General features: G+C 26.8%; 49 protein-coding genes, 1 riboswitch and 1 other annotated feature (2 of these 51 running past the window's edge). Of the genes, 36 read left to right on the top strand and 13 right to left on the bottom strand.

What is annotated here, in order from left to right; genetic code table 11:
- The 4 genes from ACTG47_RS11205 to ACTG47_RS11190 all read left to right on the top strand — a co-directional run.
- Positions 1 to 497 carry the 3' portion of an isoprenyl transferase gene (locus ACTG47_RS11205; RefSeq protein ID WP_169465993.1) on the top strand. It extends 238 nt beyond the left edge of the window, so only the last 497 of its 735 coding nucleotides appear in the window; its start codon lies off the left edge, out of view; it ends in the stop codon at positions 495 to 497.
- A 12-nt stretch (positions 498 to 509) separates the two neighbouring features.
- A complete protein-coding gene (locus ACTG47_RS11200) occupies positions 510 to 1,289 on the top strand; it encodes a phosphatidate cytidylyltransferase (RefSeq protein WP_479924602.1) in 780 nt (259 codons plus the stop codon).
- A 690-nt stretch (positions 1,290 to 1,979) separates the two neighbouring features.
- Positions 1,980 to 5,021, top strand: a complete 3,042-nt coding sequence (locus tag ACTG47_RS11195) for a diguanylate cyclase domain-containing protein (protein ID WP_479924601.1) — start codon at positions 1,980 to 1,982, stop codon at positions 5,019 to 5,021.
- A gap of 155 nt (positions 5,022 to 5,176) precedes the next feature.
- Positions 5,177 to 6,994, top strand: a complete 1,818-nt coding sequence (locus ACTG47_RS11190; protein ID WP_479924600.1) for a putative bifunctional diguanylate cyclase/phosphodiesterase — start codon at positions 5,177 to 5,179, stop codon at positions 6,992 to 6,994.
- Between the two features lie 85 nt (positions 6,995 to 7,079).
- On the opposite strand, the gene ACTG47_RS11185 is transcribed toward ACTG47_RS11190, so the two are convergent.
- On the bottom strand, positions 7,080 to 7,661 hold the full coding sequence (locus ACTG47_RS11185) for a hypothetical protein (RefSeq protein WP_479924599.1): 582 nt from the start codon (positions 7,659 to 7,661) through the stop codon (positions 7,080 to 7,082).
- 127 nt (positions 7,662 to 7,788) lie between these two features.
- A complete protein-coding gene (locus tag ACTG47_RS11180) occupies positions 7,789 to 8,514 on the bottom strand; it encodes a hypothetical protein (RefSeq protein ID WP_479924598.1) in 726 nt (241 codons plus the stop codon).
- Positions 8,515 to 8,692: 178 nt separating this feature from the next.
- Here ACTG47_RS11180 and ACTG47_RS11175 point away from each other — a divergent pair, with 178 nt between their 5' ends.
- The 4 genes from ACTG47_RS11175 to ispG all read left to right on the top strand — a co-directional run bounded on the left by ACTG47_RS11175 (position 8,693) and on the right by ispG (position 12,463).
- A complete protein-coding gene (locus ACTG47_RS11175; protein ID WP_169466006.1) occupies positions 8,693 to 8,896 on the top strand; it encodes a helix-turn-helix domain-containing protein in 204 nt (67 codons plus the stop codon).
- 160 nt (positions 8,897 to 9,056) lie between these two features.
- Positions 9,057 to 10,211: a 1-deoxy-D-xylulose-5-phosphate reductoisomerase gene (locus ACTG47_RS11170; protein ID WP_479924597.1), complete on the top strand. Its 1,155-nt coding sequence runs from the start codon at positions 9,057 to 9,059 to the stop codon at positions 10,209 to 10,211.
- Between the two features lie 12 nt (positions 10,212 to 10,223).
- Positions 10,224 to 11,228, top strand: a complete 1,005-nt coding sequence (gene rseP, locus ACTG47_RS11165; protein WP_479924596.1) for an RIP metalloprotease RseP — start codon at positions 10,224 to 10,226, stop codon at positions 11,226 to 11,228.
- Positions 11,229 to 11,407: 179 nt separating this feature from the next.
- On the top strand, positions 11,408 to 12,463 hold the full coding sequence (gene ispG, locus ACTG47_RS11160; protein ID WP_479924595.1) for a flavodoxin-dependent (E)-4-hydroxy-3-methylbut-2-enyl-diphosphate synthase: 1,056 nt from the start codon (positions 11,408 to 11,410) through the stop codon (positions 12,461 to 12,463).
- Between the two features lie 196 nt (positions 12,464 to 12,659).
- Here the strand turns inward: ispG and ACTG47_RS11155 are convergent, their stop codons facing one another.
- Complete coding sequence (locus tag ACTG47_RS11155; RefSeq protein WP_479924594.1) at positions 12,660 to 13,784, bottom strand: DUF3810 domain-containing protein; 1,125 nt, start codon at positions 13,782 to 13,784, stop codon at positions 12,660 to 12,662.
- 198 nt (positions 13,785 to 13,982) lie between these two features.
- Between ACTG47_RS11155 and ACTG47_RS11150 the strand changes: the two genes are divergently transcribed.
- Positions 13,983 to 14,207 carry a hypothetical protein gene (locus tag ACTG47_RS11150; protein WP_479924593.1) on the top strand — a complete coding sequence of 75 codons (225 nt, stop codon included), beginning with the start codon at positions 13,983 to 13,985 and terminating at the stop codon, positions 14,205 to 14,207.
- A 48-nt stretch (positions 14,208 to 14,255) separates the two neighbouring features.
- Entirely contained in the window at positions 14,256 to 14,780 is a 525-nt protein-coding gene (locus ACTG47_RS11145) for an N-acetyltransferase family protein (protein ID WP_479924592.1), read from the top strand.
- Positions 14,781 to 14,889: 109 nt separating this feature from the next.
- Here the strand turns inward: ACTG47_RS11145 and ACTG47_RS11140 are convergent, their stop codons facing one another.
- Both ACTG47_RS11140 and ACTG47_RS11135 read right to left on the bottom strand, forming a co-directional pair.
- A complete protein-coding gene (locus ACTG47_RS11140; RefSeq protein ID WP_167640550.1) occupies positions 14,890 to 15,036 on the bottom strand; it encodes a hypothetical protein in 147 nt (48 codons plus the stop codon).
- Positions 15,037 to 15,174: 138 nt separating this feature from the next.
- On the bottom strand, positions 15,175 to 16,101 hold the full coding sequence (locus tag ACTG47_RS11135) for an AEC family transporter (protein ID WP_479924591.1): 927 nt from the start codon (positions 16,099 to 16,101) through the stop codon (positions 15,175 to 15,177).
- 191 nt (positions 16,102 to 16,292) lie between these two features.
- Here ACTG47_RS11135 and ACTG47_RS11130 point away from each other — a divergent pair, with 191 nt between their 5' ends.
- Complete coding sequence (locus ACTG47_RS11130; RefSeq protein ID WP_479924590.1) at positions 16,293 to 18,164, top strand: tetratricopeptide repeat protein; 1,872 nt, start codon at positions 16,293 to 16,295, stop codon at positions 18,162 to 18,164.
- Positions 18,165 to 18,256: 92 nt separating this feature from the next.
- Here the strand turns inward: ACTG47_RS11130 and ACTG47_RS11125 are convergent, their stop codons facing one another.
- Positions 18,257 to 19,192 (bottom strand): magnesium transporter CorA family protein, encoded by a 936-nt coding sequence (locus ACTG47_RS11125; RefSeq protein ID WP_479924589.1) that lies wholly within the window; start codon positions 19,190 to 19,192, stop codon positions 18,257 to 18,259.
- Positions 19,193 to 19,713: 521 nt separating this feature from the next.
- On the opposite strand from ACTG47_RS11125, the gene ACTG47_RS11120 reads away from it, so the two are divergent.
- Entirely contained in the window at positions 19,714 to 20,220 is a 507-nt protein-coding gene (locus ACTG47_RS11120) for a flavin reductase (protein ID WP_479924588.1), read from the top strand.
- Between the two features lie 170 nt (positions 20,221 to 20,390).
- Here the strand turns inward: ACTG47_RS11120 and ACTG47_RS11115 are convergent, their stop codons facing one another.
- The 3 genes from ACTG47_RS11115 to thrC form a co-directional block, all read right to left on the bottom strand.
- Positions 20,391 to 21,449 (bottom strand): NAD(P)H-dependent flavin oxidoreductase, encoded by a 1,059-nt coding sequence (locus ACTG47_RS11115; RefSeq protein WP_479927081.1) that lies wholly within the window; start codon positions 21,447 to 21,449, stop codon positions 20,391 to 20,393.
- 126 nt (positions 21,450 to 21,575) lie between these two features.
- Positions 21,576 to 22,469: a homoserine kinase gene (gene thrB, locus ACTG47_RS11110; protein ID WP_479924587.1), complete on the bottom strand. Its 894-nt coding sequence runs from the start codon at positions 22,467 to 22,469 to the stop codon at positions 21,576 to 21,578.
- Positions 22,470 to 22,478: 9 nt separating this feature from the next.
- Positions 22,479 to 23,960: a threonine synthase gene (gene thrC, locus ACTG47_RS11105; protein WP_479924586.1), complete on the bottom strand. Its 1,482-nt coding sequence runs from the start codon at positions 23,958 to 23,960 to the stop codon at positions 22,479 to 22,481.
- Positions 23,961 to 24,066: 106 nt separating this feature from the next.
- Positions 24,067 to 24,298, bottom strand: a binding site (T-box leader).
- Positions 24,299 to 25,200: 902 nt separating this feature from the next.
- On the opposite strand from thrC, the gene trxB reads away from it, so the two are divergent.
- Entirely contained in the window at positions 25,201 to 26,109 is a 909-nt protein-coding gene (gene trxB, locus ACTG47_RS11100; protein ID WP_479924585.1) for a thioredoxin-disulfide reductase, read from the top strand.
- An 89-nt stretch (positions 26,110 to 26,198) separates the two neighbouring features.
- On the opposite strand, the gene typA is transcribed toward trxB, so the two are convergent.
- Positions 26,199 to 28,022, bottom strand: a complete 1,824-nt coding sequence (gene typA, locus ACTG47_RS11095) for a translational GTPase TypA (RefSeq protein WP_479924584.1) — start codon at positions 28,020 to 28,022, stop codon at positions 26,199 to 26,201.
- 210 nt (positions 28,023 to 28,232) lie between these two features.
- Between typA and ACTG47_RS11090 the strand changes: the two genes are divergently transcribed.
- The 6 genes from ACTG47_RS11090 to ACTG47_RS11065 all read left to right on the top strand — a co-directional run bounded on the left by ACTG47_RS11090 (position 28,233) and on the right by ACTG47_RS11065 (position 34,329).
- A complete protein-coding gene (locus ACTG47_RS11090; protein WP_479924583.1) occupies positions 28,233 to 28,475 on the top strand; it encodes a hypothetical protein in 243 nt (80 codons plus the stop codon).
- 145 nt (positions 28,476 to 28,620) lie between these two features.
- Positions 28,621 to 28,812, top strand: coding sequence for a hypothetical protein (locus ACTG47_RS11085; protein WP_003424459.1), 192 nt, complete (start codon positions 28,621 to 28,623; stop codon positions 28,810 to 28,812).
- A gap of 299 nt (positions 28,813 to 29,111) precedes the next feature.
- A complete protein-coding gene (locus ACTG47_RS11080; protein WP_479924582.1) occupies positions 29,112 to 31,610 on the top strand; it encodes a heavy metal translocating P-type ATPase in 2,499 nt (832 codons plus the stop codon).
- A gap of 159 nt (positions 31,611 to 31,769) precedes the next feature.
- Positions 31,770 to 32,438, top strand: a complete 669-nt coding sequence (locus ACTG47_RS11075) for a response regulator transcription factor (RefSeq protein ID WP_003424455.1) — start codon at positions 31,770 to 31,772, stop codon at positions 32,436 to 32,438.
- The gene (locus ACTG47_RS11070) at positions 32,422 to 33,699 is read left to right on the top strand and encodes a sensor histidine kinase (protein WP_479924581.1); all 1,278 of its coding nucleotides are present in this window, start codon (positions 32,422 to 32,424) and stop codon (positions 33,697 to 33,699) included. Before ACTG47_RS11075 ends, ACTG47_RS11070 begins: the two co-directional genes overlap by 17 nt.
- Before the next feature lie 408 nt (positions 33,700 to 34,107).
- Positions 34,108 to 34,329, top strand: coding sequence for a hypothetical protein (locus tag ACTG47_RS11065; RefSeq protein WP_021384971.1), 222 nt, complete (start codon positions 34,108 to 34,110; stop codon positions 34,327 to 34,329).
- A gap of 213 nt (positions 34,330 to 34,542) precedes the next feature.
- Here the strand turns inward: ACTG47_RS11065 and ACTG47_RS11060 are convergent, their stop codons facing one another.
- On the bottom strand, positions 34,543 to 35,307 hold the full coding sequence (locus tag ACTG47_RS11060; RefSeq protein ID WP_479924580.1) for a DeoR/GlpR family DNA-binding transcription regulator: 765 nt from the start codon (positions 35,305 to 35,307) through the stop codon (positions 34,543 to 34,545).
- Between the two features lie 283 nt (positions 35,308 to 35,590).
- On the opposite strand from ACTG47_RS11060, the gene fsa reads away from it, so the two are divergent.
- Positions 35,591 to 36,265, top strand: a complete 675-nt coding sequence (gene fsa / locus ACTG47_RS11055) for a fructose-6-phosphate aldolase (RefSeq protein WP_479924579.1) — start codon at positions 35,591 to 35,593, stop codon at positions 36,263 to 36,265.
- A gap of 125 nt (positions 36,266 to 36,390) precedes the next feature.
- Here the strand turns inward: fsa and ACTG47_RS11050 are convergent, their stop codons facing one another.
- Positions 36,391 to 37,785: an SLC13 family permease gene (locus tag ACTG47_RS11050; protein WP_169466045.1), complete on the bottom strand. Its 1,395-nt coding sequence runs from the start codon at positions 37,783 to 37,785 to the stop codon at positions 36,391 to 36,393.
- 382 nt (positions 37,786 to 38,167) lie between these two features.
- Positions 38,168 to 38,270: riboswitch (purine riboswitch) on the top strand.
- 93 nt (positions 38,271 to 38,363) lie between these two features.
- Here ACTG47_RS11050 and ACTG47_RS11045 point away from each other — a divergent pair.
- Complete coding sequence (locus ACTG47_RS11045) at positions 38,364 to 39,740, top strand: NCS2 family permease (RefSeq protein ID WP_169466047.1); 1,377 nt, start codon at positions 38,364 to 38,366, stop codon at positions 39,738 to 39,740.
- A gap of 94 nt (positions 39,741 to 39,834) precedes the next feature.
- On the opposite strand, the gene ACTG47_RS11040 is transcribed toward ACTG47_RS11045, so the two are convergent.
- Complete coding sequence (locus ACTG47_RS11040) at positions 39,835 to 40,980, bottom strand: DEAD/DEAH box helicase (RefSeq protein WP_479924578.1); 1,146 nt, start codon at positions 40,978 to 40,980, stop codon at positions 39,835 to 39,837.
- A 254-nt stretch (positions 40,981 to 41,234) separates the two neighbouring features.
- On the opposite strand from ACTG47_RS11040, the gene ACTG47_RS11035 reads away from it, so the two are divergent.
- From ACTG47_RS11035 to ACTG47_RS10965, 15 genes are all read left to right on the top strand, one after another.
- The gene (locus ACTG47_RS11035; protein ID WP_479924577.1) at positions 41,235 to 41,942 is read left to right on the top strand and encodes an ABC transporter ATP-binding protein; all 708 of its coding nucleotides are present in this window, start codon (positions 41,235 to 41,237) and stop codon (positions 41,940 to 41,942) included.
- Between the two features lie 46 nt (positions 41,943 to 41,988).
- On the top strand, positions 41,989 to 43,584 hold the full coding sequence (locus ACTG47_RS11030) for a putative ABC transporter permease subunit (protein ID WP_479924576.1): 1,596 nt from the start codon (positions 41,989 to 41,991) through the stop codon (positions 43,582 to 43,584).
- A 103-nt stretch (positions 43,585 to 43,687) separates the two neighbouring features.
- Positions 43,688 to 44,770 carry a lysylphosphatidylglycerol synthase transmembrane domain-containing protein gene (locus ACTG47_RS11025; RefSeq protein ID WP_169466055.1) on the top strand — a complete coding sequence of 361 codons (1,083 nt, stop codon included), beginning with the start codon at positions 43,688 to 43,690 and terminating at the stop codon, positions 44,768 to 44,770.
- Between the two features lie 143 nt (positions 44,771 to 44,913).
- Positions 44,914 to 45,075, top strand: coding sequence for a DNA polymerase III (locus ACTG47_RS11020; protein ID WP_479924575.1), 162 nt, complete (start codon positions 44,914 to 44,916; stop codon positions 45,073 to 45,075).
- Positions 45,076 to 45,421: 346 nt separating this feature from the next.
- Positions 45,422 to 46,690 carry a cation:proton antiporter gene (locus ACTG47_RS11015; protein ID WP_479924574.1) on the top strand — a complete coding sequence of 423 codons (1,269 nt, stop codon included), beginning with the start codon at positions 45,422 to 45,424 and terminating at the stop codon, positions 46,688 to 46,690.
- A gap of 192 nt (positions 46,691 to 46,882) precedes the next feature.
- A complete protein-coding gene (locus tag ACTG47_RS11010) occupies positions 46,883 to 47,671 on the top strand; it encodes an FAD binding domain-containing protein (protein ID WP_169466060.1) in 789 nt (262 codons plus the stop codon).
- Positions 47,671 to 48,120, top strand: a complete 450-nt coding sequence (locus tag ACTG47_RS11005) for a (2Fe-2S)-binding protein (RefSeq protein WP_479916899.1) — start codon at positions 47,671 to 47,673, stop codon at positions 48,118 to 48,120. The genes ACTG47_RS11010 and ACTG47_RS11005 overlap by 1 nt, the downstream gene beginning before the upstream one ends.
- Positions 48,121 to 48,123: 3 nt before the next feature.
- Positions 48,124 to 50,388: a xanthine dehydrogenase family protein molybdopterin-binding subunit gene (locus tag ACTG47_RS11000; protein WP_479924573.1), complete on the top strand. Its 2,265-nt coding sequence runs from the start codon at positions 48,124 to 48,126 to the stop codon at positions 50,386 to 50,388.
- Positions 50,389 to 50,528: 140 nt separating this feature from the next.
- Entirely contained in the window at positions 50,529 to 50,837 is a 309-nt protein-coding gene (locus ACTG47_RS10995; RefSeq protein WP_169466066.1) for a hypothetical protein, read from the top strand.
- 283 nt (positions 50,838 to 51,120) lie between these two features.
- Positions 51,121 to 51,621, top strand: coding sequence for a QueT transporter family protein (locus tag ACTG47_RS10990; RefSeq protein WP_479924572.1), 501 nt, complete (start codon positions 51,121 to 51,123; stop codon positions 51,619 to 51,621).
- Between the two features lie 56 nt (positions 51,622 to 51,677).
- On the top strand, positions 51,678 to 52,655 hold the full coding sequence (locus ACTG47_RS10985) for a helix-turn-helix transcriptional regulator (RefSeq protein ID WP_479924571.1): 978 nt from the start codon (positions 51,678 to 51,680) through the stop codon (positions 52,653 to 52,655).
- 49 nt (positions 52,656 to 52,704) lie between these two features.
- Positions 52,705 to 53,427 (top strand): FtsZ/tubulin family protein, encoded by a 723-nt coding sequence (locus tag ACTG47_RS10980; protein ID WP_479924570.1) that lies wholly within the window; start codon positions 52,705 to 52,707, stop codon positions 53,425 to 53,427.
- A 27-nt stretch (positions 53,428 to 53,454) separates the two neighbouring features.
- The gene (locus tag ACTG47_RS10975; protein ID WP_479924569.1) at positions 53,455 to 55,389 is read left to right on the top strand and encodes an McrB family protein; all 1,935 of its coding nucleotides are present in this window, start codon (positions 53,455 to 53,457) and stop codon (positions 55,387 to 55,389) included.
- The gene (locus ACTG47_RS10970) at positions 55,382 to 56,650 is read left to right on the top strand and encodes an McrC family protein (protein ID WP_479924568.1); all 1,269 of its coding nucleotides are present in this window, start codon (positions 55,382 to 55,384) and stop codon (positions 56,648 to 56,650) included. Before ACTG47_RS10975 ends, ACTG47_RS10970 begins: the two co-directional genes overlap by 8 nt.
- 353 nt (positions 56,651 to 57,003) lie before the next feature.
- Positions 57,004 to 57,671, top strand: partial view of a sigma-54 interaction domain-containing protein gene (locus ACTG47_RS10965; RefSeq protein ID WP_021384940.1) — the 5' portion only. It continues 373 nt past the right edge of the window; only the first 668 of its 1,041 coding nucleotides appear in the window; it begins with the start codon at positions 57,004 to 57,006; the stop codon falls past the right edge of the window.

The raw sequence follows: 57,671 nt of genomic DNA, 5'->3' as shown, positions 1-57,671 counted from the left end.
ATACACTTATGAACTTATTATCTACATACTTAAGAAATGAAATAGCTGAACTTCATCAAAATAATGTGAAAGTAACAGCTATAGGAGATATAAGTGCTTTACCAAAAACTTGTATAAGAGAATTAAACTCAGCTAAGGAAATGACAAAAGACAATACAGGAGTTAACTTAAATTTAGCATTAAACTATGGAAGTAGGGCAGATATAAAAAATGCTCTTATAGATATAGTAAAAAATTGTGAAAGTGGTAAAATAGATATAAACAATATTGATGAAGATATTATAAAAAACTATTTAAGCACAAAGTCTATACCAGATCCAGACTTGGTAATAAGAACAAGCGGTGAACAAAGATTGAGTAATTTTTTACTTTGGGAAGTTGCTTATTCTGAGTTTTACTTCACTGATATACATTGGCCTGATTTTAATAAAGAAGAATTACAGAAGGCTATTTATATATATCAAAAAAGAGATAGAAGATTTGGAGGACTTAAGTAAGGAGATTATTTTATGCTTACAAGAATTATTGCTTCACTAGCTCTGGTTCCATTATTTCTATTTGTTGTATATGGAGGGATTCCTTTATATATAGCTGAGATGGCAATAGTTTATATTGCATTACATGAGTTTTATAAGGCATTTAAAATAAAAGATATAAATCCAATCTTTATTATTGGATATATATTTTCTATTTATTTAGCTATAAAAAATATTTTTAATTTACCATTAGAGTATACTTATGCAATGATTTTCATTTTATTTTTAGCAAGTATAATTTATATGTTGATGGGCAAAAACAATGTTATAGACGTTTCGATTACGTTTTTAGGGATTTTTTATATAGGAGTGTTTTTAGATTTTATAGTTATAACTATAAATGGTTTTGAAAAAGGTAATATCTATGTATGGCTTATATTTGTTATATCTTTTATGACAGATATATTTGCATATTTTAGTGGCTATTTACTTGGAAAACATAAGTTAATTCCTAAAGTGAGTCCTAAAAAGACTGTAGAAGGAGCTATTGGAGGAATAATAGGAAGTACACTTTGTTGTATTTTATTTGGATATTTATTTGGTATTGATTTGCTTCAATTAGCAATAATAGGAAGCATAGGAAGTATAATAGCTCAATTAGGAGATTTATTTGCATCTTCTATAAAGAGATATGTAGGGATAAAGGATTATGGAAAGATAATACCTGGTCATGGGGGTATATTAGATAGATTCGATAGCGTTATATTAGTTGCACCTTTTGTATATAGTGCTATTAAATTTTTTATTAGATAAAGATTGGTTAGCTTTAAAAAAGCAGTCTATAATTGCTAGTAATGAAAATAGCTATGTAACTTTTAAAAGCAGAAAAATTCTGCAATTATTTAGTTACATGGCTATTTTCATTGTTTAATGAGGTAAAAGATATTGAGGGGATTATATAAAATATGTATTGCTTTAAACATATATACTATATTTGTAGTATATATGTTTTGTATACAAGAATTGTCATTAAAAAAGTATTTTTTTGTTTAATAATATCGATATTCTTAATTTTATTATCTTTTTATAATATATATATCTAAATATAACCAGTTTATTATACATTTATAAGTTTTATTTTTAGATATAATTAATAATAGATAAGTAGAATGTTGATTTTATTGTGCAAATATATGTATAATTTAAGTAATATCTCAAAAAAAAGGAATATATTTCCATAATGTGATAAAATAAATTCAAAGAGTTAAATTCTAGGCAAATGGTACTTTAATTATTTATTAAAATAGATTAGATCTTCCATCTTCAATGTCATTTAGTTGATGATTAAATTTAAAGTAGACTAATATTTAAAAATAGTTTTTGAATTAGGTAATGATTTATTATACACATAAAAACTTTCAGAGATATAAAATGTTAGTAAAATAAAAAAATAATAGATAAATGTTTATTTCAAAAAGTTTGAAATTTGAGGGGGATGGATTAATGGAAACGTTAACTAATAATATTATAGATAAATTAACGAATTTAAATGGGAATTATAATTTTAGAATGATGCTTTCAAGCCTAGAAAATCAAAAAAATCAATATGGGATTATGTTTATTGGTATAGATGATTTTGAGCAAATTAATAATCTATATTCTTATTCATTTGGAGATAGAGTTTTAAAGAAATTTTCTAGAGCTATTTTACCTTTTTTACCTGAAGATGTAAGTTTATATAGATTGGATGGAAATGGATTTGGAATTTTGTATCCAAATGGAGATTGTTATGAATTAATAAAACTATTTAACAGGTTTCAGGATGTAGCCAAATGTATAAAACAGATTAATGGACATGCTATTTCATTTACTATATCAGGAAGTGTTTGCTTTTATCCGAAAGATGGTATAGATTGTGATACATTGTACCAAAATGCACGTGTTACCTTTGAGAAGGCAAAGAAACAAGGGAAAAAGACTCTACTTGTCTACTCAAAAGATAAGTTAACTTTGTCTCAGTATTCTATAAAATTAATTGAGTATCTAAGAGAAAGTGTGTTAAATGATTTTAAAGGATTTTATTTAAATTACCAACCACTCGTTTTTGCTAATAATAAGAAACTATATGGATGTGAAGTATTACTTCGTTGGAAGAATCCTAATTTTGAAATGAAACTTGGACCAACTGAGTTTATACCTTTTTTAGAATCTTCTGGACTTATGGATAAAGTTAGCCAATGGGTAATTAGAACTGCTTTAAAACAGTTAAATACATGGATAAAATATATGCCAACTTTCAAGATGAACATAAACGTATCATATCAACAGCTTGAAGATCCTAATTTCAAGTTTTTTATTTTAGATACTATAAAAAAAGAAAGTCTGCCACCATCTCTAATCACATTGGAATTGACAGAAGATAATAATATAAAAAAAATAGAAGAAATAAGACATTCTTTCGACTTTCTTCGAAGTCAAGGAATTAAGATTACATTTGATAGTTTTGGAGCAAAACATTCATCCTTAGAAATTTTTCGTGAATTAAGCGCAGATTCTTTAAAAATTAATCATACTCTTTTAAATCGTATTACATATGATGTAATAGACCAAAAAATTGTTTCGCAAATTATTAACCTGTGTCACAGTATGAATATGACAGTCTATGTTGAAGGAATTGAAGATAAAGAAACTTTAAAAATTATTGAACAAATGAGACCAGAAATCCTTCAAGGATTTTATTATAAAGAGCCTATAAATGCAGATAAGTTTTATGAATATTACTTTGAAAAATATGTTGATTCATTTGACTATCAGGAAAATATTATATCAAAAGACACCTCTTTAGAAAAAGAAAAAAGCATGGTATACTCTGCACTTACTCCAACTCATTCAATGAATATAAAAGAACTGATAGATAATGCTTATGCAGGTATATTTCAAGTTGGAATGGACCCTGAATTTACTTTTCTTACATGTAATGAAGGGTATCGTAGAATGCTTGGTTATACAATTAGGGAGATGGAAGAAAAATTTAAGAATCAAGCATTAGGATTTGTACATCCAGATGATATAGAATATGTGAATTATGAAATTAGGAGACAACTTGGAATTAGTGATATAGTGACCATTGAATTTAGAGTAATGAAATCTGATGGAACGCCTGTTTGGATACTTGGAACAGGTAATGTTGTAAGAGGTAAAGAAGGCTTTAAGAGTTTAATTGTAGTTATTATAGAAAATGATAGGCTTAAGAAAAGGTCTTTAGAGTTAGAAGAATCATATTGGAAATATAGAAGAGTTTTGGATAATATTCCTGCTTGTGTAAAATGTATTCGTTTTGATGAAGATTTCACTTTAGATTATATTTCTCCTAGTTTTATATCATTAATAGGTTATACAGAAAAAGAAATAAAAAACAAGTTTGATGGAAAATATATTGATTTAATATTTGAAGAAGATAGAAAAAATGTAATTAGTGATATGATAAGTCAAGTTAATTCTAAAGATATAGTTACACTCCACTATCGCGTCAGATGCAAAGATAATCGTTTGATTTCTTTAGAAACAATTTCTAGGTTATGTAAAAATGATAAAGATGGAAAGCAGTATTTTTATTCAAGTATAGTAGATGTAACAGATGAAATTTGTGAAGAAAAAGATAGAAAATCTAATAACTTAACTAATCGATATCAAAAAGCATTAAAGCAATGGGGTGACATTTTATTTGAGTATAATTTTAAGGATGATACAATAATATTTTCTGATAATTACTATAATATTTTTCAAGTAGAACCAAAATCAACAATTACTAAGCAGTTATTAAATATTTATAAAGATGATTGGAAGACATTACTTGATGCTTTAGAAGAGGCACAGAGAGGCAGCAAGCCAGAAGCAATAGAAATACGCATACTATCTCAAAATGATGTGCATTTGTGGTGTTCTATAGTGTTTAATGAACCAGATAAAATTGGTGATACAGCCATATCAATATTAGGGAAAATAAGAAATATAGACGAAGAAAAGAAAGAGTATAATAAATTAATTGAACAATCTCAAAATGATTTAATGACAGGATTGTTAAATAAAAGCACTACTGAGGAAAAGGTTAGGGATATATTGATATCAAGTGATAAAAGTAGACGTTATGCCCTGTTTATGATTGATGTAGATAATTTTAAATATGTAAATGATACTATGGGACATGTATTTGGAGATAAAATATTAGTTGATTTAGCTGAATGTTTAAAAAGAAATTTTAGAAAAACAGATATAGTTGGTCGTGTAGGAGGTGATGAGTTTATAGCTTTTATGGAGTATAATGGTAAAAAAGAAAGTATACAAAATAAAAGTCTTGATATATTAGAAAGGCTAGATAGTGCATTTACGTATGATGATTTATATTTTGAAATAAGTGTAAGTATAGGAATTTCTGTATATCCAGAAGATGGAGAACAGTTTTATGAGCTATATCATCATGCAGATAGTGCTCTATATAGAGCAAAAGAAGAAGGAAAAAACACATATTGTATGTTTTCTATTTAAAAATAGAATTTATATTATGAAGGATTGTTCTATCTTAGGTAAATGATAGCACATTTAAGATAAATACATATTACTGCAAAATATAGCTAATCACTTTTTATAAGTGATTGGTTATTTGCAAAGTATATATATATATTATAATTGAGGTAACAATAATGAAGAAAAAATATGATTTTTTAATTTATGCTACTATTTGGCTAGTTGCTATTATAATTTTTATATTTTCTCTATACAATAGTATAGAACATATTAAAATTATAAATTATACTAGTACCATTGGTAGTGAAACTCAAAAAGTTGTTAAACAAGAATTGAATAATAAAAGAAATGATAACTTGATAAAACAACTAGATAGCATTTTAATAGAGTTAAGAACAGGTAAAGGTGAAAATGGATTACAAAGGTGTGATAATAAAGAATTTCAAGAAAAATTAATTCAAATGGATTCTATGTGGAAATCTATGAAAAAAGAAATTATAAAAGTTAGAAATGGTGGTTCAGGTGATAAATTATATAAATTGAGCGAAACATATTCTTCACTATCTAGAGATGTTATTTTTATATCTGAAAAACATTCTGACATAAAATTGCATACTTTTGCTACTGCATTACTTATCTATCTTATAATCTCTACAATAAGTCTACTGATTTGGGAATGTTATAATAAAAGAAAATTTGATAAAATATTTTATACAGACAATCTGACAAAAATAAAAAACCAAGTTGCATTTGAAAACCGAGCTATTGAGATTTTACACCATGCATACAATGGAGAGTATGTGCTATTAAATATTGATATCGACAATTTTAAATATATTAATGATACACATGGATATGAATATGGAGATAAAGTTTTAATAATAGTTGCAACTGCACTTTCAAAAACATTTAATACTAAAGAAACTTGTGCAAGGGTTGGTTCAGACAATTTTGTAATACTTGCAAAATATAGAGAAACTCTCTTAGATGAGATTAGTAAAATTTTGACTGATGCAATAATATCTGAATTAGATGTGAATGTAACTCAAACTGTATCTTATTGTATAGGTGCATATTTAGTTGAAGTTGAAAAATTAGATTATAAATATATTAATTCTATAATGGATAAGGCAAATATTGCACATAAAGCAAGTAAAAAGAGAGGTATTTCATCTACAGTATGGTATAATGAAAATCTTCTAAAGCAATTACAAATGGAAAATAGTATTTACAATTATATGCATAAAGCACTAGATAATCAGGAATTTCATATGTATTTACAACCAAAATTTCAAATATCTTCTTTAAATGTTGTGAGTGCAGAAGCTCTTGTAAGATGGTTTTCTCCAGAGCTTGGATTTTTGTCACCAGATCAATTTATTCCATTGTTTGAAAAAAGTGGATTTATTATTGAATTAGATTTTTATATGTTAAAAAAAGCGTGTTTATTTATAAAAAAAACATTTATGGAAAAGAATCAATATACTTATCCTATAGCAGTTAATTTTTCAAGAGTTACTATTTATCAAAATGATTTCTACCAAAGGTTTTTGGATATTGTTAGAGAATATGAAATTCCTTTTAAATATATAGAAATAGAGGTAACTGAAAGTGCTTTTAATGAAATATCTGAGCCAGTTATTTCAATTTTAGATAAACTTAAGAAGCTAGGATTTTTGATTTCTATGGACGATTTTGGTTCAGGATATTCTTCACTAAGCCTTTTGTGTTCTTTATCGATTAATGGTTTAAAGTTAGACAAAAGCTTGCTTAAAGAAACTTTTAATCGAGAAAAAGTATATAGTATTATTCAGTGTATTATCGAAATGTCACATCGTATAGATATGTCTGTTGTATGTGAAGGTATTGAAACTAAAAAGGACCTAGATTTTTTAAAGACAATTAAATGTGATGTAGGACAGGGATTCTATTTCTCTAAACCAATAGAAGAAAAAGAATTTTTTAATAAATATGTAACTAGAAAAATAGTATAAAGTTTTTTTATTGATTTATGCATTGAGCTATTTTGTATCTTACTAAATGGCCCAATGCATAGTTATGGAGGTCAAAAAATATAAACTATTCAAAACGTTTTTTATATTTATATAAAAATTCTTCTATATTTTTTGATTGTTCCCATATTTCAACTGCTTCTACATCTAGTAAATAAAGTATAGAATCATTTGCAAGTTCAACATACTCACCATCTTCTGAACCAAGTGCATGTCTTTCAATTTTTAATCCTTTTTCCTCATAATATATTTTTGTTTCTCTATATAGTGATTCTCGTTTTTGTATGTAGTCTTTTACTTCATTATTTGGGAAATTATATGAATCTACCAATGTTTCACCATTTATAAAAGTTTTGTCAGTAGCAATTTTTTCATCCCAACAGTGAATTTCATTCCAGCTAAAAAATATCTCGCCATCATCTGGTGTGAATGAAAATCTAGTAATAATATATAAATAATTGTTGAAATTTACTTCATAATATTCAGGAATATCTTTGAATTCAATATAATAATTTATATAATTAAAATCATTACTCTCTTTTTTTACAAATGGGATTTTATCAATAAATTTATATATTGATTGTTCATTTTTAAAAATTCCTATATCATAGCTTCTTTCAAATTGATTAATTTTTAATAAATATGACATATCTTCTCCTTTTTCTGAAATATAATTTTAAAATTTTTTAATTAAATATTTGTATATGTTTTATATCATATTATAATAATGAGTTTTAAATCAATAGTATAGTATGTATTTTTGTACAGATATTTTTTTAGTTCTGTAATGTCCAGTATTCATAACCAAATATACTTTTCCTTTTGCAAAGTTTAACTAAGTTATTTTTATTTGTTGACTTGTACATTTTATTGGAAACTTTCATTCTTTTTATTTCATTATCTACCTCTATTTTAAAATAGTGTTCCTTTCCAGAACGAGAAGAAATACTTACTTTATCAACAACTTTTACAAATTCAATTTCTGGTTTGTCTAATGTGGCAACATAGTTTAAAGCTGGTGTTGTAGAAAAACTAAGAATGAACGTAGAAAAGAGAACTAATAGGATGATAAATTTTGCCTCTCTTATTTTCTTGAAAATTAACATTAAAACATAAGGTATAAATAATAGTATCATATAAATGAAAACAAAGCTGAATCTCTCTTTTGTAGATGTATATAATAAATTTGTTGATAGAAGAAGAATCATTATTGACAATACACATGCGGTGAAAGGAAATGGTATATAATATTTTCTTAAGTTTCTTTTTTTAGGCATTTCCATGGGCATTTTAGGATATAGCAATAAATACATTATCCAACAAAATAATGAGATAAATATGTATATAGAAAACTTAATCTTAGTGGGAAGAAAAAGAGCAGTAATAGCAAGTGTTGTTAGAAAGTAACGAATAATGCGAGTAATCTTTCTTTCTTTTTCTATGACAGTAAAATCCCAGTGATTTTTTATAAATTCGTATTTTATTTTTTGAGTCTGATTCATTTAATCATCTCCTATTAGTAGTATAGTTTTAGAATCTATTACTTTGATTTATTTTAACATATTTATGTTTACTAGACTATAATTGACTTCTATTTATATAAAGAATTATTTATCTAAATAGATGAAAATTTTCCAAAATAGATAAAATATGATAGAATATATTTTGCGAGGTGATAACATGATTTCATACGCTCCATTATGGAAATTATTAATTGATAGAAAAATAAAGAAAATGGAATTTGTAAATATATCAGGTATAAGTATTTCTGTTTTAGGTAGACTAGGAAATGATAAATCTGTTTCTATGGATACAATGGAAAAGATATGTCTATCACTAGACTGTAAAATAGAGGATGTTGTTGAAATAAAAAGAGACATTTAAGTACACTAAAACATTTTATAATACTTCGTAATACAGAAACAATAGATTGATTTTGGTTTGTAGAATACTATATGAAATTTCTATGAATAGTAAAAATAATTGTTTTAGTAGTGTTATAATGTTCTGATAGGGTATATTTATTATTAGAAAGGATTATTATATGAAAAAGATATCAATTTTAGGTTCTACAGGCTCTATAGGTAAACAGACTTTGGATGTAGTTAGAGAAAATAGAGATAAGTTTGAGATAGTTGCAATATCAGCTAATAGTAATATTGAATTATTACTAGAACAAATAGTAGAATTTAAACCTAAATACGTAACAGTTTTTGAGGAAGATAAAGCATTAAAATTAAAAGAAATATTGTCAAAAGATATAGAAATAGAAGTTTTAACAGGGATGGAAGGATTAAAAATAATATCGTCGCTTGATGAAGTTGATGTACTTTTAACTGCTGTTGTGGGAATGATAGGATTAGTTCCAACTCTTTGTGCCATAAAGAAGGGAATAGACATAGCATTAGCGAATAAAGAAACGTTAGTAACTGCTGGCGAACTTGTAATGAGAGAAGCAGAAAAATATAATGTAAATATTCTTCCTGTTGATAGTGAACATAGTGCTATATTTCAATGTCTAAATGGAGAAAATAAAAAAAACATAGAAAAGATAATACTTACAGCATCTGGAGGTCCATTTAGAGGAAAGAAAAAAGATGAACTTATAAATATAACTAAAAATGAAGCTTTGAAGCATCCAAACTGGAGTATGGGAAGAAAGATAAGTATTGATTCTTCAACACTTATGAATAAAGGACTTGAAGTTATAGAAGCTAAATGGTTGTTTGGAGTAGAACAAGGAAATATAGATGTAGTAGTTCATCCACAAAGTATAATTCATTCAATGGTACAGTATACAGATAGCTCAATAATAGCACAATTAGGATGTCCAGATATGAGACTACCAATACAATATGCTCTTACATATCCAGATAGAATGGAAAGTAGCTTTGAAAGAATGAATTTTTCAAAATTTAGTACCTTAACTTTTGAAGAGCCAGATTTAGAAACTTTTCCATGTTTAAAATTGGCTTATGAGTGTTTAAAAATGGGGGGAACTTATTCTTCTGTTCTAAATTCAGCAAATGAAGTTTTGGTAAGTGAATTTTTAGAGGATAAAATTGGTTTCTATGACATACCATATTACATAGAGAAGACTTTAGAAGTTCATAGTAGCATAAGTAAGCCAACATTGGAAGAAATATTAGAAACAGATAGATGGAGTAGAGCTTATGTTGCAAATCTGATAAAAAAATAGGAAGGTGAATTTATGACTATAATAGCTGCATTAATACTATTTAGTATAATTGTATTAATACATGAGTTAGGACATTTTATATTTGCAAAAAGAAGTGGTATCAAAGTAAATGAATTTTCTATAGGGATGGGACCTAAGATATATAGTGTGAAAAAAGATACTGAGTATTCTATAAGAGCACTTCCAATTGGCGGATATGTGAGTATGGAAGGTGAAGACGAAGAACAAATAAGTCCAAACTCTTTTGGAAATAAATCTATATTACAAAGATTTAGTACTATCGTAGCAGGGCCAATATTTAATATAATATTAGCAGCAATTCTTTTGGTACCAGTATTTCTATATATAGGTTCTCCAACAACTAAATTAGGAAAGATAATGCCAGATACTCCTGCACAAGCTGTAGGACTTCAAGTAGGAGATAAGATAAATAAAATTAATGGAAATTCTGTTAAGTCTTGGGATGAAGTTGCAAATATAATAAATACTTCTTCTGGTGGAAAATTGAAACTTAGTATAACTAGAGATGGAAGTGACAAAGTTATAAATGTAACGCCTAAAAACAATAATGGAAAGTATGAAATAGGGATTCAACCACAAAGAGAGAAGGATTTTTTTGGTTCAATTGTAAACGCATGTAAAACTACTGTGGATATGACGAAGCAAATGTTGACATTCTTAGGTCAAATGGTTACAGGACGTGTCCCAGGAGGGATTGGTAATGCTGTTGCAGGTCCAGTAGGTGTTATTGGTATGGTATCAGATGCAGCTCGTACAGGCATTATAAATGTAGTGTATTTAGCTGCTATAATAAGTTTAAATCTAGGTATAGTAAATCTATTGCCAATACCAGCCCTTGATGGATGGAGAATACTTATGTTATTACTAGAAGCAGTTAGAGGTGGTAAAAAACTTGACCCAAATAAAGAAGGTATGATAAATGTGGTTGGTTTTGGAGCTTTGATGTTATTTATGCTTTTTATCACATATAAAGATATATTAAGGTTATTTCAATAATTTAGTTTTTTATAGAGATTAAGAAAAGGGCTATGTAGTTTTAAATGAGAATGAGTAAATTTCAATATATGATATTTATTCTTATTTGTTTAACTATATAGCTTTTTAATTTATAATATATGTAGAATAGAGTATTTTTAATAGTTAAATAAAATTAATATAATATATAGAGGTGGAATATGAGTTACGAGAGAAGAAAGACTAGAGAAGTAAGTGTAGGAAATTTAAAAATAGGAGGAGAAAATCCTATAAGTATACAATCTATGACAAATACTGATACAAGAGATGCAGATGCAACAATAGCTCAAATAAAAAGACTAGAAGAAGCTGGTTGTGATATAGTTAGGGTGGCTATTCCTGATATTAAAGCAGCTAGAAATATAGGTAAGATAAAATCTAGTGTAAATATACCTATTATCGCTGATATACATTTTGATTATAAGTTAGCTCTTGAAGCTATAGAACAAGGTGTGGATGGAATTAGAATAAATCCTGGCAATATTGGTAATATAGAAAGAGTTAAAGCTGTAGTTGAGAAATGTAAGGAAAAAAATTTAAAAATTAGAATTGGAGTTAATGGAGGTTCTTTAGAAAAAGAACTTTTAAAAAAATATGGTTCTGCAACAGCAGAAGCATTAGTTGAAAGTGCAATGGGACATATTAAGATTCTTGAAGACTTAGATTTTCATAATATAGTTATATCTCTAAAATCATCTGATATTTATAAAACTGTCAATGCATATGAATTAATATCAAAAAAAGTTGATTATCCTCTTCATGTTGGAATTACAGAATCTGGAAGTATCCATAAAGGAACAATAAAATCTTCTATAGGTGTAGGAGCACTCCTTCTTAAAGGAATTGGAGATACTGTTAGAATATCTTTGACAGGAGACCCAGTTGAAGAGGTTGTTGTTGGTAAACAAATCTTAAGAAGTTTGGGGCTTTTGAATGATAAGATTAAGGTTATATCATGTCCTACCTGTGGTAGATGTAATATAGATTTAATTAGTGTTGTAAATGAAGTTGAAGAAAAGATTGGAAATATGGAAAAAGATGTTACTGTTGCAATTATGGGATGTGCTGTAAATGGACCTGGTGAAGCTAGAGAAGCAGATATAGGTATCGCTGGTGGAAAAGGTGAAGGTCTTTTATTTAAAAAGGGAGAAATAGTAAGAATGATTGATGGTGACAAATTAGTTGATGAGTTACTAGAAGAGATTGATAAGCTATAGTATAAAATAAAGAGATTTTAATTGGCTAGATTTTTAAATACTTTTAGACTAGATTTTATCTATAGTATTTTAATCATCTAGCCATTTTTACTTTGATAAACTTTAATAGATATAAAGAAATATATATTCTGATTTAAATGAAAAACAGCTAATTTGATAGCTGTTGTTTTGTTAAGAAAGTTTTTAATTGTATTATTTAATTATATGAATATAATTCGTAATAAATTAGCAATAAATCGACCATTTTACCATAGCTCTGAGTACCTTCAGCAACACCATTAGCTTTTAAATAAGAATTGTTAAACTCATTAGAAATTTTATCAATTTTACCTTCATATTTTTGCCAAAACTCACTTTCATTTTTTAAATCTCTACGGACTGAGTCTGAAATGCCTTTAGAGATGTTAACATAGGCATTATAATCAATCTTACTTAATGCAGAGGCAGTATAATTTAAAGCTAAAATATAGCCAGAATAGTTAAAATCAATATTAGGATGCTTTATAGATGTAAGATATGCTATAAAATTAGCTTCATCTTCACTAGCAAATCCTCTTTGATGTGCCATTTCATGTTCAACTGTACAAGGAATATACAAGTCAGGTATTGCTACATTTACATTTGCCTCGCCTGTAAATGGAAAGTATATACCTGTTATTCCTGTATAGCACATAAGATTTGATGAAATAACATACTTAGCTTTAGAATAACTTCCACTGACACTAGGTAATATATCTACAATATTATCATACCCTAGTTGAGCTCTATTTATCACGCCTTTATAATCTGTATTAGATTTTACAACTCCATTCTTATCTTGTAATGTAAGTTTTCTAGTTTCATTTGATTTAGTTACGAGGAATTTATATAATTTAGTAAGTTCTTTGACACTATGTTGTTTTGATTGGATAGAACTATTGTTTTCTAAATTATATTGATTTATAAGGGTAGTTTCAAGTGGAACCCTATTATAGTTTATACCCCAAAGTACTATAAAAAGAAAGTATACTATTGACACAATGGACAATATATTTAAAATAGCATTTTTCAAGAATACTTTTAAACTTTTTTTCTTATTGAAAATCGTAAATACAGTAAAACATAAAAATAAAAAGATAGATATAACGATTATGTACATTGTAATTTCATAGAGAGAAAATGGAAAAATCCCTGAAATCCTACTTAGTATTTGTAAAATTGTTTTATCTATTACTTGAGAGTAATATTTTTCAACAATGTGTGGGATTTTACTTGCTATTAAATTTAAAATCAAAGCAATAGGAAAAAGAATTAAAGAAAAATATTTTGCTTTTCTGTTCATATTTCACCTCACAGACTCTAGTTTATATAAACACATTATATATCAATTGAAGATACATTGCAAAATAAGTATATACTATATGTATTTATAACTTTATACTAAATAAATGATAAGTTATAATATATTAATATGAATAAACAATATGTATACAACTAATAATAATAAAAAATATAAATTACATAAGGAGTAGATAAAAATATGGTAATCAAACTTACTAAAGAGAGATTTAATTTTAGATTTAAGCAATATGAAGGCATGTTTTTTCATGCTGAAGTAACTGAAGGAAAAGAGGCAATTAGATATAAAATAACTAAAGATAAAGATGGGGTAGAGTTAAAAGAATTTGGAAGTACACATATAAAAGATAATATGATATATGTGCCTCAAATAGAAGCATACATAGATTTAAATAGTATAAAATAGAGTTTATAAAGTTTTAAATAAAATTTTCTTAAAAAGGGGGAATTCAATATGAGTAATCCTATAGACATAACAATAAGACCTATAAGGAGTGAAGATGCACAATCTGTTAATAAAACGAGAAGAGCATATGGTGTTATGAGAAATACTTTAGCTTTAATGAGTGACAGAGTGGATAAAACGACAGCTATGTTAAGTTCTTTGGGAGAAAATGATTACATGTTTGTTGCTGAGACTGATAACAATGGAGAAAAAACTGTAATAGGTTTTGCTGGTTTACATGTAAATTCTTCTCCAAGATTAAGACATAGTGCAGAACTAGCAATAACTGTCGATGAGAACTATCATAGAAGAGGAGTAGGAAAAAAACTAATAGAGCAACTTTTAGATATAGCAGATAATTGGATTATGTTAGTTAGAGTAGGATTAGAAGTAATTGTGGATAATGAAAAGGGATTAAACTTATATAAAAAGTTAGGTTTTGAAGTAGAAGGTATTAAAAGATATGCTGTAATTAGAGATGGAAAATTTGAAGATACCTATATTATGGGAAGATATAATAAAAATTTGATTTAACGAGTACAATAGGAATAGAGAAGTAGAATAAATTGTCTTTAATAGAAGGTTTTATTAAATATAGTTTATTCTACTTCTCTATTGTATTAAAAAACTTATTTTTAAATGCTTATAAAAACATTCTATATACGAATAAAATTATTAGTAATATCAAAGCTATTTTAAAAGCTAGACTAGCAACAGTCTTGATAATTTTTACAGAAACACCTATAGCAACTATAGCAAATACTATTTTAAAGAGTAAATCTAAATCCATATTTAAGCCTCCTATTCTATAATACATATAGATATTATTGACAAATATCTAGGAAAAAATTCCATCAATATGTTACAATAAAATGTTTATATTTGTAATTTATTGAATATATTATTATATAATACATAAAAGAATAAATCAAGACAACAATAAAATACTTATAAAAGGTATAGATATAACTGAAAATAGTGTTGTAAAAAAAACACATTGTGAAGCTAATGTTATATTGGAATCATACTGATTAGCCATTATAGCAGTATTTGCAGCAGCAGGCATAGAAGAAATCACTACTGGTATAGCTAAAATCATCTTATCACTTATCCATCCATTTAGAATAAAATATACAATCACAGGAAGTACCAATAATCTTATAAAAGTGACTAGATATAATTTTTTATTGACAAAACAATCTAGAGCTGAAGAATTGGCAAGTAAACTTCCAATGATAATCATTGATATTGGTGTAGTAATATTTCCTAACATTTTAAGTGGGTCATTTATAAATTGAGGTAATCTAAGTCCTGTAACAAATAAAAAAAGTCCAATAACCACAGCTATTGTAGCAGGGCTTATAAGCGATTTCATTGAAAAACTTTTGTTTGTACTACCTTTAGATAGAAGGTAAATTCCTAAAGTAAAAGAAAATAAGTTAAATGGTAAATTGAATATCGCAGTATAGAATATTGCTTCGTGACCTAGAACTGCTTCAATTACAGGATATCCCATAAAAGCAACATTTGAAAAAACAACTATATACTGATATATCCCTAAATCTTTTTTATTGTCGCATTTCAAAATGTATTTTAATAAAAATGCAATTATAATTGAAACTATATACATAATTAGAGATGTAAATAATAACAATAATATTTTTTGTATCATTTTATTATCAAAGTTGATTTGCATGGAGCTAATTATCATTGATGGTAAAAAAACCGTCATTGTTAAGTTTGAAAGTTTAGATGTGCAGTGGTCATCTAATAAGTTGAATTTTCTGACAAAATATCCGACTAAAATAATTATAAATAAAACTGCAACTTGAATAAAAATATTGCTGAAGTTCATAAAATGTCCCCTCCCTATATATACATTATATACCAATTATGTAATAAAATCTAATGATTATAAAATTTAAAATCTAATGTTACAATATAGTGACAAAAGGTAAAAATTCAATATTATAGCATTAATTATGGATTATAATGTATAATAATGTTTGAGAGATTATATTTTATAAAATGGGTAGGTAGCTAATAATGAAAAATACAAAATTTTCTATAAAAAAAATAAAAAATATATCTAGTGACCCGAAAGTGGTACATACTAAAGGGGCTCTTCTTGAAAAGATGGGTAAGACAGAAAGTGCTATAGAATTATATAAGAGTGCAGCATTAGATAATTATGTAAAATCTCAATATACTTTGGGAAATATATATGAAAGTAAAAAACAATTTAAGGAAGCCGAAAAATGGTACTCAATGGCATATAAAAGTGGAAGTGAGGATGCTGCTTTTGATTTGGGTAATATGTATTATAGACTAGATGGTTATGAGTATGCTATATATTGGTATGAAAAAATAGCAACTCTAGGGTATTTACCAGCACAAAATAATTTAGGAGTATGCCATTTTAAAATGAAGGATTTTATAAGAAGTGAAAAATGGTTAAAAGCAGCAGCAGACAATAACTTAGGTAAGGCTTGTTTTAATTTAGGAGTATTATATACTTTTTTGGAGAAAGATGATGAGGCATATGAGTATTATAAAAAAGGTTCTGTACTTTTGGATGATAATGCAAAATATAATTTAGCAATATTAAATGGAAAAAAGAAAGATAATAAATCAACAGTTAGTCTATATAAACAATTGTATAAATCAGGTCATATGAAAGGTTGCTTTAACTTGGGTATGATTATGGAAATAAATGATAATTTAGAAGAAGCAGAAAGGTATTATAAAAAGAGTGCAGATAGAGAAGATGTGAAATCTGAATACAGATTAGCATATGTATACGATAGAAAAGAAGAATTAGGAGATGCGATTTACTATTATGAGAAAGCAATAGAAAAAAATCATACGCTTTCTAAATATAGACTTGCTAACTTATACAATAGGGAAAATGATATAGAAAAAGCGAAGACTTATTACAAAATGGCCGCAGAAGATGACATAACAGAGGCAAAAAATAATCTAGCAGGTATATATTTTGAAGAAAAAGATTATGAAAATGCCATTAAATATTATGAAGATGCTATAGCTGTTGGATGTAAAAGTTCACTTGAAAATCTTGGAGATTTATATTATCAAAATCAAGATATAGAAAAAGCAATTTCGTATTATTCAAGGATTCCTAATAATGCATCTTGTCAAATCAAATTAGGAAATATCTATGAAGATTTAAATAATATCGAAGAAGCTCTAATTTGGTATAAGAAAGCATCTGAAAATGGAGATACTAGGTCTAGCTATAGATTGGGATGTATATATGAAAATCTAGGAAATACAAAAAATGCTAGAAAATATTTTGAGATGGCAAGTAGTAAAAGTCATATGAATGCTCGTATACACTTAGGTAGAATTTACTTTAGAGAAGGAAAGTTAGAAGAAGCTAAGATGATGTTTGATACACCTGCTAATGAAAATAATGTGTACGCTCAACATATGGTAGGATTAATTTATGATATGTTCTATAAAGATTATGTAAATTCTAAGTTTTGGTATGAGAAGTCTAGGGCACAAGGCTGTGTTGAGTCAATATATAATTTAGGACAAATTTATTTAAAATTAAATGATGATTTAGAAGCTGAGAAATATTATAAAGAAGGAATTAAATATGGAAGTAAGAAGTGTGAGTATATGCTTGCAGGTCTTTATTACAAAAAAAGTCTAGATATGTATATTTCTTTAGCTAATGAAGAATATGACAATTGTGAAGAGATAGTAGAAGATTTTCCTAATTTAAATATAAACTTTGATGAAGTATTAATTCCTTCATTTAAACTACAAGAGGAAGTAATTGACGAAGAAGAGTATGTACCAATTTATATATTAAATATAAAAGAGAGTTTAGACTCAATGTTAGAAGGTCTTGAAACTGAAATGATTATAGATGAAGAACACGATAACTAAAAAAATTTTATAAGAGTCTATAGATTTAAACATATAAAAGCCATTAGAATAAATGAAATCAATTAATTCTAATGGCTTTTTTTATAAATATTTTATAATAGCTTATTTCTTGACATGAAAAATGTAATCACTATACATATTATAGAGGTAATAAGAAGAATTATCCAAAATCCATTTGGATTATTAGAAAATGGCATATTGATAACATTCATACCAAAAAATCCTGATATTATTGTAGGTATTGAGAAAATTAGTGTAACTACTGTTAAAATTTGCATAACATTATTTTGATTATTACTTATAATTGCGCTGAAAGCATCCATAATTCTACTCAATATATCTCCATATATTTTAGCCATATCAAGAGCCTGTCTATTTTCGACTATAACATCTTCTAATAGGTCTTCATCATCTGGATATTTCTTTATACCAGCAGTTCTAACCATTTTGTTTAAAACCAGTTCATTAGCTTTTAATGAAGTAGAGAAGTATACCAAAGACTTTTCTAATTCCAATAGCTGAACTAATTCTCTATTTTTCATTGATTTGTAAATTTCTCGCTCTATTATGATTGTCATTTTATTTATTTTTCTTAAGTAATGCAAGTAATAAGCTGCATTTTTATGAAGAATTTGAAGCAAAAAGCGAGTTTTTTTAAATGTAAAAAAATCTTTAATATGACCAACTATAAAGTCGTTTAAAATCTTAGTCTGTGCATTACAAACTGTTATAATAGCTTCTTTAGTTATTATAATACCTAGGGGTATTGTAGTATAATGAGAAGAATTAGAGTCACTTTCGTCTACTGGTATATCTATAAGTATAAGAGTATGATTGTCTTCAACATCTATTCTTGAGCGTTCTTCTTCATCTAGTGCAGATTCTATGTTTTCTACATCTATATTCAATAAATTAGAAATTTCGTTGATTTCGCTATGATTAGGTTCAACAAGATTTATCCAACAGCCATCTTCAAAAAAACTAAGTTTCTCTAATTTTGAATCTATAGTTTTGTAATATCTTATCATGGCAACACATCCTTTATTCAGTTTTATATAAATCTCATCATTTAATAGTATCTATTAATTAGCTAATTTATATAACTGAATATATGTATTAGTTTTAATTTTAGATATTATTAAGTGATGAGATTGCAAAAAATTCTCTCCGCAACGGACTAGTATCCATTGCCCATCACTCTCCTTATTTATTATTTTATATATACCTATATACGAAATTCGTATTTTAAGCACTCTTTAATATAATACCTTTTCCAGGTATATAAATCAAGTTTTGATTTGATTAAATAATATTTTTACCACAATTTACATGTAAAATACAGTAGTTATATTTAACTTAAATAAATAATATATATATTCTGAGTGAAAATATTAAATATATTAAAAAAATAAGTGTGTATTTATATATTTACTTATTTACAATAATATATTTAAAATAAGGTATTTTATTTTCAAAAGTAATTTTTGTTTATAATTTGTAATGAAAATAAGAATACCATAAATATAAGAGAATGAGAGGTTATTGAGATATGAGTGAATTTAAAGAAATCGTGGCAGAAGAGATTAAAAATAATCCATTTGGATTGATAGGTAAAGACTGGACGCTTATAACAGCAGAAAAAGAAGGAAAAGTAAACACCATGACTGCTAGTTGGGGAGGTCTTGGAGTTATGTGGGGAAAAGATGTTGCCTTTGTAGTAATAAGACCACAGCGTTATACTAAGGAATTTATAGATAATACAGATAAATTTTCTCTTACTTTTTTTGATGAAGATTTCCGTAAAGAGCTTTCATACTGTGGAAAAGTATCTGGTAGAGAAGAGGATAAGATATCACAAATTGGATTTAATATAGAACACTTAAATGATACACCTTATTTTAGAGAAGCAAAGATGGCTATTATATGCAAAAAAATGTATAGTCAGAAACTTGAACCTCAATGCTTTATTGCTGAAGGTATAGATGGACGATGGTATCCACAAAAGGATTATCACACTTTATATATAGCTGAAATAACTAATGTGCTTGTAAAATAGGATTAAATATAAGACTACTATTACATTGAGTTGAATAGGAGAATCGAAAAAATAGATTGACATATAGAAGCATATAAAAAAGCTAAGGAAGTAAATATGTTAATAAAAGTTAATTAATAACATATTTAAACTCCTTAGCTTGATAAAATTTTAATTTATAATTCTTTAAATTACAACTCAGAAATCAATTCATTGATAACATCTTCAACAGTACTTAGTTTATCAATTTTATACGCATCATTTCCACAAAATAAAAGTGAATTTTCAACATCTCCTTTAACTGCATTGATTAAAGCTTGAGAAATACAGTAAGGAGTTTCTTTTGGATTACAAGGAATCAAGCAATTATAACATTTTTTTATTTCTGGGCGAGTTATCTTAACTTCTTCTATAAATTTATTTCTTATAGCACGTCCAGGAAGACCTACAGGGCTTTTAACTATATGGACATCATCTTCACTAGCATTTATGTATGCCATTTTAAAGTTCTCATGTGCATCACATTCATAAGTAGCGACAAATCTTGTACCAACCTGTACACCACTTGCTCCCATGTCTATATATTTTTTAACATCACTACTTGATGATATACCACCAGCAGCAACAACTGGGATGTTTCTGCCAAATTTTTCTCCATAAGTATTTGCAACCTTTAAGATTTCAACAAATTCCTTATCATAGTCTATAGAATCTATGTTATCAAGTTCCTCATTAGAGTATCCAAGGTGACCACCAGCTTTTGGACCTTCAACAACTATTAAGTCAGCAGTAGTTTTCTCTTTTCTATCCCACATCTTTAAAATTACATTAGCAGCTTTTGCAGTTGAAACAATAGGCGCTATTTTAACATTACTTCCTTTTACTAATGATGGTAACTTATTAGGTAATCCAGCTCCAGATATTATAAGGTCTACACCAGCTTTAACAGCTTCCTTTACATATGTTTCATATTCTTTCATAGCTACCATGAAATTAATACCAATAATGCCACCATTTGAGATTTCTTTAGCTCTAGAAATATGTTTTTTTATAGCTCTTAAATTTGCATTTATAGTGTTAGTTTCAAAGTCTTCCTCATCATATCCAATTTGAACCCCAGAAATTACACCAACACCACCAAGCTTAGCAACCGCACCAGCTAATGATGATCTAGATATACCAACGCCCATTCCACCTTGAATTATAGGAACTTTTGCAACTAAATCTCTAATTATTAACTCTTTTATGATAATCCCTCCTCAATGTAAACATGTTTAAAGAACTAGATTATAATACTTAATATTATTACCTAGTCCTAATTATTATACTACAAATTATAATAAAAGAGTAGTTATATTTTATAGATGAGACGATAATTATATAATATTTAAAACGGCTCCATTAGAATCACAACATAACTCTTTTATTTCCCAGTCAGATTTTAATTTTGATAGATAGATTTTCATATTATCCACAAAATTATCATCATTTTCTTTTATCAAAGACATTATAGTAGGGCCGGCTCCACTTAAAAAGACTCCAATACTATTTAATTGCTCAGATTTTTCAACAATATCACTGTAGTTTTCAATTAGAGTTCCTCTATAATCTTGATGTAATTTATCTTGACAAGCCACTTTAAGAAGGTCAAAGTTTTTGTTTAGTAGAGCTGATACAAGTAAGGCAACTCTACTAACATTGAATACACCATCAGAGTATGGTATTTCCTTTGGTAAAACACCTCTAGCTTTTTCAGTTGATAACTTAAAATTAGGTATCATTGCACAAAATTTAAGTTCATTAGGAATTTCTATAATATCATAATGTATATTTTCATTATCAGTCACAGAGACAATCATATTTCCTAAAATCGCAGGAGCAACATTATCTGGATGACCTTCTATTTCTGATGCTATATTTAGCAATTGACATTTGTCCAAGTTAGCATTTGATAGAGCATTTGCAGCTATAACACCAGCTACTATACAAGATGCACTACTACCAAGGCCTCTACAGATAGGTATTTCACTTTGGATTTTAATTTTTACACCAGTAGGAATTTTATCTGGTTTAACTCTATCAAAAAAATACTTCATAGACGTATAAACTAAGTTATTTTCGTTTTTATAAGCATCTTCACAACCTTCTATTTCAAGACCATTTTCAATTTCTTCAATATAAAATTTATTATATATATTTAATGCAATTCCAAGACAATCAAATCCTGGACCGATATTAGCACTTGTTGCAGGAACTATAATCTCTAACATAACAATCACCTATACTTTCAAGAATTTTTTTATAGCTAGTTTTAATTCATCTTTTTCACAAATATCTTTATGTAGTATTTCTGCATTTTTAAGATTTCTAATAGGTTTTGGTATATCCGTTTTAGAAATACTTGACAATCTATCAATTATAGCAAAGTCATCAAGGTTTTCAAAATCACAATCTATAGATTTTAGAACATCTTCAGAAAACTTGAATGGACTTGCAGTACTTATAATAACAGTTTTTGTATTGTCAGAAGTTTCTTTTTTGTATTTTTCATAACAATTGTATGCAACAGCAGTGTGAGTATCCATCAAATAGTTATAATTTTTAAATACATTATTTATTGTTTCTTTAACTTCTTCTTCATTTGAATATTCTCCATAAAATGAAGATAGATTTTTTTCCATTTCTTCATTTATTTTGTAGACTCCATTATCATTAAGGTCAGATAATAGTTTATTTACAATATCAGTATTTCTATTTGATATCTCAAACAATAATCTTTCTAAATTACTAGATATTAATATATCCATAGAAGGAGAAGAAGTTAATTTTAATGTTCTATTTTTATCATAAGTACCAGTTTTAAAGAAATCATAAAGAACATTATTATCATTTGATGCACATATCAATTTATTTATTGGAAGTCCCATTTGTTTTGCATAATATCCAGCTAAAATATTACCAAAATTACCAGTTGGTACAACAAAATTTATTTTATCATTTAACTTTATCTCACTTTTATCAACTAATTTCATATATGAATAAAAATAATATGCAACTTGAGGAAGAAGTCTTCCTATATTAATTGAATTAGCAGAAGATAGTATATAGTTACTATCTAATAGTTTTTGATTAAACTCTTTATCAGAAAAAATTTTCTTTACACCAGATTGTGCATCGTCAAAATTTCCTTTTATACCAACTACATATGTATTTTTTCCAGTCTGAGTCTTCATTTGAAGCTTTTGTACTGCACTTACACCATCTTCTGGGAAGAATACAATTATCTTTATCTTATCAATATCTTTAAATCCCTCAAGTGCTGCCTTTCCTGTATCTCCAGATGTAGCAGTAAGAATCACAACATCTTTTTCTAAATTATCTTTTTTAATAGATGTTTTAAGAAGATGAGGCATTATAGTAAGTGCCATGTCTTTAAATGCTAAAGTTGGTCCATGATATAATTCCAAGAAATAAGCATCATTTATTTTGTTTAATGGAGCTATACTAGCACAATCGAACTTTTCATCATATGCATTTTCTATACAATCTTTAATCTCATCTTCAGTAAAATCACATAAAAATTTACTAAGCACAAAAAATGCTATCTGAGAATATGTTAAATTCATTAAATCTATAAGTTCATTTTTAACATTTGGAAATTTACTTGGGACATAAAGACCACCATCATTTGAGATCCCCTTTATTATTGCTTGTGATGCAGTTACTTTTTCTTTGGTGCCTCTTGTACTTGAATAATACATTTCTATAACCCTCCATATATTTAAAATTTTTAATTAGCTAATTAAGTTGAGTACAGAATATTTTAAAAACTGAATTAAGGTAATAAAAAAAGACCCTCATCCCTAAAAAAGGGACGAGAATCTGTTTCCCGCGGTTCCACCCAAATTGATTTTAAAAAATCCACTTGATACTTTAACGTAAGTAATAAAAACGTCTATTCCTACTAAAATCATTAAGATAACTTCAGATAGAAGCTCATAGGTAGTTTTCAATCTTTCTAATTAGGGAAACATTTCAGCTAATAGTTTCCTTCTCTGGTAACCGATTCAGATTTACTCTTCCTAATCAAAGCCTTTCAATATTCTTAATATTATTAATTATTCTAGATTATAAAACAGACAAAGTCAAGTATTAATATAAAAATTTGGAAAAAATATTTTTTAAATTGTAAAAAAATTGTAATCAAATTGAGTAATATAAAAATATTTTTTTAACTTTTTAAAATTCTTAGGAATTTGTATTTTCATAGTAATGAAGCTATTTTTAATATGATTAATCAGAAGAGAAGAGTTACATCTCTGTAATATTACAGTTTTATACTACACTATATTACAAAAAAAGTTTACAAAACTTTAATTTGAAAAATGTAATTATATGGTATATGATATAAATATAAGTGAAAAATGTTAATATTTAAACTGTTAATCGTAATTGACTTAATAAAAGTATATAATTAGAGATATTTAATTTGAAGAAATTGTTAATATAAAATTACAGCTATATTCAAATTAAATTCACAAGTATTTCACATAATAATAGTATACTGTAAACAAAAGGAGGTATTAAATATGGGAATAGTACTTATAACAGCAGCATTAGTTTTGGTTATGTATGGACTTTCAATTCTATCATATATATCAGAAAACAATATATTAGAAGACACTGTAAATGATAACCAATAAGGTTTTAAATTATATAAATAAGTAAGAACTGTAAATAAAAGTTAATTTTATTTGCAGTTTTTTTATATATATGTAAAATAAAGTTAACTAATAGAAAATAATCCTTATATCGAAATAAAGCTTTATTAAAATTTTTATAATGATATGTTAGTATAGTAATCAACTTTTAAACCAATATTTTTTATCCACTAATAAAAAATAATGTTTTGTTTATAGTATATATGGATAATAATAGTAAAGTATAAGAATAATGAGAATAATATAAAAGAAATAATAATATAAAGAGAGGTAAAACGTTATGGTAGATATTATTGTAATTGGTGCTGGACCAGCAGGTTTAACTTCAGCAATTTATGCTATGAGAGCAGGATTAAGTGTAACAGTATTTGAAAAAAGTATTTATGGAGGTCAAGTTGCAAGTACATCTGAAGTAGAAAATTATCCAGCAGTTCAAAAGATTTCTGGGGTAGAATTTTCTAATAATATATATAATCAAGCTATTGCTCAAGGTGTTGATATTCAGTTTGATGAGGTTGAAGAAATAAATCTAGAAGGAAAAATAAAGGTTATAAAGACATCTTCGGGTGAGCATAAAGCAAAGGCTGTCATTCTTGCAAATGGAGTTGAAAGACGTAAACTGGGCTGTGAGGGAGAAGAAAAATTTACAGGTAGAGGAGTATCTTATTGTGCTACATGCGATGGAGCATTTTTTAAAGATAAGGAAGTAGCCATAGTAGGTGGAGGAAATACTGCTTTAGAAGATGCTTTATTTTTAGCTAACAACTGTACAAAGGTGTATTTAATTCATAGAAGAGATAGTTTTAGAGGTGAAGAAGTATTAGAAAAATCTGTAAAGGCAAGAAAAAATATTGAGATACTTTATAGTCATGGTGTAGAAAAGATAGAAGGAGAAAATACTGTATCAAAAATAGAAGTAAAGAATTTAAAAACTGAAGAGAAAAGAAGCATAAATGTTAGTGGTATTTTCATTGCAATAGGTCTTAAACCTAATAATAAAATATTTGAAAATGTTCTTGACTTGGATGAAGGTGGATATATAGTCTCAGACGAATCTTGCACAACATCAGTGGAAGGTGTGTATGTAGCAGGAGATAGTAGAACTAAATTTTTACGCCAAATAATAACGGCAGCATCAGATGGAGCAATTGCAGCTGTTCAAGCTGCTAATTATATAAATATTGAATAATATAAATTTAAAATAAAAATAGCCATAAATACTGAAAGATGTCTTTTAGTATTTATGGCTATTTTATCGACTAGAGATAAATATATGCTTTATTTACCTTGTCTAGATTTATTATATCTTAATCTATCATGTTCATTTAAGAATCTTTTTCTAAGTCTTATAGAATCAGGTGTGATTTCAACTAATTCATCATCTTCTATAAATTCTAGAGCTTCTTCAAGAGTAAATATTCTAGGAGGAGATAATTTTATAGCATCATCTGAACCAGAAGCACGTACGTTACTCATTTTCTTATTTTTACAAGGATTGACTACCATGTCATCCTTTCTAGAATTCATACCGATTATCATACCTTCATAAACTTCTACACCAGGGTCTACAAACATTACAGCTCTATCACTTAAAGCATTAAGAGAGTAACCCATAGTAACACCTGGTCCTTGTGCTATTAAGACACCATTTCCTCTTGAAGGTATTTCTCCTTTGAATTCTTCAAATTTTTCAAATGAACGAACTAAAGTACCTTCTCCACGAGTAGCATTTATAAATTCACTTCTATATCCTAAAAGACCACGAGTAGGTGCCAAGAATTCTATTTTTACATAGTCTCCTTCTATTGACATAGATTCCATCATACCTTTTCTTAAATTCAATTCGTTTATAATAGTACCAGAATAAACTTCAGGACAGTTTACAACAACTCTTTCTACTGGTTCCATTAGTTTTCCATCTTCTTTATGCATTAAAACTTCAGGCTTAGAAACACCAATTTCATAACCTTCACGTCTCATGTTTTCAAGTAGTATAGATAAGTGAAGTTCTCCACGTCCAGAAACTTTATATCCATCAGTAGTTTCAAGTGGTTCAACTTTAAGCCCAACATTTACTTCAAGTTCTTTTTCAAGTCTATCTTTTAAATGTCTAGTTGTAACAAATTTTCCACTTTTTCCAACAAATGGAGAGTCATTTACTAAGAAGTTCATTGAAAGAGTAGGTTCTTCTATTCTTATCATCTCCATAGGTAGTGGATTATCTAAATCACATAGTGTTTCTCCTATAGATATATCTGGGATACCAGATATAACTACTATTTCTCCACTAGTAGCTTCATCAACTTCAACTTGTTTTAAACCTTCATATACAGAAAGTTTTGATACTTTTCCTTTAGATACAATAGAATCTTCTCTACATATAGCAACTTGTGTATTGCTTTTAAGAGTACCTTTGTAAATTCTACCTATACCAAGTCTACCTACATAATCATCATATGCAAGGGCTGATATTTGGAACTGTAGAGGTTCATTGTCGTAATCAGGATAAGCTTCAACATGATTTACAATAGTTTTAAATAGAGGAGAAAGGTCTTCACTATCATCATCCATTTCAAGTTTAGCTATACCTTGCTTAGCTATACCATATATTATAGGGAATTCACATTGTTCATCTGTTGCATTTAAGTCTACAAATAAATCGAAAACTTCATTAACTACTTCTTCCGCTCTTTGGTCTTTTTTATCAATCTTGTTTATAAATAATATTGGTTTTAAACCGAACTCTAAAGATTTTTGTAAAACGAATCTAGTTTGAGGCATTGGGCCTTCACTAGCATCAACTAATAAAATAACTGTGTCAACAGTTTTCATAACACGTTCAACTTCAGAAGAGAAGTCGCTGTGTCCTGGAGTATCAACTATATTTATTTTGTAATCTTCATAGTTTATTGCACAGTTTTTTGAATATATAGTTATGCCTCTTTCTTTTTCAAGGTCGTTACTGTCCATAACGCAGTCTTTCACTACTTCATTCTTTCTAAAAACACCACTTTGAGAAAGGAACGCATCAACCAATGTTGACTTTCCAGCATCAACGTGGGCTATAACTGCGATATTTATAATTTTATGTTTTTGTGACATATTTGTTGCTCCCTTCGATTAAAATAACTTACTAATTATATCACAATATATTATTAGGTACAAGGAGAAATAGATTAAAATGTATTAATATAGCTCAAATTGAACAAAAATGCTAGTTTTATATATAAAAATTTATCCTGTTTAAAAATTTTTTTTAGACAAATAATAACTTTATAAATGAAAATATTAATAAAAAGCAAAGGGTGATATATGTTGGAAGTAACAAAAATAATAATTAAATATTTTGCTAGCGAAAGTGACACTTTCTTAAAAGAAGAGATTTGTAATTTTGATGAGTTACTAGAATGGTCTCATAAATTTATTGAAGGCAAGAAGACAGAAGATGTTCTATATATAAAATCAAAAGAAAACTATAAAGTAAATGTGATTAAATCTTTGGAAATTAAAGAATTAGAAATAGTTGGAAAACAACAGATACCACCATACATGTAATAATAATATACAAAATATCTATATAATGTTGATAATATGAAAAAAATGGTATATATGGAAAAAATTTATAACAAAAAATATTTTTATAAATTTTATATTTGGGTATACACTTATTAATTAGACATTAATTAGGAGGAACTTAAATATGATAAGAGTATGTCCAAACTGTTCAAATGTGGATGTAAATAAGTTAAAAACTTTAGTGGGAGAAGAAAATGTGAAGACTGGTTGTATAGGTCAATGTAGAGCATTTAAAAAAGAAGCTGTTGGGATAATAGATAATGAGCTTGAAATAAAAGAAACAGAAGCAGAATTCTTCGAAGCATGTAAGGAATAAATTATAAATAGAATATAAATTATAATAAATAGAGTATATAAATTGTACAAAGATTAAACAATTTATATACTCTATTTTTATTTATATATTTAATTATGAGTATACTTTTCTAGTAAATACAAATAAATATAACTAATAAATTTATTTATAAAAAATTTTAAAAAAATATTGATTAAATATACCTATAGGGGGTATAATAAAAATATAGATTTCTAAATAAATAATTTATCAAGATTACATATCAAAGTACAAAATTATAAATTGCTTGAAAATACGTTAAAAGAAAGGACGGATTTATTATGAGTTCAAATAAAGTAGTAGAAAGTTATAAAATTACAGGTATGACATGTGCAGCTTGTGCAAAGGCAGTGGAAAGAGTAACCAAAAAAATGGATGGAGTATATGACCAAAGCGTAAATATAGCTACTGAAAAACTTAAAATAGAATATGATAGTTCTAAAGTTAGTTTTGATGATATAAAACAGGTTGTAGAAAAAGCTGGATATGGAATTATAAAGGAAGAAAGTAATAAAAAAATTGATATGAAAATTGATGGAATGACATGCGCAGCTTGTGCAAAAGCAGTAGAGAGAGTAGTAAAAAAATTAGATGGAGTAGATAGCATTAGTGTAAATATAGCAACAGATAAAGCTAATATAGACTATAATCCATCAAAGGTAAAATTGTCTCAAATAAAAGCAGCTATTGAAAAAGCTGGATATAAACCAATAGAAGAGGTAAGAGATAAGGTCGATGTAGATGAAGACAAATTAAGAAAAGAAAAAGAAATGAAGTCTTTATTTTTTAAATTTATAGTTGCAATAGTATTTGCAGTGCCATTGTTTTATATAGCAATGGGACCTATGATAATAAAACCTATAGGACCATGGCCTTTGCCAGAGATTATAAATCCTATGACGAATACTTTAAATTATGCATTAATTCAGCTGATTTTAGTAATACCAGTAATGATAGCTGGCTATAAATTTTATATAAATGGATTTAAAGCACTTTTTTCTTTAAGTCCTAATATGGATTCTTTAGTTGCAATTGGTACATTAGCAGCATTTTTGTATAGCTTATACACAACAATACAAATAGCAAATGGACAAATTCAAGGTATGCACCACCATCAGTTATATTATGAAAGTGCAGGAATAATAATAGCACTTATTTTACTTGGTAAGTATTTAGAATCAAAATCAAAAGGAAAAACATCAGAAGCAATTAAAAAACTTATGGGATTACAACCAAAAACTGCAATAGTATTAGTTGATGGTAAAGAAGTAGAGACTCCTATAGAAGAAGTAGGGATTGGAGATATAATATTAGTAAAGCCAGGGACTAAGATACCAGTAGATGGTGTTGTAATAGAGGGATATACATCAGTTGATGAATCTATGCTTACTGGAGAAAGTATACCAGTAGAAAAGAATGTTGGAAGTAAAGTTACAGGAGCTAGTATAAATAAAAATGGAGTTATTAGGTTTAAGGCTGAAAAAATCGGTGGAGACACAGCTCTTGCTCAAATAATAAAATTAGTTGAAGATGCTCAAGGTACAAAGGCACCTATTGCTAAACTTGCAGATACGGTGTCTGGATATTTTGTACCAATAGTAATTGCAATAGCAGTAGTAGCATCATTACTGTGGTTTTTAGTAGGTGGAAAAGATATAGTATTTGTACTTACTATCTTTATATCAGTACTTGTAATTGCTTGTCCTTGTGCACTAGGATTAGCAACACCAACTGCTATAATGGTTGGAACAGGAAAAGGTGCAGAAAATGGTATATTGATAAAAGGTGGAGAAGCATTAGAATCTGCACATAAAGTAAATACAGTAATATTTGATAAAACAGGAACAATAACAGAAGGAAAACCAAAGGTAACAGATATTGTATTAAATAATGTAGAAGAAGAATATCTTATTAAGATTGCTTCAAGTGCAGAAAAGGGTTCAGAACATCCTCTTGGGGAAGCCATAGTAAGATATGGAGAAGAAGAGAATATAAAATTAGAAAAAGTTGATAACTTTAAAGCTATACCAGGTGCTGGTATACAAGTTATTATAAATGATGAAAATATATTACTTGGAAATAAAAAACTTATGAATGACAATAATATTACCCTTGAAGATTTAGAAGAAAAATCTAATACATTGGCAAGTCAAGGTAAAACACCTATGTATATAGCTGTAGATGGAAAATTGGCAGGAATAATTGCAGTAGCAGATGTAGTTAAAGAAAGTAGTAAAAAAGCAATAGAAATTCTTCATGATATGGGAATAAAAGTTGCAATGGTAACTGGAGACAATGTAAAAACTGCAAATGCTATAGCAACACAAGTAGGTATAGATATGGTCTTAGCAGAAGTATTACCAGAAGATAAGTCTAAAGAAGTTGAAAAACTGCAAAATCAAGGCAAATTCGTTGCAATGGTAGGAGATGGAATAAATGATGCTCCAGCTCTTGCAAAGGCAGATATAGGTATAGCAATAGGAAGTGGAACTGATGTAGCAATCGAATCTGCAGATATAGTACTTATGAAAAGTGACTTGATGGATGTTCCAACAGCAATTAAACTTAGCCATGAGACTATAAAAAATATAAAACAAAATCTATTTTGGGCATTTGGGTACAATACAATTGGTATACCTGTAGCAGCAGGATTATTGTATATATTTGGAGGACCTCTATTAAATCCTATGATTGCAGCAGCAGCCATGAGTTTAAGTTCAGTTTCAGTTGTTTCAAATGCACTTAGACTTAAAAATTTCAAAGCATATAAAAAAAATTAGATTAATAAGTTAAATAAAATGTATAAAAAAGGGCTATCTTTAAATTAAAAGAATTAATTTACAAATTAAGATAGTTCTTTTTTCATGTAAAATTCACAACAATGATATAAAATATAAGTAACATAGGAAATTTTAAATAAAATAGAAAGGATTGATAGAATGAACTCGTCAATACTTGTAATTGAAGATGATTCAAATATACAAGAATTAATATCAGAATTTTTAAGTGCAGAAGGTTATCAAGTTGATACAGCCAATGATGGGTTGGAAGGTATACAAAAATTTAAACAAGGAAGTTATGATTTAGTTATATTAGATATAATGATGCCAAATCTGGATGGTTATGGAGTTTGTAAAATGATAAGAAAATCATCAAGTGTTCCAATTATATTTTTGACTGCTTTGAATGATGAAGGGGACCAACTTAAAGGATTTGATTTAGAATGTGATGACTATATAACAAAGCCATTTTCATTTAATCTTCTTATAAAAAGAGTAGAAGCTATTTTGAGAAGAAGTAACAAAACTATAAATGATAAATTTATAGTTTTTGAAAAATTAAAGCTTGATTTGAACACATATATAGCTGAGATAGATGGAGAACCTATAGAACTTACACTAAAAGAGTTTAATATACTGAAAGCTCTAATAGAAAAGTATCCACAGGTTATAACTAGAGAAGGTCTTTTAGATAGTATATGGGGTTATGACTATTATGGAGATACTAGGATTGTAGATGCACATATAAAAAATATAAGAAAAAAAATATCATTACCATATATTAAAACTGTAAAAGGGATAGGATATACACTTGAGAAGGATATTTGATAAGTGGGAAAAGTTAAGTATAAAGTATAAGTTATTTTCGATAACAACATCATTATTAATAGCATTAGCTTTAATAATATATCTAATTTTATATTTTTTATTGCCATCATATTATCATGAGTATAAAATTGAGTCTCTTCAAGAAAGTTTAAAATCTTTAGTAGATAGTTCAATTCATTTTGATACATATACTCTAGAAGAAAGACTTTATTATATGGCTAAAGACCAAAATCTTGCTATTTTATTAAAAGATAGTCAAGGAAAAATTGTATATGGTAAAAATGAAGTAGTTATTTTAAGATACAGTAAGTACATGATTAATAGTATTGAGGATGAATATAGAACATCTATACCTATATATACTAAAGATGCAAAAGATGGGCCATATACTTTGGAACTCGTTATGCCATTACAACCAATTGATGAAGCAAATGAAGTTATAAGAAAGTTAATGCCATACATCATATCAATAGCGATATTAATAGCAATTATTGGAGCCTATATATATTCGATTGTAATAACAAAGCCCCTTATAAATATAATAGAGAGTGAGAGAGAACAAGAATATAGAAGGAAGGACTTTGTGGCCACAATATCACATGAACTAAAAACTCCAATAACCATAATAAGTGGTCAAATTGAAGGTATGATTTACAGTGTAGGTAAGTATAAAGATAGAGATACTTATCTGAAAAAGTCATATGAATGTACACAGGAACTAAAGGATTTAGTAAATGAAATGATAGAGGTTTCAAAATCAGAGATACTTGAAAAAGATTTGAAACTGGTATCAATAAATATAAGTGAACTTTTAAATAGACTGGTAAAAAGACAAGTATTTTTAATAGAAGAAAAACATATGAAAACTATTTTAAAAATAGAGGAAAATCTAGAAGTCAAAGCTGACCAAGAGAGGATAACTAAGGCAATTAATAATATAATAAATAATGCCATAAAATATTCTCCTGAAGGTTCAGAGCTTATAATTAGACTTTATGATAAAAATAAACGTGTAAATAAAAAGACCTCTAATCAAAGGGTAGTTTTAGAAATTGAAAATACTGGTGTAACTATAGAGAAACGTTATTTAGAAGAAATATTTAATCCATTTTATAGAATAGAAAAATCTCGTTCACGAAAAACTGGAGGAAGTGGACTTGGACTTTATATAGTCAGTCAAATTTTTAAAAGTCATGGATTTGATTACAGTATAAAAAATAAAGAGAATTCTGTAGTATTTACAGTTGAATTTAAAAATTGATTTGTTTATATAAATAATATATAAGTTTCAATAATAGTTCATTTTAAAATCACAAAAAATTCATACTAAAAATGTATTATATAAATATAAATAAAAGAGTTTTAAACCATAAAATACACCAAGCTATAATGATGAAATTCCATTACATCCTCCATATAATTCATCATTATAGTAATCCCAACAATTAAGTTATTGTGAATTTAAAAAATAACATCTAGCATATAGTTTATGCTTGATGTTATTTTTACTTTGAAACAAAAAATATTTAATCTATTGAAATTTATGTATTTAGGTACTATTAAATTACATTTAATTACTTAAAATTTATAAGTGATATTACAAATAAATATATGCACTTTGGGAAAAATAAATATAGGAAATATTATATTTACAGAGGAGGTAGTTTTGATGGATAGATTAAAAAGGGATATGAAAAATATGAAAGAAGATATAAAAGAAGGTGTTAAAAAGACAGCTTATGTAATGAAGAATACTGCTGAAGATTTAAAAGATGATGCACAAGGTGCTATGGTAAATTTAGAGATGAAAAAAGACGAAATGATGGAAAGATACGAGCAAAAAAAATTTGCTAAAGAAATAGAAAAGCAAATGAAAGATGAAATGAAATAAGATTTATATATAGTGGATAGTAAAATTAAATTGTTTGGTTAAAGAAATAGACTTTCTAAAAATAACTGTATTAGATTTAGAAAGTCTGTTTCAAGTTTATTTTAAGCATTAAATTCAATTGTAAAATGATTATTAGAGAATTAAGTTTTTTAAGACTCTTTACAAAATGATAATTTATATTTATAAGTGAATTTATAAAATGTATAATTGAGTTTATAAAACATTTACATTAAATTCGGATAAAGTATTCACTATGTCAGGAGTAGGAGGCCTTTCTGTAATTATAGAGCTAATATCTTCTAAATGAGCAAATTTGAAGTTTCCATCAAATTTAAATTTTTTATCTTCCATAACTATAAATACTTTCTTACTTGAATTTATTATAGCTTTTTTTGTAAGCCCATCTTCAATTTCGAAAGTTGTAAGTGAAGAGTTAAATACATCTACGCCACAACTACCCATAAAAGTCTTGTCAAATTTATATTTTGATATAAAATCTATAGTTGGAGTACCAACAAAGCCATCTAGACTAAGATTTAATAAACCTCCAGTAGAAATTATATTTAAATTATTTGGCCTTGAAGTAACTACATTTAGTATATCCAACATATTTGTTACAAGTGTCACCTTTTTATTGCTTTCAGCTAGAAGTTTTGCCAGTAAAATATTAATTGTAGAGATATCTAAAAATATAGTTTCTCTGTCTGTAATTAGATTAAATGCTTTTTCTGCTATTATTTTCTTTGTTGGAATGTTGATTTCTTTTCTATCTTTTGTATCTTGGTTTTCTAGGGTTTCTCTAGCTAATACAGCTCCGCCATAAATTCTTCGTATCGAAGAGATTTTTTCTATATTTTTTAAGTCTTTTCTTATACAATCTTCTGTAACATTAAATTTAGAACTGAGCTCTTTTACAGTAACTCTACCTTCTTTTTTTAGGATATTTAATATAGCTTGAATCCTTTCTTCTGCAAACATTTTTTACCTCTTTTCCTAATGTAGTATTATAGTAAATATTATAAGATAAAATACCATATATCAACTATTTTAACATGGAATACAAAATTAATTTAATATAAAAAGTATATTTTTGTTAAGTATATATTTAGAATTTAATAAATAAAGAATTTATAAAATTAAAAAGAAAAAACAAACAATAATAAAAAAGAAAAAACAATAATAAAACCATTGAAAATAATACCAAATCAATATATAATAAGAATAAATTAAGAATAAATAAAAATTAAAGGGGGATATTTTAATGCAATTAATCTTAGATACAGGGAATGTAGAGGAGATTAAGGAATTATGTACTTGCTTACCAATAGATGGTGTAACTACAAATCCAAGTATTGTCTCAAAAGAGAAAAAGAATTTTAAGCAACTTATAAATGAGATTGGTGAAATTATAGGTGAGGATATGCCTATACATGCTCAAGTGTTAAGCAAAAAGTATGAAGAAATATTAGAAGAGGCATTATATATAAGTAGTTTGAGAAGAAATATATATGTGAAAATACCTGTAACACAAGATGGTTTAAGAGCTATAAAAGACCTTCATAAAAAAGGAATAAAAATAACTGCTACTGCAATATTTACAGCACATCAAGGCTTTTTAGCTGCAAAAGCTGGAGCAAATTATATTGCACCTTATGTAAATAGACTTGATAACATATCTGGTGATGGAGTATCTATGGTTTCAGAGCTTATAAAAATAATAGATACATATAAAATGGACACAAAAGTACTTGCTGCCAGTTTTAAAAATGCACAACAAGTTATAGAATTAATGAAACATGGAGTACATAGTGTTACAGTACCATATGATATTTGTAAGGCTATGATGAGTCATCCATTGACAGAATGGAGTGTAGAGAAGTTTATAGAAGACTGGGAGAATACTTTTGGAAAAGGTAGTAAAACAAATAATATTTAGTATTATACTTAAAAAGTGGTTTTAGGTCTAATTATATAAGTAGACTTATATCATAAAGATGAAAATATGAATTTTTTTTAATAATTTAAGCTATTATTTTAAGATAATTCATATTTTCATCTTTTTTAGATTTCTAAACCTATGAATCTCCACCAAGGGAATGTTACACATAGTATTATAAAATAAGTTAAAGGAATTAAAGTTAAACCATACTTAAAAATAACTTTGCTATTATACAAATTTTCACCATGTCCAACCATTATTGTTGCATGATGGAATGGTAGTATATATTGTATACTTACTATTATGTAGACAAATAGGCATAAAGTAATACTATTTTCTTTTAGTATATGTAAACTGCCAAGTAATGGTATTACCACAGATGATGTGGTAACTGCACTACCAAGACATATATTTAATATTATTGTTAGAGTTATTAAAAACAATATTGAAATAATTTCTGAAGAATTTGGTATAAACTTTATCAAATAATTTCCCATTATATCTACAACTCCAGAGTATTTTAATACTCCTCCAATCGAAAATGCTGCTACGAAAAAAATAAGGACTTTCCAATTTATTTCTTTTAAAGTATTGAATCCAATTATTCTTCTTAATAATAAAAGAAGTACACAAATTGACATTATGATTAGAGTGTTTATGTTATGTATAAACTGGGTTAAAAACATAAAAAACATTATTCCTAGGCATAAAAAAGTGTATTTTTGTTCTTTATTTAATGAATTAAACTCCTTTTTAAAATTAGAATATGAAAGTTGAAATTTATTAGAATCAAGATTTTTATTAGAGACAAATTCTATTGAAGATAATTCTTTTTTAAAGATAAAAATAAATAAAAAATAAGTTACAAAACAAGTAATTATAGTTGGAACAGACATATAAAGAGCCCATTGCCCCCAATTTATATTGCAGTTTCCAAGTTCTAGTACAACATAGTTCAAAAGAGTATCTCCATTTATAAAAAACATTGATGTAAAGGTAGATGCTGTAAATATACTAAATAAAAGTATAGATTTTGAATCTTCAGTTATTTTTTGTTCTTTTAAAAATTCTTTGTAAAAAGCTGATACTAGAATGACCCTTGGGAATGGTTGTGGAATAAAAAATATTAACAATATACCCAAAATATATGATAAAAGAATCATTTTTTTAGGTGTATTAACAATATTTAAAATTAATTTTTCAGAAATAATCCTAGCAACTCCTGTTTTTGTAACTGCATTAGTAATTATGTAGGCAAGTACTATTATATAAAAATTTTCTGTAAATAAAAATTGTAAAATTACATTTAATGGTGCGATGTTAAAAATAAATGATAAAATTACGAAAAATAATGCAACTACAGTTTTTTCAACAGAGTCTACAGCCCATATTAAGATGGTTAAAAAAGATAAGCATATAGAAAATTTTATATTAAAGCTATAGTTAAGAGTAAAGTAGAGAATTATTGTAGCTATGATAGTCATATAAAATTGTTTTGGCTTAATAATAATACCCATTTTTATATTCACCTCCATAATTTATTATATCATAATGAAGGTAAACACATTTTATCAAAAGGCTATTCATTGATTATATGACTTACAATAATTTTAATTTTCCATAACTTTTATAACATATAGCTAAATCCTTCACTTTATTTTTTAATAAAAAATTTATCAATTTGTTATAATATAATCTTAGACTAAGCTTTGTATTTCAACTATAAATAAATTGTATTAAAATATCATATATTTTTCAAAAATGTAAAGAATATAATTATAATCTGGATAAGAGAAATTAATACTTAATATAATCGAATATTAATACAAAATTAGCATAATATATACGTATATATTGACAAAATTAACTATATAAATTAAAATAATATTCGTAAAGAAAAATAATGTTTTGTATTGTATAACATATAATTTTGACAATATGGGTCATAAGTTTCTACCGGAATACCGTAAATATTCTGACTATGTATACTATTATTTAGTTAATTAAATATTTAATTAACTGAATTATGAAGGATACGGCTCAGCTTATCAATTACTGTGTCGTTTTTTTGTAAAATTTAATAGGAGGTGTTGTTATGCAAACAACAAACAGTAGTACCATGCAGAAACTTTTTCCAATTTTGACTAATAAAAATGTTGATATGAAGAAAGAAGTTATTGCAGGAGTAACTACTTTTTTAACTATGGCTTATATAATAGCTGTAAATCCAAATATTTTATCTGAGACAGGTATGCCAGCAGGTGCACTTGTTACAGGGACATGTTTAGCAGCAGCGTTTGGATGTATTTTAATGGGTGTAGTTGCAAATCTTCCTTTTGCTTTAGCATCAGGTATGGGTCTTAATGCATTTTTTGCATATACAGTAGTTTTACAAATGGGTGTTCCTTGGGAAGTGGCTCTTACAGCAGTATTTGTAGAAGGTATTATTTTTATAGTTTTATCAGTAAGTGGAGTTCGTGAGGCTGTTGTAAATGCAATACCAAAAAATATGAAATTAGCTGTTACAGGTGGTATTGGTATATTTATTGCACTTATAGGTTTAGTAAATAGCGGAATTGTTATTGGAGACCAAGCTACTCTTATCAAAATGGGTAGATTTACACCAGCAGTAATAATAACTTGTATAGGATTAATAATTATTACTGTACTAGATAAAAAAAGAGTTAAAGGTTCTATACTTTTTGGAATAGTAGTAAGTTCATTACTTGCTTGGGGATTTGCTTTTATGAATCCAGAGTATGCACAAAAACTAGGTATATATTTACCTGGTGGAGTATTTAAATTTGAAAGTCTAGCACCAATAGCAGGTAAAATAGATTTAGGATATGTATTACATCCAACAAATATAGGTGGATTTTTAGTAGTAGTTTGTACATTTTTATTTGTTGATTTCTTTGATACAGTTGGTACACTAGTAGGTGTTTGTTCTAAAGCAAACATGCTAGATGAAAAAGGAAATGTTCCTAATGTAGGAAGAGCTTTACTTACAGATGCAGTTGCAACTACAGTAGGTGCAGGACTTGGAGTATCTACAGTTACAACTTATGTTGAAAGTTCAACAGGAGTTATTGCAGGTGGAAGAACTGGATGGACAGCAGTTACAGTTGGAGTTTTATTCTTGGCTGCAATGTTTTTCTCTCCTGTATTTATAGCAATTCCATCATGTGCTACAGCACCAGCTTTAATATATGTTGGATATTTAATGCTTGGCACAGTTAAGGATATAGAGTTTGATAATATAACTGAAGGTGTTCCAGCATTTGTTACTATTGCTTGTATGGCATTAACTTATAGTATAGGTGACGGTTTAACTTTAGGTATATTAACTTATGTTTTCGTAAATGTATTTTATAATATATTTGGGGCTAAAAAGGCAGAAGATAAGAAGCATGTTTCTATAGTAATGATTGTCTTGGCTATATTATTTATAATAAAACTTTGGCTGTTATAACAAATATTATTTAAAAAATTAATTTAATAAAATAAAGAGCTGTAATTTCTAATTAGTTTTAATGAGAAATTACAGCTCTTTCGTATTTGTTAGATTATTTAACTGTATCTATTAGCTTTCCATTTTGTAAAGCTTTAGGTGCAATTGTTATATTGAACTCTTTTTGTAAATCCTTTATAATGTCTAGTTCTTGTTTTGTTATTATTGAGACTGTATTACCATTTCGGTTTCCTCTAGCAGTTCGACCACATCTATGCAAGTATTCATTTTTACTTTTTGGGAAATCTAAATTAAAAACATGACTTACATCGACTATGTCCAGTCCACGAGCAGACAAGTCTGTTGTAATTAAAATTTTTGCTTTTCCAAGTTTAAATTTGTTTATTGCATTTTTTCTATCTTCTTTTGCCATGTTTCCAAAAATTCCAATTGCTTTATAGTTATGATAATTTAGTTTTGATACTAGAACTTCTATATTTTTTTCGTTGTTTACAAATACAATTGCTCTTTTTGGATTTGTGGCAGCTAATGTCTTTCTAAGGAAAGTGAATTTATCCCTTATTTCACCTAATAAATATGAGTGACTTATATTAGGATTTATTTGTGACTTTTCTTCAGTCTTTATTATTTCAAATTCTTTCATAATTTTATCACAAATTTTTATAGTACTATCAGTAAGGCTTGCAGAGCATCCTATAACTTGTCTATCTCTTAATGTAGTTTTTATTATATCTTCTATACAAGTTATATTTTTTCCATTTAATAGATTGTCAACCTCGTCTAAGACAATAGTTTTTATATTATGTGATTTTAATTTTTTTTGCTTTATTAAATCTAAAACTCTTCCACAAGAACCAATTACTATATGTGGTTTTATTGTTTTTATATTTTTTATTTGTTTTTGTATATTTACTTCTCCAATTAAAGCTAAAGATGTCAAAGGAATTTCTGAGTTTTTAGCTAACAATTCAACTTGATTTGTAATCTGCATTACTAGTTCATGTGTAGGTGCAAGTATAAGAGCTTGTGTTTCTCTTTTTGATGTATCAATTTTTTCGCATATAGGTAGAAGGTATGCCAGTGTTTTCCCTGTCCCAGTCTGAGAATTAATCAATAAATCTTTATTTTGTATTATATTTTCTATAGCAAGTGACTGAACTTCTGTTGGAGAAGTTATGTCTTGTTTTTTAAGCCCATCTATTAAAGTAGAACTTATTTTTAATTGTTCAAATGTATTCATGTTTTGCTCCTTCTGTTTAATCATTAATATTATTATAGTCAACTATTTTTTATTATACATTGTTTAAGCAAATCGAACTATATATTCTTTTATAATTATGTGTAATTTATAAGTAAATATAATTTGTATTTCTATATTTTTGATAATTTTGTATTTTGTAAACTTTAAAAATAAACAAATAAAAGTTGTAATTATTTGATAGTTGTTATATATTATATATAACAACTATCAAAACTATAATATGGAGGGAAATTATGTTAAAGGTAATTAATGTATCTAAATCATATAAAAATAAGAAAGTAGTAAATAATATTTCATTTGATGTAAATGATGGAGAGCTTTTTGGGTTTATAGGTCATAATGGTGCAGGTAAAACTACTACTATTAAGGCAATTGTTGGGATACACAATTTTGAAGAGGGAGAGGTGCTTGTAAATTCTAAATCGATAAAAAAACAACCTGTTGAATGTAAAAAAGAAATGGCATATATACCTGATAATCCAGATTTATATGAATCATTAACTGGTGTACAATATCTTAATTTTATAGCGGATATATTTGAAGTTGATAAAAATAAAAGAGAAGAGTTAATAAAATATTATTCAAATAAATTTGAACTTAATAAAGCATTAGGAGATTTAATATCTTCATATTCACATGGTATGAAACAAAAATTAGCCATAATTTCAGCTTTAATACATAATCCAAAAATTTTAATTCTTGATGAACCTTTTGTAGGTCTTGACCCCAAAGCATCGTTTATATTGAAAGAGATTATGAAAGAATTCTGTGAAAAAGGTGGCTGTATATTTTTCTCAACACATGTTTTAGAAGTTGCCGAAAAAATTTGTGATAAGATTGCCATAATAAAGGATGGAAATATAATTGCTTATGGAAGTACAGAAGAAGTTAAAGGAAGTAATTCGCTTGAAAGTATTTTTTTGGAATTAATAGAAAAATAAATTGTTTTTTATACAATATAGTGTCTAAAGTGAGGAATGATAAAACATGAACAATCTAAGTATATTAATAAAAACTAATATAGTAAATGAATTTAAATTGAATGCTTTAAAAAAAGCAGATAGAAGAGAAAAACAAAAAATAGTGGGAATGGTATTTCCGATTGTTGTTATAGCAGGGTTGCTAATTTTTTATGTAACTAGTTTAAGTCTTTCTTTAGTAGATATTTTGAAACAGATAAATCAAATGGAAATGTTACTGATATTTGGATTTGTACTGTCAACATTAACAACCATCGTTACATCATTATACAAAACTTCATCATATTTATTTCAAGCAAAAGATTTAGATCTCTTGACTAGTTTACCTATAAAAGAATCTACTATACTAGCAAGTAAAATATTGATGTTGATTGGAACAAACTATTTATTTTCTTCAGTATGTATGATTATACCAGCAGTAGTTTATTTTTTAAATTCTGATGTAAGTATAACTTATTTTCCTTATTTAATATTATTATTTTTAGCTTTACCTCTATTACCAATAGTTGTATCATCAATAATTTTTTTATTTATAGGTCAAATATCATCAAAAATAAAATATAAAAATTTAGTGTTAATAATAGGCAGTGTAATATTACTTTTACTTTATACTCTATTTATGTCAAGACTTAATTCTATATCAGCTGAAATGTTAAAGAATAGTGTATCTATTTCAGAAACTATTAGAAAAATATATCCACCTACATATTATTTTGTTGATGCTCTTAAAACAGGAAGTATAATTTCTTTTTTAGCATTTATATCAATATCGATAATACCATTTTTTATGTTTATAACTCTATTTGCTAAAAGATTTAAAGATATAAATTCTAAAATGCGTGAAAGTTATAAGTCAAAAAGTTATGAGTTTAAGAGTCAAAAAATTTCAAGACCATCAAAAGCTCTATTAAAAAAGGAGTTTAAAAGATATTTTTCTTCATTTATTTACTTTTTAAATTCATCTGTTGGTCTGTTATTTCTAATAGTAGGTACAATTTTAATATTACTATTTGGGGCAGATAAAATGGCTGAATTGCTAAAAATGAATATTGATTTTAGCCTTATAAAAATACAGTTATTAGGTGTATTCTTCTTTATAATTGTAATTAATTGTACAACATATTGTTCGATATCTTTTGAAGGAAAAAATTTATGGATATTAAAATCTTCTCCAATAGATGAGAAAGAAATATTCTGGTCAAAGATATTGATGAATTTTTTATTGAATGCACCATTATCTATTTTATGTTTGATATTAGTGTCTATGAAATTAGATTTTGAAGTCCAATTTATTATTGTATCAATTTGTTTACTTACAACCTTCTCAATGTTTGTAGCTTTGATGGGGTTATTAACAAATTTATTATATCCAAATCTTGATTGGAAAAATGAAGTTGCGGTTGTAAAAAGAAGTGCAAGTATGATAGTTACAATGTTAGTATCATTAATATATACAGTTATACTTGGAGGTATATATATATTAATGGGAATTTCATTTTTAAATATGTATATTGTTTTAGCAAGTGTGCTTACATTAATATTAGACTTTATGATATGGAGAATTATTTCTACTAAAGGAGTAAAAATATTTAAAAATTTATAGATGTATTTATGTCAAATAGAGACTTATTTTTTTAAGTATTGCAAAGAATATGTTAAGTAGTATACTATGATATAGTGATATGAAAAAATTTAGGAGAAAATAAATGAGAAAACTATCTAAAAAAGAAAAAGATTTTATTCAATATGGATTTTTGCTATTTTTGATATGTATTACTACTTATTTAGTGTTAACTACTTTAGATATAAAACTAATACCTAAAATTATAAGGCTAGTAAATAAGGCTTATATATTCTTTGGAATATTAATAATACTAGTATATATGCTAATTGAAGCTATTGTAACTCATTTAATAATAAATGCAGTTCAGAAAACAAAAGTAAAATTTATTGGTATTAAAATGGCTACAATGGGATTTTACTATAACTTAGTTACTCCATTTGCCTCTGGAAGTCAACCAATGCAAATATATGCACTTACAAAATACGATGTGAGTCTCAGTAAATCAGTAGCTATAGTTACTAATAAGACAGTGGTATTTCAAAGTACAGTTACCATGTTTTGTGGAATTTTAATTTTATTAAATAAGCCATTATTAATGCAACAAATTCATTCTGTTAGAGTTTTGATAACAGTTGGTATGATTATGAATGTAAGTATGTTGTTAGGTGGACTACTAATAGTATTTAGCCCCAAACAAGTAAAAATGGTAGCAGCAATTTTGATTAATTTTTTATCTAAATTTAAGACATTTAAATTCTTAGATTCAAAACGTGATAGAGTAAATCATTATATTGATGATTATAACTATTCTATAAAAATATTTATTAAAAATGTGAGAGTTTTAGTTTTAAGTATATTACTTACTGTATTACAACTAATTGCGTATTTTAGTATAGTCTATTGTGTGTATAAAGCTTCAAATTTAAAAGGAGTATCATACATACATATAATGACACTACAAGTGTTTTTATATATGGCAATATCACCAGTACCAACACCAGGAAATGTTGGAGCAAATGAAGTTACATTCTTTACTATGTTTTCAAAAATAATTCCAAAAGAGTTATTAGGGTATTCAGTGCTCTTATATAGTGGGTTTGTGTATTATTTTATCTTAATAATTTCTGGGATATTTACATTTAGAACACACTATACATTAAATAATTGGAAAAAAGAAGAAAAACTAAGTTCTAATTTAGAAGAAGTTATTGAAAAATTTAATTAGTAAAATAATTAGGGAAATTCTAGATATAAATATAGTGTTAGCTATATTATATTGAGAAATTTCCCTTTTTTGATTAAAACAATAGAAATTTGAAATAATAAGTAATAAATAGAAAAATTTATATTGTTTTGAAAGGATAAAAAATGAAAAAAGATAAAAAAAATGAAAATAAGAGTAATATTTTTAATATGAAAAAAAATCTTGATAATAAACTTGAAATTGCTGAAGAATTACATCCAAGTAAAAATATAGGAAGTATGCTTGGATATAGAATAGATAAGAAAAAAATTAACAAACCAAGTTAAGGAAAATGTTTAAAATAGTACGTTTTAAAAAAAATATATAATGAAATGTTTTATTGTTAAATTTAAAGTTATTTTAATAAGAAAAAAAGTCGAAAAATATCTAAAAAAGATATACATATAAATAGTATTAATATATATATCTTATAAGCTTGACAAAATCAACCTTTTAACGACTGATAAAAAATATTAAAATTATATGAGCGTTATTTAATTGTCAAAAATGAAGGTTAAGTTGCATACATAAAAAAATATGATTGATAACATTTATTTGTGTGCTATAATTATATAGTAAAACGAATAAATGAGTATGTCATATAATGTATGCATATTGGGAGGAGAGACTGACATGGAATCATCTATACACACAATTGCCAGTAATAATTTATTGGTGATTTTTGCTGTTGTAAGTATAACTGGAATAATTTGTAGCAAGCTTAGCGAAATATTGAAAGTTCCTGATGTTGTACTATTTTTACTTGTAGGAATTCTAATAGGACCATCATTTTTAAAATTTATAGATATTCGCGGATTTCAAATAGAAAATCAACTAATACTTACATTTGGTTCTGCATTTATCTTATACTTAGGTGGAAAAGAAATAAGTTTAAAAGTGTTGAGAAATGTAAAGATATCTGTATTCTTACTAGCGACTTTAGGAGTTGTGATATCTGCTTTTATAATGCAACAAGTAATAAGTTTTACTTTTGGAATAAGTGCAATGACTGCTTTATTAGCAGGAACTATAATCGCATCAACAGACCCAGCCACTCTTGTACCTATATTTAATCAAGTAAAAATAAAGGACAGAGTAAAACAAACTGTAATAAGCGAATCAGCTTTTAATGATGCGACAGGAGCGATACTAACATCAGCAGTGTTAGCTGTAATTTTATCAAATAAATTTTCATTAAGTGAAAATATTTATGAATTAGGTACAATGGTTATTGTTGGAGTTGTAATTGGTTTAATTACAGGAATACTGCTTTTGAAATTGGTTAATGATAAGCCATATGGAATATTTAAAGATTTTGCACCAATAATATCTGTTATTTCAGTTGTAGTTGCATATGAATTATCTACAAAATTAGGTGGAAGTGGATATATGTCTTGCTTTATTGTAGGTATAATAACTGGTAATAAGAAAAATTTTAAAATTTGGTTAAGTCAAAAATCTTATGATGCAGATTTCTATGTTGCTGAAACTTTAGGTACTATTTGTCGTATGGCAATATTTATAATATTAGGTAGCCAAGTTAATTTAGCCCAATTAGGTAAATATTTTGTACCATCTATAATTGCAGTACTAGTATTAATGTTTATAGCAAGACCACTTTGTGTTTTGGTTTGTACACTTGTAGATAGAGAAGCAAAGTGGAATAAAAATGAAATGTTATTTATGATGTGGGTAAGAGAAACTGGAGTAATACCAGCCGCACTTTGTGGTATCATTTCAGCAATGAAAGTTCCTGGATACGAAGTAATTTCATCAGTAGTATTTATGACTATACTAATCACATTAGTAATACAAGGAAGTACTACAAAATTGGTAGCTAAAAAACTGGGATTATTAGAAGAAGAAGTGATAAATATAAGTGAAAAAGTATCAACTTTTTAAAATTTCACTTTAAATAATACATAATAATGGCTATTTTAAAATTATCTAATGATAATTGTTGAAATAGTCATTTTTTATGTAGAAGTAATTTACAGAATTTACATATTGAATATATTTGTTATCAAAATTTGTTGAAGCTATGATATAATTAGTTGTATTTAAAATAAGAATAGCAAATAAGGGAGGAAATTTATGTTTACGGTTATGGATATTGTACAGCCAAATACAGTAGAAGAAGCGTACTCAATTTTAAATAAAAGAAAAACTAATCAAGTGATTGGTGGAAGTGCTTTTTTAAGAATGGGGAAAAAAAGAATAGGGACAGGAATAGAATTATCTAATTTAAATTTAGATTATATAAAAGAAGATGAAGATTATATCGAAATTGGTTCTATGACTACTTTTAGAACATTAGAAACAAGCCAAATAGTCAAAAAAAATTTTGGAAGTATAATAGAAGATTCAGTTAAGGATATAATAGGGATTCAATTTAGAAATGTAGTAACAGTTGGTGCTACAGTATTCTCTAAATATGGTTTTTCTGATTTGATAGTAGCATTACTTTCATTAGACACAGAAGTAGAATTATATAAGGCTGGAAGGATTAGTCTTGAAGAGTTTCTTAATAGAGATTATGAGAAAGATTTACTAATTAAGGTATATATAAAGAAGACAAATAAAAATGCTTCTTATAAATCACTAAGAAATGCAAAGAGTGATTATCCTCTCCTAAATGTATCTGTATCAAAACACATGGGAAAATTTAAATTGTGTGTAGGTGCAAGACCTCAAAAAGCTACGATTGCAAAACAAGCTAGTGAATTCCTATCTAATAATGAAATTAATGAAATTAATATAGATAAAGCAATAGAAATGGCATCAGAAGAATTAACTTTTGGTTCTAATATGAGAGCATCTAGGGATTATAGAAAAGCTATGAGTAAAGTACTTTTAAAAAGAGCTATAATGGAGGTTATTTAATGTTAGTGAAGCTTAATATAAATGGAAAGAAAAAAAGTGTAGATATAGAACCAGAAGAGTATCTAGTTGACACTTTAAGAAAAGTGGGTAATTTAAGTGTAAAAAGAGGTTGTGACACAGGATGTTGTGGTCTCTGTACAGTATTAATTGATAAAAAACCCACATTATCTTGTGCGACATTGACGTTGAGAGTTTTAAATAAAGAAATAACTACAATTGAAGGTTTAGAAAATGAAGTTAGAGAGTTTAGTGAAGTTTTGGTAAAAGAAGGGGCTGAGCAGTGTGGATTCTGTTCTCCTGGTTTTATACTTACTGTACTTGCAATGAAAGATGAGCTTGAAAATCCTACAGATGAAGAAATAAAGCATTATCTGACTGGAAATCTATGCAGATGTACAGGGTATATGGGACAGTTAAGAGCTATCAAAACTTATCTGGAGGTAAAGTAGAACATGAATATAGTTGGAAAAGGAATCAAAAAAATAGATGGAATGAGTATTACAACGGGTAAACCTGTGTATACAGATGATTTATCAGCAAAAGATGCTTTGGTGGTAAAGATACTGAGAAGTCCTCATGCTTATGCAAAGATAAAAGATATAGATACATCAAAGGCGGAAATGGTCGATGGTGTTGAATGTGTTTTAACATATAAAGATGTACCAAAATCTAGATTTACACTTGCTGGTCAAACATATCCAGAACCATCTCCATATGATAGATTAATTCTTGAAGATGTTGTTAGATATGTAGGTGATGAAGTAGCTATAGTTGCTGCTGTAGATGAGAAAACAGCAATTAAGGCAATGAATCTTATCAAGGTGAAGTATGAGGTACTTACTCCTGTTTTGGATTTTGAAGAAGCAATAGGAAATAAAGTTGTAGTTCATAATGAAGATAGACATTGTAACTTTGATATAGGTATGCAGAGAGAAAATAATATAGTATCACATCATGATTACACTAAAGGTGATATGGACAAAGTACTAAGTAATTGTGATATAGTGATTGAAGAAACTTATTATACTCAAGCACAAGCACATGCAATGATGGAAACATACAGAGCGTACAATTATTTAGACCACACTGGCAGATTGGTTGTAGTAAGTTCAACTCAAATCCCATTTCATGTTAAAAGACATTTATCTCGTGCCCTAGAACTACCAGCTAGTAAAATTAGAGTTATAAAACCTAGAATTGGTGGTGGATTTGGCGGAAAACAAACTGCATGTGTGGAGATTTTTTCGGCAATTGTAACTTTAAAAACAGGCAAACCAGCTAAAATAATTTATGATAGAAAAGAAACTTTTAATTGTTCAACAAGTAGACATGCTATGAGATTGAAGGTTAGACTAGGAGCTACTAATGATGGAATAATAAAAGCTATAGATATAAATGCACTTTCTGATACAGGTGCATATGGGGAGCATGCCTCTACAACTATTGGTTTGGTTGGAGAAAAAACTTTACCAATGTATAATAAAGTTGAAGCAACAAGATTTATTGCAGATGTAGTGTATACTAATAAAATGCCAGCAGGAGCACTTAGAGGGTACGGAGCTTCTCAAGGATGTTTTGCTGTTGAATCAACTATAAATATGCTTGCTGATAAATTAAAAATTGACCCAACAGACTTAAGATTAAAAAATGTAGTAATACAAGGCGAAACTACATTTGCATATGGAAAAACTTTAAATAGTGTGGATTTAGTAAAATGTATAAATAAGGGTAAAGAGCTTATTGGATGGGATGAAAAATATCCTTGTAAACATCTTGATAATGGAAAAATTAGAAGTGTTGGTATGGGAATTACTATGCAAGGTTCTGGTATACAAGGTCTTGATAAGTCTTCAGCTGAAATTAAATTAAATGACTGTGGAGATTATACACTTATGATAGGTTCTACTGATATGGGTACAGGAAGTGACACAATCCTAGCTCAAATGGCTGCTGAAGTACTTGAAACAAGCATCGAAAATATAACAGTTATATCAGCTGATACTGACTTGGTTCCATATGACCCAGGTTCATATGCTTCAAGTACTACCTATGTAACAGGTATGGCAGTAGTTAAAGCTGCTCAGGATTTAAGAGCAAAAATAATTTCTGCTGGAGCAACTAAACTAGGTGTGGATAAAGATGAAGTAGAATTTGATGGTGTAAACTTAACTAGTAAAAAAGGTAGTACATTATTATTCGATATAGCAGTAGATGCTACAATTGGACCAGACACTAATCAATTGATAGGTCTTGCTTCTCATGGTAGCCCTGTGTCACCACCACCATTTATAGCTGGTTTTGCAGAAACTGAAATCGATAAAGAAACTGGTAAGGTTGATTTAGTAAATTATGTAGCTATAGTAGACTGTGGAACAGTTATAAATAAAAATCTAGCTAAGATACAAGTTGAAGGTGGAATTGTTCAAGGAATTGGAATGGCATTATTTGAAGAGGTTAGATATACAGAAAAAGGTAGTATGGATACAAATACATTTATGCAATATAAAATTCCAGCTAGATGTGATATTGGAAATGTAGAAGTAGATTTTGTTGAAACTTATGAACCAACAGGACCATTTGGTGCTAAGTCGGTTGGAGAAGTTGTCATAAATACACCTTTACCAGCAATACAAGAAGCTGTATTTAATGGTGTTGGTGTGAGAGTAAATACACTCCCTATTACACCTGAAAAAGTATTTATGGAAATGAATAAATAATTATTTATGAAGGTTTTAGACTAGTTTTACATGTTAAACAACCAGTTATGTCATACCTGTTGAAAGATATTTAATAAGTAGTTATTATAATATTATGAATTTTACTTATAAAATATAAAATTAACTAAGGGGATGATGTTTTGGCTGGAAATCTAAATAATATGAGAGCAGTAAATAATTTTAGAGGAGATAAAAACATTTTAGAATGTTTAGTCAGCTTTGAGGGTCGTTCGATAAGTCAGAGAAAAGTAAGAGTATTTTTTAAAGAAAAGCAGAATCAAATAGAAATTGACTTTGCAGAAGAGGAAATTTCTAAACTTGTTGAAAATGTAGTCTTAAATACATCATATCAAGAGATGTTGTATGATGAGATAGAAAAACAACTAGAAATTGATTGTATAGGTACTTGGATGATATTATCTAAATTAAAAGATAGCAGAGTTCATTGATTTTGACATAAATTATTAGAGCCTAATTTTAAGGCTCTTTTTTAATGTTTTTATAGAATTGTAGAAAATTAAATTTGAATTTGTATACAATAATTATAGCATATATTTAAAATATAGCTATTTGAGTTTATATGTATCATATTGTATAATATAAATTGAATTAATAAAATAGTTCGTTAAAATAATTTGTTTATATGAAATAACTGTTTAAGTTTATAGAATTTGTATAAAATAAAGTTATATTATTAATTTTTAGCAATAAAATTTTTACTAGGAGACAGATATGAGAAGAAAGAGTATTAATATAGCATTAACAGCAGTTGTTACAGCAATTTATGCGGTTTTAACCCTGTCATTGGGATTTATAAGTTATGGGCCAATACAATTTAGAGTGGCAGAGATTATGATGCTTTTAGCATTTTTAGATAAAGGTTACATAGTAGGTCTTACATTAGGATGTTTTTTAGCAAATGTTATAGGACCATATGGTGTACCTGATATAGTATTTGGGACATTGGCTACATTTATAAGTGGGAGTTTGATTTATATTACTAAAAAGATAGGTGGAAAAAATAAAGGAACACTGATTATAGCTTCTATATGGCCAACTATTGTAAATGCAGTTGTGGTCGGATTGATGTTAAACATATTTTTTGGACTTCCTTTGATTTTATCTATGATACAGGTAGGTTTTGGAGAATTTGTGGTTGTGACAGTGGTTGGAGTACCATTTTTTAGTTTCTTAATGAAAAAATATAAGAATGTTATTGATATTAAATTTTAAAAAATATACTATCATTTCATAGATTAAGATTGGTATTAATATAAGGGGGATTTTATTTGTCAAAGATAAAAAGATTAACTGATGTTTGGACATATATTAATGATAAACAGAAGTTTACAATTAAAGAGTTGTCAGAAGAGTTTAATCTTTCGCCTAAGACTATCCAACGATACTTGACAGAATTAAATGAAATGGGACTTCCTATTCAGACAGAAAAGGGTAGAAATGGAGGATATAGAGTTTTAAATAATAGTTATATAACTCCTGTTGTGTTTACAGAAATAGAAGTAATGTCTATCTTCTTTGCGCTTAAGTCACTTCAAATTTATAGGTCAATGTTAATAGATAAAGAAATTGAATCTATAATAAGAAAAATAAGTTATGAGCGCAAGAGTAGTATAAAAGTAGGAATAGATAATATAAAAAATTATATTGAATTTATACCGAATGAAGGAAGGTATAAAAGTAGTGATATTGTTGAAATTTTTAGAGCTTCTTCAGAGTCCTGCATTTTAAATATTAAATATAAATCTGGAAATCAATTGTTGGAGAAAAAAGTATGCCCTATAGGTATATTTTTAAAGAAGTGTGTGTGGTTTACACCTGTGTATGATTATGAAAGTGATAAGATTATATTAATCTGTATGGAAAATGTGATTGAATTTAAAAGGATAGGAAAGAGTACAAAGAAAAATATAAGTTTAAAAGTGTGGATAGACACAGTATATATGAAAACATATGAAAATATGCTATTTACTAGAGGATTTGATGATAGTATTAAATTATGTGTACTGTTAACTAAAGAAGGTGTATCTAAAATAAAGAATAATCATTATGATTTAGATGTAAAGATAAATGAAGATGGTAGTGGTATAATTGATACATTCATAAAGCATGATGAAATAGATTGGTATGTATCTACTTTATTTTCAATAGGACAAGAAGCAAGGGTGGTAGAGCCGAAATTTATAAATAAGTTACTTTATGACAAGGCTAAGGAGTTAAAATATTTTTTTGAGGAAAATATGTTATAATATTTAAAAATGTTAAAACTAAATAATTATTAAGGAGAAATACATTATAATGGAAGATTTTAATAAGAATGCTAAGATAATTGGTATTGGAACTGAAGGTATCAATATAATAAATGAAATAGAAGAAAAGATAAAAACAAATATGGACATAGAAAGAATCAATATAAATCAAGAAGTTGAGAAAGAATACGTAAGAAGCCTTTTAGATGGAGTAGAAATATTATTTTTAGCCTATTCGACTGAAGACAAACAAAGTAGAGAAATTATAAAAGCTATTTCATATATGTCGAATGAAAGAAGAATTTTATCTATAGGAATGAATTGTTCAGATAAGGAAAATAAAGAAGACTTAGAACTTGGAAGAGAATTTAAAATCAATAATGATAGTATCTTTAAATTTATTGATTTAATGAATATTATGATAGAGTCTATTTCTGATTATTGTATGATAAATATAGATATAACTGATTTAAAAGAAGCTATTATAGGAGATAAAGGAATTAAATATTCTTTTGAAGAATTTGAATATACAAAAGAATATAGTAAAATGGCTAATATTTTATTTGAAAGCATGGAATATCTTGGTGAAGAATTTATAAATAAAAAAGGAATTGTATTTGTTGAAGGAAATAAGGACTTTTCTATAGTAGAATTGAATGATTTAATAAACAATATTCAAAGTAAAATAGAAGAAAAATATGAAGTAATATTTTCTTTATACTTAAAAGAAAATTTAGGTGGAAAGATTAAAGTTGGTTTATTGTATAATTAGTATGTTTTAGATATTAAGGAGAAAGATATGTCTGAAAATATAAGAGTTGCAGAATATTGGTTAATGGAAGAATTTTTTTATCAGGAAACAGATACACCACAGATTTTTAGGGAAGAAAATATAATTGCACTTGGATTTGATATAAAAATAAATTTGAAAAAAGTATTCAATATGGGAAAAAAATCAGAAAAATATATCAATGAGAACTGTAATGACAAAGACTTTATAAAAAGGTTTATGTCAATTAAAAAAGGAGATTATTTTTTATATAAGGCATATCAAAATATAGAAGAAAAAATTAAATGTAGTGTATCTATTGGTATAGTTGAAGAAAGTTTTGAAAATGGTTATGAATTAAGTCATATTTTAGGTCATACATTGCCAGTGAAATGGATGTATAACTTTGATACACTTTCAAGTTGCAAAGTATATACAAGTGAGTTTTATAAACTAAGTAACAATGACATTAGCTCATACTTAGAAATTATTAAATTACAAGATAAAAAATCATTGAGAAAAATGATAGAAGAAAGTGATAATAATAAATGGTATCTAAAAAACTATTATTATAAAAATGTAGATAAGTGTGTAGACAATGAAGAATTACTTATTCAACCTACTGACTTAGAGCAATTAGAATATCTTAAAAACATAAATATAGATGATTATGTTTTATTATATAATAGTGAGAAAGTAATCTGCGAAAACGACCATACAATGAAGAGCATATTTGGTGTATGTCAAGTTATGGAGGGATTCGATAAAGAGAAACTAAGCATCTTGGAGGGCGGATATTTTTTACCTGTTAAGTGGATAGAATATGAAAAAGAGAATATAGATGGAAATGCTTGGGTTGTATTTGAAAATAATAGTATAGTTGAAAGGTATATAAAAAGGTTTACTAATAATATGACCTTAAATACTATACTTTATGGACCACCAGGAACTGGTAAAACATATAGTGCAAAGCAAACAGTTTATAATCTGGTAAATGAAACTAGTTTAAAAAATAGAGATTATATAAGTAATGTAAATTATAAAAACAATGTAGAGTTTTGTACATTCCATCAATCATATGGATATGAGGAATTTATAGAAGGTCTAAAGTCTGATGGTGAAGGGAATTTTAAGCCAGAGGATGGAATATTAAAGGACATATCTATAGAAGCATGTTATGATGCATTAAAGTTTGAAAAAAAGTTGAATCTTGAGTTGAAAAAAGATAAATTAACTTTAGAAGAGATAAAATCCAGAAAAAAGAAGTTGATATTAGAAAATATAGAGTCTAGTGATAGTTTTAATTTTGAAGAATCAGAAAACTATGTTTTAATAATAGATGAAATTAATAGAGGAAATATATCTAAAATATTTGGTGAGTTAATAACATTACTTGAAGAAGATAAAAGACTCACTAAATCAAATCAAACTATTGTCAAGTTACCATACTCAAAAGAAAAATTTTCTTTACCTCCAAATTTGTATATAGTTGGAACTATGAATACATCAGATAAATCAATAGCACTCTTAGATATAGCTTTGAGAAGAAGATTTAATTTTGAAGAAATTATGCCAGATTACGATTCATTGTCTGTTGTAGATGGTATAGATGTTAGAAAGATGCTATATACAATTAATAAAAGAATAGAGTTTTTATATGATAGAGACCATGTTATTGGACAAGCTTACTTGCTTAATGCAGATAATATTGAGGATATAGTGTTAATATTTAGAAGTAAAATAATACCACTCCTTCAAGAGTATTTTTATTATGATTCAGAAAAAGTAGGTCTTATTTTAGGAGGTATAGGAAAAAATGAAAACGATAAATATATTGTTTATAAAGAAGAACTTATAGCTTCTGAGTTGTTTAAAAAGAATAATACATCAGTGATTGAAAATAAAGTTAACTATTGTGTAAAGCGAAACATATCTAGTAGGGAGTTAAAGAATATGTATGAGTAAAAATATATATGTTAAAGAGACTTATGAATGGATAAAAGTCGGTAATAGTGAAAATGAGCTTACAGAAATTGAATATGAAAAGTTACTTAAATATATAGATAATAATAAAGATGTATTAAAGAGCAATATAATAGATATAAAGTACAAAAAACTTAGATTTATAAACTATGTAGGTGTTATATGCTTTGAAAATATAATAATTGAAGTACTTCCAAAATTGTCATTAAGTAATAATCTTGTAAAAGACAGAGAAATGTTGTTACATATGCTTTCTACATGTAATAAAATTCCAATTATAATGAATGAAAGAGTAAGATTAAGTTTAAAAAATTATAATCTTTTAAATTTTTTTGTTATGTATTTTATTGAAAATATGCAAACACAAATTAAGAGAGGGATTCACTTTGAATATATAAATAAAATAGAACATTCAAATGTTATAAGAGGTAAAATATTATTAAGTACATACGCAAGAGAGAAAGTCATTTCTCCAATGAAAATAAAATGTGAGTATGATGAATATAGTGAAAATAATTTCTTAAATCAGATTCTTAAAAAAGCATGTATATCTATTTTATGTAGAATAAATGATAATTTAATTCAAAATAAGATTAAAAATATTTTAAGATATTTTCAAAATGTAGACTTAATTTATATAGACAAAGAAAAACTATTAGATTACAAATTTTATAAAAACAATGATAGATTTAAAGATTGTTATTTACTAGCCAGACTTATACTTTTAAATTTGTCTATGGATAATAGTCAAAACAATCGAGAAGCATTTTCTATACTATTTGAAATAAATACTTTATATGAAGAATATATAGGTGTTTTAATAAAAAATATATGGAATAATTCATTTAGAGAAACTTATATACAAGATAAAAGTAAATTTCTTTTAAAAAATGAACAAACAGGAAAGAAAAATTTTAATTTAAGACCAGATATAGTATTATGTGACTTAAAAAATGAATATGAGATTATAATTGATACAAAATGGAAAGCTATTGAAGTAGATTCAAATGTTTTTTATAAGTCAAGTGATATATATCAGATGTATGCATACATAACAGCCTATGAAAATGCAAAGAGATGCATATTATTATATCCTTGTATTCAAAAAGATAAGAATTATAGTTCTTGGAAACTATCAGAATCATTTAAAGGCAAATTTATAGAAGCAAAAACTGTGAGATTAGATGATGTGAAAAATACAAAAGATGATTTAAAAAAAATAATTTTTAATTATAAATTTTAAAAATAAGAATTATAAAAATAATAAAAATACTTTAAAAAGGGTAAATATAACTCTATATGTATAGAAAAGTTTCTGATGTATAGAAAAAATTTATAAAAATATTAAATTTTAAAATTTAAAAAGCATTTATATGTAAAATATGGCATCATAATTGCTTGTTTAATATAAGATGTGTGTAAGATTAAGAGAGTATATCTACTAATTTAAGATTTGGTAGATATACTTTTTATTAGTCTTAACTTGAAAAATAAAATAATATTATTAAATTATAACTAAACTTTTCTGTTATGATATAATTAAATAGATGATTTGAAGGATTATTATATAGAATACTTATTTGGAGTTGATATTTTATGGACAAACACAGTGATTCAGTAATGTATGGTGGAATGGAAGTATACAATATTTGGGGGACAACAACAGTAGACTCTATAATTGGAGATTCTGATGTGATGCGTGCTCTAAAAAATAGAATTCGCAAAATTGGAAATAGCGATTCTACTGTAGCTATAACGGGAGAAAGTGGTACTGGAAAAGAGTTAATAGCAAGGGCCATTCATCTCGCAGGAAACAGAGGGAATAAAACATTCGTTGCTATAAACTGTGCTGCTATACCAGAACCTCTACTGGAAAGTGAACTTTTTGGATATACAAAAGGGGCTTTTAGTGGAGCAGATTCAAAAGGGAAGATTGGTAAATTTGAATTGGCTAATGGAGGAGTTGTATTTTTAGATGAGATAGGAGATATGCCAATTCAACTACAATCAAAGTTATTGAGAGTATTACAGGAAAAGAAGTTTACAAGAATAGGCTCAAATGAACTAATTGATATAGATGTTAGAATCATATCAGCTACTAATAGAGACTTATTTGAGTTGGTTAAAGAAAATAAATTTAGAGAAGATTTATACTATAGATTAAACGTAATACCTTTGGAGGTACCACCACTTAGAGAAAGAGGAGACGATATACAAATATTAATAAATAATTTTATAGATAAATATTCTAGGAAGATGAAGAA

It is taken from the genome of Clostridioides sp. LIBA-6622 (genome assembly GCF_056716095.1).
Note: the sequence above shows the minus strand (reverse complement) of the source record. Positions and strands in the feature narration are given on the sequence as shown.

What these genes read in the sequence shown, in the direction of transcription:
- ACTG47_RS11130 (WP_479924590.1), top strand. Translation starts at nt 16,293, where the DNA reads ATGAAAAATACAAAATTTTCTATAAAAAAAATAAAAAATATATCTAGT.
- ACTG47_RS11075 (WP_003424455.1), top strand. Translation starts at nt 31,770, where the DNA reads ATGAACTCGTCAATACTTGTAATTGAAGATGATTCAAATATACAAGAA.
- ACTG47_RS11145 (WP_479924592.1), top strand. Translation starts at nt 14,256, where the DNA reads ATGAGTAATCCTATAGACATAACAATAAGACCTATAAGGAGTGAAGAT.
- ACTG47_RS11000 (WP_479924573.1), top strand. Translation starts at nt 48,124, where the DNA reads ATGAATATAGTTGGAAAAGGAATCAAAAAAATAGATGGAATGAGTATT.
- ACTG47_RS11060 (WP_479924580.1), bottom strand. Translation starts at nt 35,307, where the DNA reads ATGTTTGCAGAAGAAAGGATTCAAGCTATATTAAATATCCTAAAAAAA.
- typA (WP_479924584.1), bottom strand. Translation starts at nt 28,022, where the DNA reads ATGTCACAAAAACATAAAATTATAAATATCGCAGTTATAGCCCACGTT.
- ACTG47_RS11015 (WP_479924574.1), top strand. Translation starts at nt 45,422, where the DNA reads ATGGAATCATCTATACACACAATTGCCAGTAATAATTTATTGGTGATT.
- ACTG47_RS11065 (WP_021384971.1), top strand. Translation starts at nt 34,108, where the DNA reads ATGGATAGATTAAAAAGGGATATGAAAAATATGAAAGAAGATATAAAA.
- ACTG47_RS10975 (WP_479924569.1), top strand. Translation starts at nt 53,455, where the DNA reads ATGTCTGAAAATATAAGAGTTGCAGAATATTGGTTAATGGAAGAATTT.
- ACTG47_RS11035 (WP_479924577.1), top strand. Translation starts at nt 41,235, where the DNA reads ATGTTAAAGGTAATTAATGTATCTAAATCATATAAAAATAAGAAAGTA.
- ACTG47_RS11120 (WP_479924588.1), top strand. Translation starts at nt 19,714, where the DNA reads ATGAGTGAATTTAAAGAAATCGTGGCAGAAGAGATTAAAAATAATCCA.
- ACTG47_RS11080 (WP_479924582.1), top strand. Translation starts at nt 29,112, where the DNA reads ATGAGTTCAAATAAAGTAGTAGAAAGTTATAAAATTACAGGTATGACA.
- trxB (WP_479924585.1), top strand. Translation starts at nt 25,201, where the DNA reads ATGGTAGATATTATTGTAATTGGTGCTGGACCAGCAGGTTTAACTTCA.
- ACTG47_RS11005 (WP_479916899.1), top strand. Translation starts at nt 47,671, where the DNA reads ATGTTAGTGAAGCTTAATATAAATGGAAAGAAAAAAAGTGTAGATATA.
- ACTG47_RS11085 (WP_003424459.1), top strand. Translation starts at nt 28,621, where the DNA reads ATGATAAGAGTATGTCCAAACTGTTCAAATGTGGATGTAAATAAGTTA.
- ACTG47_RS10980 (WP_479924570.1), top strand. Translation starts at nt 52,705, where the DNA reads ATGGAAGATTTTAATAAGAATGCTAAGATAATTGGTATTGGAACTGAA.
- ACTG47_RS11010 (WP_169466060.1), top strand. Translation starts at nt 46,883, where the DNA reads ATGTTTACGGTTATGGATATTGTACAGCCAAATACAGTAGAAGAAGCG.
- ACTG47_RS11025 (WP_169466055.1), top strand. Translation starts at nt 43,688, where the DNA reads ATGAGAAAACTATCTAAAAAAGAAAAAGATTTTATTCAATATGGATTT.
- ACTG47_RS11170 (WP_479924597.1), top strand. Translation starts at nt 9,057, where the DNA reads ATGAAAAAGATATCAATTTTAGGTTCTACAGGCTCTATAGGTAAACAG.
- ACTG47_RS11030 (WP_479924576.1), top strand. Translation starts at nt 41,989, where the DNA reads ATGAACAATCTAAGTATATTAATAAAAACTAATATAGTAAATGAATTT.
- ACTG47_RS11040 (WP_479924578.1), bottom strand. Translation starts at nt 40,980, where the DNA reads ATGAATACATTTGAACAATTAAAAATAAGTTCTACTTTAATAGATGGG.
- ACTG47_RS11125 (WP_479924589.1), bottom strand. Translation starts at nt 19,192, where the DNA reads ATGATAAGATATTACAAAACTATAGATTCAAAATTAGAGAAACTTAGT.
- fsa (WP_479924579.1), top strand. Translation starts at nt 35,591, where the DNA reads ATGCAATTAATCTTAGATACAGGGAATGTAGAGGAGATTAAGGAATTA.
- ACTG47_RS11200 (WP_479924602.1), top strand. Translation starts at nt 510, where the DNA reads ATGCTTACAAGAATTATTGCTTCACTAGCTCTGGTTCCATTATTTCTA.
- ACTG47_RS11045 (WP_169466047.1), top strand. Translation starts at nt 38,364, where the DNA reads ATGCAAACAACAAACAGTAGTACCATGCAGAAACTTTTTCCAATTTTG.
- ACTG47_RS11195 (WP_479924601.1), top strand. Translation starts at nt 1,980, where the DNA reads ATGGAAACGTTAACTAATAATATTATAGATAAATTAACGAATTTAAAT.
- ACTG47_RS11185 (WP_479924599.1), bottom strand. Translation starts at nt 7,661, where the DNA reads ATGTCATATTTATTAAAAATTAATCAATTTGAAAGAAGCTATGATATA.
- ACTG47_RS11090 (WP_479924583.1), top strand. Translation starts at nt 28,233, where the DNA reads ATGTTGGAAGTAACAAAAATAATAATTAAATATTTTGCTAGCGAAAGT.
- ACTG47_RS11155 (WP_479924594.1), bottom strand. Translation starts at nt 13,784, where the DNA reads ATGAACAGAAAAGCAAAATATTTTTCTTTAATTCTTTTTCCTATTGCT.
- thrC (WP_479924586.1), bottom strand. Translation starts at nt 23,960, where the DNA reads ATGTATTATTCAAGTACAAGAGGCACCAAAGAAAAAGTAACTGCATCA.
- thrB (WP_479924587.1), bottom strand. Translation starts at nt 22,469, where the DNA reads ATGTTAGAGATTATAGTTCCTGCAACAAGTGCTAATATCGGTCCAGGA.
- ACTG47_RS11150 (WP_479924593.1), top strand. Translation starts at nt 13,983, where the DNA reads ATGGTAATCAAACTTACTAAAGAGAGATTTAATTTTAGATTTAAGCAA.
- ACTG47_RS11050 (WP_169466045.1), bottom strand. Translation starts at nt 37,785, where the DNA reads ATGGGTATTATTATTAAGCCAAAACAATTTTATATGACTATCATAGCT.
- ACTG47_RS11180 (WP_479924598.1), bottom strand. Translation starts at nt 8,514, where the DNA reads ATGAATCAGACTCAAAAAATAAAATACGAATTTATAAAAAATCACTGG.
- ACTG47_RS10990 (WP_479924572.1), top strand. Translation starts at nt 51,121, where the DNA reads ATGAGAAGAAAGAGTATTAATATAGCATTAACAGCAGTTGTTACAGCA.
- ACTG47_RS11135 (WP_479924591.1), bottom strand. Translation starts at nt 16,101, where the DNA reads ATGAACTTCAGCAATATTTTTATTCAAGTTGCAGTTTTATTTATAATT.
- ACTG47_RS11020 (WP_479924575.1), top strand. Translation starts at nt 44,914, where the DNA reads ATGAAAAAAGATAAAAAAAATGAAAATAAGAGTAATATTTTTAATATG.
- ispG (WP_479924595.1), top strand. Translation starts at nt 11,408, where the DNA reads ATGAGTTACGAGAGAAGAAAGACTAGAGAAGTAAGTGTAGGAAATTTA.
- ACTG47_RS10970 (WP_479924568.1), top strand. Translation starts at nt 55,382, where the DNA reads ATGAGTAAAAATATATATGTTAAAGAGACTTATGAATGGATAAAAGTC.
- ACTG47_RS11140 (WP_167640550.1), bottom strand. Translation starts at nt 15,036, where the DNA reads ATGGATTTAGATTTACTCTTTAAAATAGTATTTGCTATAGTTGCTATA.
- rseP (WP_479924596.1), top strand. Translation starts at nt 10,224, where the DNA reads ATGACTATAATAGCTGCATTAATACTATTTAGTATAATTGTATTAATA.
- ACTG47_RS11175 (WP_169466006.1), top strand. Translation starts at nt 8,693, where the DNA reads ATGATTTCATACGCTCCATTATGGAAATTATTAATTGATAGAAAAATA.
- ACTG47_RS11190 (WP_479924600.1), top strand. Translation starts at nt 5,177, where the DNA reads ATGAAGAAAAAATATGATTTTTTAATTTATGCTACTATTTGGCTAGTT.